The organism is Devosia sp., assembly GCF_040509215.1.
Classification (GTDB): Bacteria; Pseudomonadota; Alphaproteobacteria; order Rhizobiales; family Devosiaceae; genus Devosia.
In genome coordinates, this window is the sequence record NZ_JBEVLL010000324.1 from 1 (window position 1) to 55,620 (window position 55,620).

The following is a 55,620-nucleotide window of genomic DNA, read 5'->3' on the forward strand; positions in this document are numbered from 1 at the left end:
CAAGCCCGGCGGTGACGACAAGGGCCAGATCTCGGCAGCTCCAGCCGCACACAGCTCGTCAAAACAAAAGACCCTCGCTTTTGGCGAGGGTCGAAGGATTGCATGGGATCGAGAGAAACTTATTCGTCGCTGCTTGCGTCGTCGTCACCGCCACCAGCGACGAGAAGGACTTCGCCGAGAAGGCCCGAGCTTTCGCGGACGCCCTGCTCGATCGTGTTGGCGATCTCTGGATTGTCCTTGAGGAACTGGCGGGCGTTTTCACGGCCCTGGCCGAGACGCTGGCTGTCCCAGGAGAACCAGGCACCCGACTTGTCGATGATGCCGGACTTTACGCCGAGATCGAGCAATTCGCCGGTCTTGGAAATGCCTTCGCCATACATGATGTCGAATTCGACCTGGCGGAACGGCGGGGCAAGCTTGTTCTTGACCACCTTCACGCGAGTCTGGTTGCCAACGATCTCTTCGCGATCCTTGAGCGCACCGATGCGGCGGATATCGAGACGAACCGAGGCATAGAACTTAAGTGCGTTACCGCCGGTCGTCGTTTCCGGCGAGCCGTACATCACGCCGATCTTCATACGGATCTGGTTGATGAAGATGACGAGGCACTTCGACTTGGAAATCGAGGAGGTCAGCTTGCGCATGGCCTGGCTCATCAGGCGAGCCTGAAGACCAGGCAGAGCATCGCCCATTTCGCCTTCGAGTTCGGCGCGCGGAGTGAGCGCAGCAACCGAGTCGACGACGAGAACGTCGATGGCACCTGAGCGGACCAGCGTATCGGTGATTTCGAGAGCCTGCTCGCCGGCGTCCGGCTGGGAAATCAGCAGGTCATCGACATTGACGCCAAGCTTGCGGGCATAGATCGGGTCGAGCGCATGTTCGGCGTCGACGAAGGCACAGATGCCGCCGGCCTTCTGGGCTTCGGCAATAACGTGCAGCGCCAGAGTGGTCTTGCCCGAGCTTTCCGGGCCAAAAATCTCGACGATACGGCCCTTGGGCAGGCCGCCAATGCCAAGCGCGATATCGAGACCGAGCGAACCAGTCGAAATCGACTCCACCTCGATCGAAGACGCTTCGCCAAGGCGCATGATCGAGCCCTTGCCGAAATTGCGCTCAATCTGGCTCAATGCCGCAGCAAGAGCCTTGTCCTTATCCATCGATCCACCCTCAACAACGCGAAGCGGCGAGCTAGCCATAATTTCTCTCCTTATTTCACGCTCTCGATGGCCACGCAACGCACCGGGTCGAGAGATCAATGTCCATTCATTGTGCTTATTTTGTTCTCATTTTGTTTTCATCCTGTCAAGGGACAAAGAGAGAACATTCCAATTGACGTCCGCATCTCTCTATGCTGATTCTGGCAGCAGGAGAGACCGCGACTCTCAAAAGTATGATTTTTGACTGGACAGGGTGAGGCCGGTTGCGTTTTATGCCGCCAAGCCGCTGAGAAGGCCCCCAGGAGGCAAGGAAAGTCATGCACCTCATCCAGTATTTTGACGCCAATGGCGCACGCGCCGTGGCTGTGACGCAGAACGGGGAAACCCGCCAGGTGCAGGGCGTGACGAGCGTCTATGAACTTGCGCAGGCAGCGCTGAGCGTCGGTGGCCTCTCTGCTGCGGTTGCGGCGCGTGGCCTGGGCGCTGCCGTCGACAAGGCGGCCTTGCTGGCCGAGGGCCGGCTGCTGTCTCCCATCGACCATCCCGATCCGACGCATCTCCATGTCACCGGCACGGGCCTGACCCATCTCGGTTCGGCCGCCACGCGCGACGCCATGCACAAGGCCAGTGGCGACAAGCCGACGGGCGAATTGACCGACAGCATGAAAATGTTCCGCATGGGGCTTGAGAACGGCAAGCCGAAGAACGGCGAAAAGGGCGTGCAGCCCGAGTGGTTCTACAAGGGCAATGGCCACATTGTCGCCAATCCGGGCAACGCCATCCCCTCCCCGTCCTTTGCGCTCGACGCGGGCGAAGAGCCTGAGATCGCTGGCATTTACCTGATCGATGCCGACGGGCAGCCGCGCCGCCTGGGCTTTGCGCTGGCCAATGAATTCTCCGATCACGTGACCGAGCGGATCAATTATCTCTTCCTCGCCCATTCCAAGCTGCGCGCCTGCTCGTTCGGGCCGGAACTGCGCGTGGGCGACCTGCCCAGCCATATCGAAGGCGTGTCGCGTATTCTCCGCGATGGCCAGGTGCTGTGGGAAAAGCCGTTCCTGTCAGGTGAGGACAATATGAGCCACACCATCGCCAATCTTGAATATCACCACTTCAAGTACGGCCTTTTCTGCCAGCCGGGCGACGTGCATGTGCATTGCTTCGGCACGGCAACGCTGAGCTTTGCTGACGGCATTTCGACCAAGGAAAATGACGTCTTCGAAATCGAAGAGAGCCAGTTCGGCCTGCCGCTGCGAAATCCGGTGCATGTGGAAGACGAAAAGCCGGTTGTGATCAACGGCCTCTACTAAGGTCGATCGCGTGGGCGCCTTTACTCGCGGCAACTAACATGTCAGTTAGTTTGCCGCGAACTGAGGAGCCCGCGCATGACCACCCGCATATTCGAAAAGCGTCGTATTGGTGAGACCGAGCTTGAGGTCACGACGCTGGGGCTGGGCTGCGCGTCGCTGGCCGGAATTTTCACCGGCGTGCCGGCCGACCAGGCGCGGGCGACGGTGAAACATGCGCTCGATGTCGGCATCAACTATGTCGATACCGCGCCGCAATATGGGCTTGGTCGCTCGGAACATCTGGTGGGCGACGTGGTGCGCGAGGCCGTGGTCCGTCCGGTCGTTTCTTCCAAGGTGGGACGCCTGTTGCGGCCGGTTGACCCGGCAAAGCAGGACAAGGGGAACTGGGTCGATCCCCTGCCCTTCGACCAACAATATGACTACAGCTATAATGGCGTGATGCGCGCCTATGAGGACAGCCGGCAGCGGCTGGGGCTGGACCGCGTCGACATCCTCTATGTGCACGACATCGGCACCGCGACGCATGGCGTCGAGGGTAACAAGCCGCTTTGGGCTCAGTTGGCGGGTGGCGGCTACAGGGCGCTACGCGAACTGCGCGACAGCGGCGAGATCAAGGCGATCGGCCTTGGCGTCAACGAGTGGCAAGTGCTGATGGACGCCTTCGCGCTGGGCGACTGGGACGTGTTCCTGCTGGCCGGGCGTTACACGCTGCTGGAGCAGACCGCGCTCGCTCCTTTCATGACGACCTGCATCGAGCGCAAGGCGTCGGTTGTTGTCGGCGGGCCGTTCAATTCGGGCATTCTCGTTGGTGGCGACAAGTTCAATTACGCCAAGGCGCCGGATGACATCGTGGCGCGCGTGCGGGCCATCGAGGCGGTATGCACGGAATTCGGCGTGCCGCTGCCGGCGGCGGCGCTGCAGTTTCCATTGACCCATCCGGCCGTGTGCAATGTGCTGCCCGGGCCGCGCTCGCCTTCGGAGCTCGACGGCATTCTGTCCTGGTGGGACGTCAAGATTCCGAATGAACTCTGGACGACGCTGGCGGCCAAGGGCCTGCTTGCCGAAGGCACGCCCATTCCCGGCGGCACTGCTTGACGCGACATCGATCGCTCCGTTACACATAACCAAATAGTTTTGTAACGGAGCGATTTCGATGGCCGACACCACGCGGCTGGACGCGACTTTTCACGCCCTTTCCGATCCGACGCGCCGGGCCATTCTGGCGAGACTGGCGCTGGAGGGGGACGTGACGGTCATGGATCTGGCCGAACCGTTCGCCATGAGCCAGCCGGCGATTTCGAAGCATCTCAAGGTTTTGGAGAAGGCGGGGCTCGTGTCGCGCGGCCGCGATGCGCAAAAGCGGCCGGTACATCTTGAGGCGCAACCGCTGGCCGAGGTGACGGGCTGGCTGATCGAATACCGGAAATATTGGCAGGCGCAGTTCGAGCGGCTCGACGATCTGCTGGAGGAGTTGCAGCAGCTCGAAAGGCTGGCCGGGAAAAACTAGGGAGAGACAAATGCAGTTTGGCGATCCGCTTTCGGTGTCGTCTCCGAGCGATACGCAATTGGTGATCGAGCGCGCCTTCGTGGCGCCGCCGCATCTGGTCTATGCCTGCTACACGCAGCCAAGCCTGATACGGCGCTGGCTGACAGGGCCGGATGGCTGGACCATGCCGGTCTGCATCTACGATGCTCGCGTCGGCGGCGGTTATCGGTTCGAGTGGCACGGGCCGAGCAATGGCTTTCTGGCGGTCGACGGCAATATCACCTCCATCGAGGCGATCCGTTACATCGACGCGCAGGAGCAGTTCGATGCCGGTGAAATGGGACCGCCCTATCGTTCTCATCTCGAATTCAGGCTGAAGGACCACGGTACGCTGGTGATCAACAGCTTTACCTATGAATCGATGGCGCATCGTGATTTCGTCGTGTCGACGGGCATGGCCGAGGGTATGGAATTCAGTTTCAGGAGCCTCGATCGGCTGCTGGTGGAAGAGCAGGAATAGCCGTGCTGACAGTATGGGGGCGCAAGACGTCGTCCAATGTGCAGGCGCTGATGTGGTGCATCGGCGAATTAGGGCTGGCATATGAGCGCCACGATGTCGGGCATCGCTATGGCGGCAATGATACGGCTGAATTCCTGGCGATGAACCCCAATGGCACGGTGCCGGTGTTGCAGGACGGGATCGGGGAGCCGATTTGGGAAACCGGGGCCATTCTGCGCTACCTGGCAGCGCGCTATGGGGCGCCTGGCTTCTGGCCCGCCGATCCCGCGCTGCGGGCGCCGGTCGATCAGTGGGCCGAATGGGCCAAGATCAACGTGACCCTGTCATTCACTGGACCTGTGTTCTGGCGCGTGGTGCGGACGGCGCCGTCGCAGCGCGATCCGGTGGCCATCAGTGCGGCCCTGACCAAGCTCAACGGCATTCTGGCGATCGCCGAGGCGCAACTGGGGCGGCACGCTTTTCTTACCGGGGCTGAGCTGACGCTTGCCGATATCCAGTTCGGGCACGTGCTCTATCGCTATTTCGACATCGATATCGCGCGGCCGGAATGGCCGAAAATCGAACGCTATTATCAGTCGCTCACAGAGAGGGCTGCGTTCCGCGAGCATGTGATGGTGTCATATGGGGAACTGCGTGTGACAGACTGAAGCGTCAGTTCAAGTCTAGCGCGTAACCTTTTAAAATCTCGATCGAAACCAGATCCAAAACCTTGCGGTTGGTCGCGCGCAGGTAGACGCGTGGAGCCTTGCCGGCTTCGTGAGCTTGCAGCCAGCGGACGGCCACTAGGCACCAGCGATTGCCGGGCTGGATACCGGGAAAGGCGAATTCCGGACGCGGGGTCGAGAGGTCGTTGCCGACGGATTTCGAGTAGGCGAGAAACTCGGCCGTCGCTTCTATGCAGATGATATGAACCGCAGCATTTTCGGGGCCGGCAGCGCAGTAGCCCGAGCGGAAGAAGCCGGTCAGCGGATCTTCGGAACACGGCTGCAGCAGCTCTCCCAGAACGTTGTACTCGTTCGGTCCCTCGATCTGAGGCTGATGATTCATTGGCTGCTCCTTGCCCACGGGGGCATGAAGCCCATCGCTCAGTGGCGCCCATAACGGCCCCCGGGTCAAGCCCGAGGGCAGCAAGTTTGGGACACGGGAAATGCTTAGCCGTCCAGCTTATCCTGGCGCTGGAGCACTTCCTTGACCTTGGAGTTGATCTGGTCGAGCGAATAGGGCTTTGGCAGGAAATCGACGCTCTGGTCGTCCTCGATGTCGCGGCGGACGCTTTCCTCGGCATAGCCGGAGACGAAGATGATTTTCAGGTTCGTCATCTTGTCGCGGATGACCTTGAGCATGGTCGGGCCATCCATTTCGGGCATCACCACGTCGGAAATGATGAGGTCGACCTTGTAGTCGAGGTCTTCGAGCACTTCGAGGGCCTCTTCGCCGCCATCGGCCTCGAAGACTTCATAGCCGGTGGTGCGGAGGGCACGGGCGGAGAAAGCGCGGACGCTTTCCTCGTCTTCGACGAGCAGGATGCGTTCGTGGCCGGTCAGGTCCTTGGCGGGAGCGGCGGCGGCGATGGTCTTGGCTGCAGTCTCTTCGGCCGTCGGCACGTAGCGCGGCAGGAAGATCTTGAAGGTGGTGCCGACGCCGACAGTCGAGACCGGATAGATGAAGCCTTCGGTCTGCTTGACGATGCCGTAGACGGTGGAAAGACCGAGACCGGTGCCCTTGCCCAATTCCTTGGTGGTGAAGAAGGGCTCGAAAATCTTGGCCATGATCTCGGGCGACATGCCGGTGCCGGTATCCTGTACGTCGATCAGCACATAATCGGCCGGAACCATGCCTTCGAACTTCAGCTCGCGCGTCTCGTCTTCAGTGACATTGCTGGTGCGCACGGTGATCGAACCGCCATCGGGCATGGCGTCGCGAGCGTTGACGACGAGATTGATGACCACCTGTTCGAGCTGAACGACGTCGGCGCGGATCGGCCAGATATTGCGGCCATGTTCGACCGATAGCTGGTTCTTTTCGCCGATCATGCGCTTCAAAAGCACCGTAAGGTCATCGACGATCAGCGGCAGCTCAAGCACCTGCGGGCGCAGCGTCTGGCGACGGGAGAAGGCCAGGAGCTGGCGGGTGAGGCCGGCAGCGCGATTGGCGTTCTGCTTGATCTGCATGAGTTCGCTGAAGGACGGATCGCCGGGTTTGTGCTTTAGCAGCAGAAGGTCTGAGAAGCCGATGATGGCGGTCAGCAGATTGTTGAAATCGTGCGCTACGCCGCCAGCGAGCTGGCCGACGGCCTGCATCTTCTGGCTCTGGGCGAACTGGGCTTCGAGCTTGCGCTGATCAGTCATGTCGAGAGCATAGACATTGATCTGCTCGGGCGACCCGGCGCTGACTTCGGAGGCGGAAATGTAGAGGCGAACGGCGCTGTCGCCTTCGACGCTCAGCTGCGCGTCGACCGGCTCGACTTCGGTACGCTGGGCCGTGGCGTCGGAGAGCGCCTTGGCGAGCTTGTCGCGGCTGCCTTCGCCGATGAGATCGTGCAGCGGCTGCAATTCCAGGCTCTTTTCCTCGCCGGACCAGCGGAAGATGCGGCCGAAGGGAGCATTGGTGCGCACGATGCGGCCTTCGCCGTCGAGAGTGGCAATAGCAAAGGGCGTATCGTTGAAGAAGCGCGAGAAGCGGACTTCGGCGGCGCGCAACTCTTCCTCATTCTCGGGTGCGCTGGAGCGGTTGAGCACGAGCGTGCGCGTTTCGCCCAATTCGCCATCGGCGAGACGGGCAGCGCGGTGCAGCAGGCGGACTGGCAGAGCCGTGCCATTGCGGCGCACGAGGTCGATGTCGATGATTTCGGTGGTGATCTCGCCATCGCGACGGCCGCGCATGAGCAGGGTCGCGCCATCGCCACGGACAACATCGCCGAGGCGCAGGTGGCCGGCGTTGAACTCGGCAAGGTCGTAGCCCAGCCAATCGGCCAGGGTCGAGTTGAGATACTGGATATGGCCCTGCGCATCGGCGGAGAAGAAGCCGGCCGGGGAGTGATCGAGATAATCGATGGCGCGCTGCAGATCGAGGAAAGCGGTCTCGTTGTTTTCCCGGTCGCGCGTGATGTCTTCGACGGTCCAGCCGACAACCGGCTTGCTGGTTTCATCGTTCTGCGGCAGCGGCCGCACCGAAACGCGATACCAGAACGCGCGATTGGTTTCGGTCTGCGAGCCTCCTAGGCCGCCGACGATACGCATATCCTCGATGGCATTGCGGCCATCCTTGGCCGCACGGGTCAGCCGATACATGGCCTCGCCGGCATCGGCCTGGCCGGAAAAGAGCCGCGGCACACTGACGGGCACGCCATTGTTGAGCGCGCCGGCGAATGTGCCATAATGGGCATTGGCATAGGCGATCTTGCCATCGCGATCGGCAACGACGATGCCGCGGCCGACCGTATCGACCAAGGCCCGCGCAATGGTGCGGCGCTCTTCGGAGGCGGCGAAGCGGAACAGCCCGGCGGCAAGACCAAAGAGGAAAAAGACCCCGGCCACGGCCAGGAGGCCAACAAAGACCATCACCACTTCAGGCGGCAGGCGATCGCCAAACAGCGCAAAAGTGGCGGCAGCGCCGATGATGACAAGACCGAGCGCAGCGACGCGCCACAGCCCGGCTCCACCTCGAGCCGAGGCAACCAGCGGATCGGGATAATTGTCCTCGCCGAGCGGGCTTGTTGCCATGGGTCGAAAAACTCCAGCGCTGGGACCAATCCGCATTCAGTTGAATACCGGCCAGTCCCCAACCTGCCCCGATTCGGGACACTCCCACTGGTCTATCAAATGGGTCGCCGCCATGGGAGAGCGAAGGCGGCTTTTCACACGAGGAGACCGGACCGAAGGCGACTTGCACACCCAAACTTACGCGAGGAGACGAAAAATAGATCGCTTCATCATCATTTCAGGCTGTTCGGGCGGCGGGAAATCAACCCTGCTTGAAGATCTGGCGGGTCGAGGCTTTTCGGTGATTGAGGAGCCGGGACGGCGCATCGTCGCGTCCGAGCTGGCCAGAGAGGGCAAAGCCGTGCCCTGGATCGACGCCGAGGCCTTCCTGCGCAGGGCCATTGCGCTTTCGCTTGAGGACCTTGAGCGGGCGAGCGCCCTGCCCGGCCGGGTATTTTTTGACCGTGGCCTGCTCGATGCGGCGTCCGGTCTGGCGGAAATGTCAGGCGAGCCAGTGTTGCAGCGCTTTGCGGAGCAATGGCGGTTCAACGCGAAGGTGTTTTTGACGCCGCCATGGCCGGAAATCTACCGGCAGGATGCCGAGCGGCAGCATGGGCTCGATGCGGCCGTTGTTGAATACGAGCGGTTACTGCGGGACTATCCCGCGCTCGGCTATGAAATCGTGGAGCTGCCGAAGGTGCCGGTTGGCGAGCGGGCAGATTTCGTTCTGGCGGCGCTGGGAGAAAACACGCAAGACTAAGGGCATATGGCGCTTGCGCATTTTCTCGTCAGGCCGCTAGATCATTGCGGCTTGGGGTAGAGAAAATGAGCGCGAAGGTCGATCTTCCGTATTATTCGGGCCAGCCGGTGGCGATTTCCCCTGCTGGATGGTCACTCGTTGTGGCCGCCGTCGTGGCCGCATTCCTGCTGCTTGTTCTCCTGCCGTTTCCCTCGCCGCCGCTCGACTTTATCCCTGCCATTCTGTTCACCGGCCTGCCGCTTGTGGCCCTGATGGCTGTGACCGGCTGGCGAGCGCCGGCCATTTTCGGGCGGCTTGGCATCAAGGAAGTTGGCCTTGGGCTTGGTTTTGGCGTGTTGACGATAATCGTCTCGGGGATCATCGGCTTTGCGGTCGCAAATCTGATTGGCGCATCTGCGAACCCTGCCGTCGAAGGGTTGCAGGCGATCGGCACCGTGGACCTGGTGCTGTTCCTGGCGCGCACGCTTGTTCAGCTTATCGGCGAAGAAGTCGTGTCCATCCTGCCGCTGCTCGCGGTGCTGTGGTTTTGTGTTAGCCGGCTCGGTCTATCCCGGCGCTTGGGGCTGATTATCGGCGTCGTGGTTTCGACGCTGTGGTTCGCTGCCATGCATCTGCCGACCTATAACTGGAATTTTCTCCAGTGCCTCGGCATCATCGGATCGGCGCGGGTGGTGTTGACGCTCGCCTATCTCTTCACCCGGAACATCTGGGTCTCGTCCATTGCCCATATCTTCAATGATTGGGCATTGTTCCTGACGAGCTTCGCCCTCGGACACTTACCGATCGGCGAGGGTTAGGCGGGCGCTACAGCGTCTCCGGCAGTGTAATCGAGCCGCTGGCCAGCCCTACGACGAGGGCGAGGAAGAGAAAAAGCGGCACGGCAATGACGAGCGTTGTGACCACGATGGTCGCCGATATGACCGGACGCAGCTTGGCGCTTTGGGACAGCCACAGCGTTTCGACCGCGACATACCAGACAAGACCAGCCACGAAAACGAGGCTGCCGGCCACGAGGATCGGCGTCGACAACTCGGCTTCGGACACGCACTGCAGGCCAAGGGTGACCGCAACCACAAAGGGCACGGCGGCGTAGCACTGGCTGTAGAAGATCGGCTTGAACGTGGTGCGCGTGAGCCGCGCGCGATTGGCCCTGAGCTGGATGATGCCGAAAACCAGCGGAAAGAGGCTGAAGGCCACAGCCCGGAAGATCAGGAGGTTCCAGTCATCGGCGAGAAGGCCCGTGAGGATGTGATCGCCGGCGGGGTCTGAGAGCTGGCCTACGCTGTGGAGGACAATGAGCGAAATGAGCAGCAGAACGGGTGGGCTCAGGCCGTCGTCGAACTGGCGATCTTCTTCTTCGAGCAATTGCCGCTCGGCATAAGAGAGCATGTGGAGCGGGCGGCGGACAATGCGCCACAGGGTCAGGGGATAGAAGACGAACCAACTGATGAGTTCGTAGAGCAATTCCTCAAGCGATTTGAGGAGCTTCATGAAATCCATTGAAGTGCCCTACCCCCGTGCCTTCCAGCTCTGGCCGTGCTTGAGGCGCATGACGAAGCCGATGATTTCGGCGACGGCCTTGTAGTGATCGGCCGGGATATCCTCGTCGACATCGACAGCGGCAAAGAGCGCGCGGGCCAGCGGCGGGTTCTCGATGATCGGCACCTCGTTTTCCTTGGCGACGGCACGGATACGCAGGGCTACGGCATCGGCACCCTTGGCGACGCATCGAGGCGCGCCCATGCCCTTGTCGTATTTGAGGGCGACAGCGTAGTGGGTCGGGTTGGTGACGACCACGGTGGCGTCGGGCACGGCCTGCATCATGCGCTTGCGGGCGCGCTCCTGACGCAACTGCCGGATGCGACCCTTCACATGCGGGTCGCCTTCCATCTGCTTGTATTCTTCGCGGGTTTCCTGAACCGTCATCATCTGCCGCTTCCACCATTTCTGGCGGGTGTAGAAATAGTCGGCGCCGGCAATGACGGTCACCACGATGAGCACGGCGGTGAGGATTTTCACCCCCAGCTCCTGGAAATCCATCAGGATGATGATGGGATCGGCCGTCATCATGGTGTCGAGGCGGTCGCGCTCGGGCCAGACCACCATGACGACGACGATGCCGACCACGGCGATTTTCAGGAGGCCCTTGCCGAAATTCACCAGCGCCTCGCTCGAAAACAGGCGCTTGGCCCCGGCGAGAGGTGAGATTTTCGAGAATTTCGGGGTGATCGGCTCGGTCGAGAACAGCGGCCGGTGCTGCACGAGATTGGCGAGGATGCCGCAGATATAGAGGACGGCCAGCGGCGCCAGCACCGCGCCGATCAGGGAGAAAGCTAGGCCATTGAAGAAGGCCGAGAACCCTGCGCCGTCGACGTCGAAACGGTCGGCATTCATCATGATGATCTGCAAGGGATTGCTGATCTGCAGGGATACCCACGGCGCCATCGAGGCGAAGACGATGGTCGTGCCGACGAGCATGAACCAGGTGGTGACCTCCTGGCTCTTGGCGACGTCGCCTTTCTTGTGGGCTTCCTCAAGCTTCTTTTGGGAAGGATCTTCTGTTTTGCTGTCTTGCTCCGGGGCTTCGTCGGCCATGGACTACCCCCGCCACATGGCCAGATGATTTTCGAAGGCGGAGAGATACCACCCCATCATCATCATGAGCAAAAGTGCAAACAGAACCAGGCCGGCCAGGATATTGGCGGGCATGAGGATGAAATAGACCTGCAGAGCAGGCATGAGGCGCGACAGGATGCCGGCGCCGAGGTTGAAGACGAGGCCGAAGACGATGAAGGGCGCCGACATCTGCACGCCCACCGAGAAAGCCGAGGCCACGGTCTTCAGCGCCAACTGCATGGCGTCTTCCGACATGATCGGCATGGTCGGCGAAAAGACGTCGTAGCTGTCATAGATTGCCGCCAGCGCCATATGGTGCAGGTCGGTTGCAAAGATCAGTGTGATGCCGAGGAATGAGAGGAAGCTGGTGAAAACGGCGCTCTGCTGGCCCTGCTGGGTCGGATCCGCCGACATGGCGCCCGAAAGGCCGATCTGGAAGGCGATGACAGCGCCGGCCACCTGCGTCGCCATGGTGGTGATGCGCACGATGCTGCCGATGATGAGGCCAACGGCGAGCTCATGGAACAGCAGCGCCACCATGCCCGGAATATCGGGTGGCATGGGGGGCATGATGCTCGAAAGCAGCGGATAGAGCACGAAGGTGAAGGCGAGCCCGAATGCGAGGCGCAGCCGCATCGGGATAGTGTCTTCGCCAAGCGCCGGCAGCAGCATCAGCATGGCGCCGATACGCGCGAAGAGAATGAGATAGGTGAAGGCCGCGCCGGGCGCCCAGTCGAGGTTGAGCGTAAACATCAGCCGCCGACGATGATCATGTCGACAACCCGCGTCATATAGGCCGACATGGTCGCGCCGAGAAACGGCAGCGTCAGCAGCATGGTGACGAAGATGGCGATGATCTTGGGAACGAAGACCAGGGTTTGTTCCTGGATTTGCGTCAGGGCCTGGAACAGCGCGATGACGACGCCCACGACAAGGCCGACAAGCATCATCGGCAAGGACACGATGATCAGCGTCCAGATACCTTGATTGGCGATGTCGAGCACTTCGGCGCCGGTCACGACTCAATTCCCTCTGCGGTCACGCGCAAATGGTAACTGATTCCTGAATGGGCAGCGAATTCTAAGCCAGAGTGCCGCACAACTAACCGATGTCCCCCGGCCTTGGCCGGGGTGACAATCAAGAGGGGGACGGCGTCAGATCTAGTCCGACGCTTAGATCGGCATGCTCATGATCGATTCATACGACTGGATCACGCGGTCACGGATCGTCACGATGCTTTCGATCGCAAATTCGGTCTGCGACATGGCGGTGACCATATCGACCACGTTGGCCTTGCCATTGACCATGTCGATGGCCATCTGGTCCGAATTCCGGCCCTGATCGACGACACCCTGGACCGACTGGGCCAGCATGGCGGCGAAGTCATTGCCACCATTGCCCGGATTGGTACCGAGCTGCGCACCGGGCATCGAAGCCTGGGTGAGCATGCGGGTGGCCGCGTCGCTGAGTGTCGCGATGGCGGTGGGGTCGGCAGCGCGACTGCTTTCAGTCACGGACTGGACCGACTGGGCCAGCATCTGCGCGAAGTTGGGACCGCCGGCAACGCCGGCGATGGCTGCTTCCGCCTCAGGGCGGCTGAGCTGCGATGCAAGGCGGCTGGCATTGCCATAGGCCGCGGCTGCGATATTGAATGGTGTTGACGCCACGATGATAGCCCCCAGAACCGTTAGCCGCGCAGGATGTCGAGCGTTTGCCCGAGCATCTGGCGAGTGACGGAAACCACGTTGAGATTGGCCTCATAGCTGCGCTGGGCCTCGCGCATGTCCATCGTCTCGATCAGTGTGTTGACGTTGGGGTATTGAACATAACCATTCGCATCGGCGGCCGGGTGGCCGGGCTCGTAGCGATTGTTGAAGTCGCTCTGGTCATAGGCAAGCTTGCCCATGCTCACGACGCGACCGCCGAGCTCGTTGTTCATCACCGTTTCAAAGGTGGGAACGCGACGGCGATAAGGCTCGCCGCCCGGCGTCGACGCCGTGGAGTCGGCGTTGGCAATATTTTCGGCGATGACGCGCATGCGGGCCGACTGTGCGTGCAGACCCGTGGCGGCGATGCCGATAGAAGTGTTGAAATCCATGCTTCAAGCCCTTTCTTATGCGGTCTTGCCGAGTGCGGTCTTCAAGATTTTGACCGATTTCTGGTAGAGGGAGGTCGCGGCCTGATAGTCCATCATATTGGTCGTGACCTTCATCATCTCGTCTTCGAGGGTGATGCCGTTCCCCTTCGGCGTGATCTCGAAATTGACCATCTTGTCGTCGGTAAAGCTTGTGCCGCCGCCGATAGAGGTCGAAAAGTGCCTGGGCTGCGTCGTCGCAGTGTTGACGACCGGCGCCTGAACGACGCTGAAACGGTCTTCGAAATTATACTGCTTCAGGTCGCGCCCCTTGAAGCCAGGATTGTCAGCGTTGGCGACGTTCTCGGCCAACAGACCCTGACGGGCCTGATGCCAACGCATCTTGTCCGTCAGCGCCGAAAAGACCGGCATGTCCAGCAACCCCATCGCGACTACTCCTGAGTCCAAGTCAGATGGGCAAAACCTGCCTAATCAGGGTTAAAGAAGAGTTAATAGTGACCCCATGCTGTCCTAAAATGCCTCGCATTCTGCATGATTGCCTGATTTGACTGGGCAGAAAATGCCCGACAGAGTCGGGAAGGCCACTCTAAAGCGCGTCGCGATCTTTCAGATTCGCTCTCCACGCTTTAGTCTTTTGTTGTTACGCATGCCTCGCCCGAGACCGGCGACCACCTTCGGGCACATGCTTAGGAGTTAGAATCAGTGCAGTTCATCACCAGCCTCTTCGGCGGAAGCGGCAATACCTACCTGACCGCACTCTTCGCCCTTGGCGTCGTCATCGTCCTCATCCTTCTGGGCGTGTGGCTGCTCAAGCTGCTGTTCAGCGTATCGAGCAATGGCGTGCGCGGCCGCAACAAGCGACTCGCCATCGTTGACAGCCTCGTCGTCGACCAGAAGCGGCAATTGCTGATCATTCGGCGCGACAATGTCGAACATTTGATCCTGACCGGCGGCAATCAGGACCTGGTGGTGGAATCCGGCATCGTGCCGCCCGAGCCGCCGGCGGCGCAGACGACCCGCCGCCCGGTGCCGATGATCGGCCGGAAAGCCAGCAATGACGCCAAGCCCGTCGAAACCAAGCCCGCAGCCGCCGTCGTGACCACCGTCGCCGGCCCCGGCGCTGCCATTGACCGTGCCCGCGAAGCCAACAAGGCACGCGAACAGGCGCCGGGCCGCTCGCTGCGCCACACGGGCCTGCTGCGCCCCGTCTCCACGCAAGACACGCTGCCAGCCGGGTATAAGCCGGACATTTCACCCGCGACCGCGACCGACTCAGCTACAGAGGACGCAGGACGAGCGGTTAACGAAAGCGTAACGCGTGATCACGAAGCGCAGGGCGAAAACAACCGAAACTAGTGCTGCGCGGGCGCGCCTCAAGAAGCGCGCCCTGATCGGACTCATCGTAGCGGCGGGGCTTTCGCTCGCTGCCGTGGGCGTTGCCCAGGCGCAGGAACTCTCTATCGGCTTTGGCGACGACACCGCTCTCGCCGAACGCGCCATCCAGCTCATCGGCCTTCTCACCATCCTGTCGCTGGCCCCGTCCATCCTTGTGATGGTGACGAGCTTTACGCGCATCGTCGTCGTGCTGTCGCTGCTGCGTACGGCTATCGGCCTGCAGACCGCGCCGCCGAACTCGGTGATGATCTCGCTGGCGCTGTTCCTCACCTTCTTCATCATGCAGCCGACGCTGGAAGAGAGCTACAACAACGGCATCGCGCCGCTGCTGGCCGGCGAAATCGAGATTTCGGAAGCCTTTGAGCCCACGGTTGCGCCGCTCCATGCCTTCATGCGCGCCAATGTGCGCGAGCAGGACCTGTCGCTGTTCTATGACCTGACGGAAGCCGAAGTTCCGGCCGAGCCGGAAGCCATTCCGCTGCAACTGCTGATCCCGGCATTCCTGATTTCAGAACTGCGACGCGCCTTCGAAATCGGATTCTTGCTCTTCCTGCCCTTTGTCATCATCGACATGGTCGTCGCCTCGGTGCTGATGAGCATGGGTATGATGATGCTGCCGCCCGTGGTGATCTCCCTGCCCTTCAAGCTGATCTTCTTCGTGCTTGTGGATGGGTGGTATCTGGTGGTCGGCTCACTGGTGCGAAGTTTTACCAGCTAGCTCGCGAGAGTCAGGCGCCGTATTCGGCGTCCGTGACCTGTTCCATCCAGTCGACGACCTTGCCATCCTTGACCTCCTGGAGCGCGATGTGGGTCATGGCGTTGCCCGGAGCGGCGCCATGCCAGTGCTTTTCGCCGGGAGCGAACCAGACGACATCGCCGGGACGGATTTCTTCCACCGGTCCGCCAAGCCGCTGAACGCGGCCAATGCCGGAAGTGACGATCAGTGTCTGTCCGAGCGGGTGGGTGTGCCAGGCTGTGCGCGCGCCGGGCTCGAAGGTGACATGCGCGCCCTGAACACGCTCGGGCGCGAAGGGATTGAACAGCGTGTCGATGCGGACGGTGCCGGTGAACCAGTCTGCCGGACCCTTTGCCGACGCATTGGTGCCTACGCGAATGATTTCCATGATGCTTTCCTTCTTGATGCCGCCTCGACCTCGGGAGCCCGGGATCTCCGTCGGCCCTTAGCGGTCGTTAGGTCAACATCCGATTTTGGTGTGCATTCGCGCAAGAGCGCGAATGCACGAGATGATCAGTCGTCGTCGTCATCGTCGTCATCATCGTCCCAACGATCGTCATCGTCGTCGTCCCAATCGTCGTCGTCACCCTGCCAGGTCGGCTTGCCATGGCGCCACCAGAATGGGCGGTCGTCGTCATCTGCAACGAGGATGATGCTGGCGTCGGGTTTCGAAACGACAGGCTGCAATGTTTCGATCCCGAGGCCAAAGCTGACGCTTGGGGCCACAAGCAACATCGCCAGAGCAAAGCCGATCGGCTTGAAAATCGTCTTCATTGGTGGGGCTCCTCTCTCAGTCGTCGTCGTCAGACGAATTGGACGAGGAATTCGAGCTCGAATTCGATGAGGAATTGTTGCTCGAATTGGAAGACGAGTTGCTCGACGAGTTCGAGGAGCTGTTGCTGTTCGAGTTCGACGAACTGTTGGAGTTCGAGTTGGAAGAGCTGTTCGAGTTCGAATTCGACGATGAATTGCTGCTCGAATTGGAGCTCGACCCCCAAGGGTTCTTCCAGGTGCCGTTGTTGAGGTCATAGAGCAGCCCGCCGCGCTTGGAGTCGGCGACCTGCAGGTGTTGGGCCGGGGCTAGCCCTGGCGCGGGATCGGCGACGCCATAGGCTTGGGCCGGCGCATTTGCAGCCATGAGGCCGGCAACGGCGAGGGTAGTGATGGTAATGGTCTTGCCCATTGGACATGTCCTTTTTCTGCTCGGAGCCTTGTCGCTCCACAGGGAAAGACGCAGGACATCGCCATCTATTCCCGAAAAATTTCGTTTCTCCAGAAGGGAATAAGCGGAGGGCCGATCCGTCATGCCTTCATAGAACGAAGGAGCATCGACATGTTCGCCAGCCCAAAAGCCAAGATCCGCTTTCTCTGCACGCCGGAAGACGAGGGCGTCATCGCTCCGCCAATACCGTCAAAAGGCCACCTGCCCGACTGGTTTCGCAAACTGCCGGCCGTCGACCAGAGCAAGCTGGCGCCCAACGATACCGGCCTCACGGTCAAGCGCTGCATGCCTTTCCTCGATGCGATGATGACCGGCTACATCATTCCGCTGGCCGCAACCGTGCGTCTCGAAATCCGCGATGGCGGCAAGACGGTGACGGCCGGCTGGGATTTTGACAGGACCATGGTCAGCAATCACGGGAGCCATCAGGTCGCCGGTCATCCGCAAGGCGACATGCCGCCCTGCAAGTTCCACAATTATTGGTCCATTCGCACGCCCAAGGGTTGGAGCTGCCTGTTCGTACCGCTGCTGAACCGGCCCAATCCGGTCTTCGAGCCGGTGGCCGGGATCGTCGACACCGACACTTATGTCGCCCCGATCCATTTTCCGTTCTTCGCGCGTGGCGCCGATGGCCTGCACGAAATCGAAAAGGGCACGCCGCTGATCCAGGTGATCCCCTTCAAGCGCGACAGCACCATGCTCGAAGCCGAGATCGGCAGCGAATCCCGCAGCGAGGCTGCCGAGCGCCATAAAGTGTCCCGCAATACGATCGCGAGCACCGGTTGGTACCGGCGCTTTGCACGCGCTGCCCGCTGAAATCAGCAGGGCGACGGGATGCGCACCAGCCCCCAGCCGAAGATCGCATCCCGGCCGGGCTCACCGAGATCGAGGCTGGCCTCGATAAGTGCATCCATGGCGGCTGGCGGCTCGACACCCTTGGCCAGGGCTGCCGCCAGCGCCGTGGTGACGAAAGGTACGGCGAAGGACGTGCCGGTCTGGGGGCGGATGCCGGAGATCGAGGCGGCCGTGGAGATATCGACGCCGGGCGCGGCAAAACTCACATGTTCGCCCTGCACTGCCCGGCGATAGATGTTTTGCCGGCGGTCGACGGCAGTCACCGCGACGACATCGGGATATGCGGCGGGAAACATGGCTTCGGCCCGCGGCCCCGCATTGCCGACTGCCGCGACGACCGGGATGCCGGCAGTCTGGATTCGAGAGATGGCGTCGGCGAGAATGGCATTGTCGGGCCCGGCAAGGCTGAGGCTGGCAACATCGACCTGAGCCGTGGCCAGACGATCGAGTGCTTCGACCAAGGCGAATACATCGCTTCGCTCGTCCTGACCAACGCGGCCGAAGGGATCGACGACGAGCACCTCGGCAGCGGGCGCCAGGCCAGGGACCCGACCGCTGCCAACGAACATGGCGACGACGGCGGTGCCGTGTTTCAGCTCCGACGGCTCCGCATCCACATTGCCGATCGTTTCGAGCGTCAGGCGCGCTTCGCTCAGCATCGGATGGTCGAGATTGACGCCTGTATCAATGACGCCGATATGAGGCGCGAAAACGCAGGTAGCGCCGACGGAAACCGGCGGCCAATCGACGGCCTCCCAATGTTCGCACATGGCGCCTTCGCATCCGATGGGAACCGCCTGGCTTCGATAGTAGGAATTGGGCGCGACGAGCGCTTCGGGCGAGGCTTTGCGCACGGCAGCCAGGGCTGCTTCGACATCGAGATCGTCGGGTAATTCCAGCAGCAGCCGGCCACTGCTTTCCGAGACGATCAGAAAACCCGCGGCGAGCAGGACGTCCCTGCCCGCAGCATCGAGGCTCGCGACCACCACTTGATCGTCGGCCTGTTCGGGCAATGGCACAGCGACCGGCGCAGGACGGCGGACGATCCGGCCGCCCATCCATGGTTCGTCGTCATCATCGTCATCGTCGCTCGAACCGGAGTCCCAATCGTCGTCATCGTCACCGCCATCATCGTCGTCATCGTCCTGCGCATAAGCCGGGGCAACGAGAAGGGGCGAGGCGAGGAGCCCGGGGACTGCAACGAGACCGAGCGCGACGAGCAAGGCGCGGAGCGAAGTGGTGGGGCTGGACAATATGCGCTTCCTTCGACAATCGGTCTTGCAAGGCTAGACGTCTGAGACATCAGAATATTCTATGCAGCACACAAAAAAGCGACAGGCGCGGGAATAAACCCCATCACCCATCCGTCTTCCAGCGTATGAGCACCATAGCTTCCAGTCTCGTTCCCATGCTGCCACGCCTCCGGCGCTATGCGCTCGCCCTTTGCAAGGTGGGCGACATCGCAGACGATCTCGTGCAGACCGCCTGCGAAAAGGCGCTGGCCAGCCAGCGTCAAACGCTCGACCTCTCCTTTGACGCCTGGATGTTTCGCATCCTGCGCAATAGCTGGATCGACCGGCTGCGCCGCCAGAAGACGCGCGGCGAGGAGATCGACATCGTCGAGCACAGCGATATTGGCGCGTTCGATGGCTCCTCCATTCCGGAAAACCGCCTGGTGCTGAAAAAGACCATGGAGGCCATCGGCCGCCTGCCGCAGGACCAGCGCGAGTTGCTGCTGCTGGTGTGCGTGGAAGAGCTGAGCTATCGCGACGCGGCCGAGGTGCTCGACCTGCCTATCGGTACAGTCATGAGCCGGCTTGCGCGGGCCCGTCGAAAACTCGCCGAGGATGTCGGCATAGAAGCGGGGCAATTGCTGTGAAGGACCAAAGCATGCAGCGCGATTTTTCCGACGAAACCCTCATGGCCTTCGCCGATGGCGTTCTGGATGAACCTCAGTTTTCGCAGGTCGCCGAAGCCATTGAAAGCGATGAGGCCCTGGCGACGCGGCTCGAAACCCTTGTCACCGGCTCGACGCTTGCTCGACGTGGGTTTGACGAACTCCTTGCGCCGGTCTCGCCGGAGTTGGAGGCGGCCGTGCGGCAGACGATCAAGGCGGCTGAGCGCAAGCCCTTCTGGAAATTCTCCTGGGGCAACTGGCTTTATCCTGCGGGCGCATTTGCTGCCGCAGCCGTGGCCGTCGTCGTCGCTATTCCGTCCCTGGGCCTGTGGCAGGCGTCTTCAGCGCCGTCATCCATGGCCGAGCTTGGTGGTGAGGAGGTTGCTGCTGTGCTCGACACCCTGCCCTCTGGCGGTACAACCACCTTGGCGAGCGGCACCGTCATCAATCCAATCGCCACCTTCACCAATGGCGACCAGCAGGTCTGCCGAGAGTTCGAGACCGAGGGCAGCGCCAGTTATCTCGTGGTTTCCTGTCGGGCTGGTTCGTCCTGGTCTGTTCAGCTTGCACTTGCGACCGCAAACGAAGATGGCAACTACCGGCCGGCGTCAGGTTTTGAAGTGTTGGACGCCTATCTGCAAACGGCTGGTGCAGGAGAACCGCTTGTCGGCGATGACGAGTTGGCGGTTCTTCGCAGCCCCTCACGCTGACCGAGGACGTCGCGCCCTGCTGCTAGGGCGCGATGCGGGTCCGATGGGCGACGCGCCCCAGGACCTCACCAACGGTCTTTTCGGTTTTGTCCCAACTGTCGAGCTTTCGTCCGGCTTCGGTAGACAGCTCAGCCATGGTCTGTCTTGCGGCTTCATCGGTCAGGACCGAACGGAGGGCACTGGCAAAAGCGTCGACATCGTCCACCGGCACCAGAATGCCGGCCCCCGGCGCTACCGTGTCGGGCACTGCTCCCGTTCGGCATGTCACGATGGGGAGGCCATGCAGCATGGCTTCGCCGAGGACGATGCCATAGCCCTCGTAACGCGTGGCCAGAGCGAACAGCGTCGCCTGACGATAGCGCTCGATAACCTGGTCATCGGCGAGGAGGCCGGTGAGAGTCACACGATCGCCGAGGCCCAGTTCAGCGACTTGTCGGAGAAGCGCCTGCTCGACTGCTGGGTCGTGGGTCTTCCCGACAATCTGCGCCTGCCAGTCGAGATCGCCGATCTGACCGAGCGCAGCAACGAGAACATCGTGGCCCTTGCGCTCTGCCAGGAGACCCACCGACAGGATCAGCGGCGGCGACAAAGGCTTGTGGATGGGGTCGGCGGGGCGGAAGCCCGGAGGCGCAATGGTGACCTTTTGCTCGGGAACGTCGAACTGCTGCATCAAGATGCGGGCGGTGTGCGGGCTGGGGACCAGCACGGCGTCCGCCAGCTCTAGGTTGTCGGCCTCCCGTTGGAGCAGGAACCGGGATTGCGCGGGCGCCAACCCAGTTTCGAGGCCGAGGGGGTGATGGATCATGGCGACAATGGGCGCCTTGATGGTTCGCAATCCGGCGGTGTCGATGGAGCCGAAGACGAGCCCGTCGATAATCAAAGGCATATCGGGCGGGAGGGCGGCCATGGCGGCGATTGCGGCGGCCGTTTCGTCGGCGCTGGGGTTCGGAAAGCCGGCACCCAGTTCGATGTGTTTTACCGCGCGGCCGTTCCGACGCAGCGCCTGCAGCAGTTCATATTCGTAGATGTAGCCGCCGGTCTTTTGTGTGGCATCGCCGGGAATGGCAAAGGCGGCCGGGCGCTTTGGTGCTTGTTCGGTCATAGGGCGAGTTGCTCGCTGGCAAAGGTTTTGAGAATTCGGCGCTCCAGCCAATGGACCGCGGCATAGAGCAGGCTTGCCGCCAGCGCGAGGAGGACGATGGCACTCCAGAGCATGGCGTAGTTCGAGGTCGAGGCGGTGAGGGCCATCAGGCTTCCGATGCCCGTGCCCGTCGCCAGCCATTCCGCAGTTGTTGCGGACAGAAAGGCGGCGGGCACCGCCATGCGCGCCGAAGCGAAGAAGGCCGGCAGCATGGCGGGAATCTGCGCGTGGATCAGCCTCTGCCACGGAGAGGTGGCATAGCTTGCAAAGAGATCGAGCACTGGTTGGGGTGTCCGCCGCATGCCTTCGAGACAAGCGGCGAGCGTTGGAAAGAAGATCATGACGGCAACGATCACTATGGTTCCGACCGCCCCGCGACCGAGCGCCAGAACGAGGAGAGGCGCTGTCGTCACGATGGGCACGGAGCGCAGGGCAATGGCGATCGGCAACGTGCCTGCGGCAAGCCGGGGGCGGAGCACCAGCAAAATAGCAAGCCCGGCACCTAACCCGAGGCCAACGAGGTAGCCGGGCAAAGTCAGCGACAAAGTCTGCCAGAAAGCATCCGTGAGTACGGCGCGATTGGCTGAGGCTGGCGGGTCCGTGAAGAGGAAGGCAAAGACATCCTGCGGGCGTTTTGCGAAGAAGGGTGAAAGGTTGAGGACGTTCATCAGGCCGAGCCAAAGCGCCAGGATGATCACGGTGAGGAGCGCGAAGGTCCCGAGGCTACGCGCCAGGCTCGCGGCCTTTGATCGTGGCAGATCTTGTCGGCCGGGAGAGAGCAGCAGCGGCGGTGGACCGGCGCCGAGGCGGCGGCCGAGCCAGCCAAACAGCCAGAACGCCAGAGCCGAAATGGTGGCGGCCAGAGCGGCAATTGCCCAGGTCATATCCACATCGAGCCCGCGCATGGCGCGAATGCTGAGAACACCGAGGCCACGCTCGGCGCCGGTGAATTCGCCCACCATGGCGCCCAGAAATGCCGCAGGCGCGCCGATCTGCAGGCCCGCGGTAAAATACGGAAGAGATGCCATGGCGCGAACGTGCATGATTTCGCTCACCCGTCCGCGACCATAGCTGCGCACGAGATCGAGCCAACTGGCGGGCATGGACCGAAGGCCGACCAGCAGGCAGAGATAGGTCGTGTAATATGTGGCAAGCGCTGCCAGGACGACCTGCGGGCCATCGCCGACGCCGTAGATGACGCGCAGGATCGGACCCGTAGCGACGAAGGGCAGGCAGAAGAACACCAGCGCTACGCCCGATACCAACCGCTCGATACGCGGCATGGCCAGCGCGATCGTTGCCAGCACGACGGCCGCAGCATTGCCGAGAACGAAGCCGATAGCGGCGGATTTCAGCGTTATGGCGGCCGATCCGACCAGCAATGGTGCCTCGGCGATTATGGCACGGAGGACTTCTGCCGGGCCGGCAAAGACGAACAGGCCCTGCGTGAGGCTCGCCAGTGTCTGCCACGCGGCCAACACGACAAGGGCGGTGAGAAAGGTCGGAACGGCTGCAGCGATACGATCCGTCACGACGTCGGCAATCCTTCACTGGCGGCCAAAGTGCTCGATATTTCCGCCATCGCGCCGCGTTTGGTGCTCTCGTTGCCGCGCATGCCGGTGAAATCACCGACGATCCGAGCCGGGCGTGGCGAGAAGACAATCACGCGGTCGCTGACATTGACGGCCTCGGAAATGGAATGGGTGACCAAAAGCGTGGTGGTGCCCGGCTTTTGCCAGAGCGCCGGCAAATCCTGGTTGAGGCGGGCGCGGGTCAGTTCGTCGACGGCGCCGAATGGCTCATCCAGCAAAAGCAGGCTCGGCTCGGTCACGAGACACCGGGCGATGGCAGCGCGCTGGCGCATGCCGCCCGACAGTTCGGCGGGTCTGGTATCGGCAAACTGGCTGAGCCCGACGAGATCGATGAGGTGGGAAACCCTGGCCTCGTCCTTGTCCCTGCGAGCCAGTTTCAGCGCGAGGGCGACGTTCTGGCGCACGGTAAGCCAGGGCAAGAGCGCGGCATCCTGAAAGGCGAAGGCGAGACCTGCTCTTTTCGTGACCTCGACCGGGGTTTCGCCACCGATCTGCACCGAGCCGGCCGTGGGTTTTTCGAGCCCGGCGATCAGGCGCAGAAGGGTTGACTTGCCGCAGCCGGAGGGCCCGACCAGGGCGGTCGTCTCTCCGGCATTGAAGCGAATATCGAGCGGGCCCACGGCGCTGATCGCCTTGCCGCCACTGTGGAAGGTCTTTTCAAGCTGCCTGCAGACTATTTCAGGCGATCGCGATGCCTCAGCCCTGGGCATGCACTTCCTCGAGAATGGATCGGTCCCATAGATCGGCGGTGACGTTGCGGCCGAGGAGGCCGAGCGTTTCGACGTTCTGAGCGACGGTTTCGTCGGTGAACCAGCCGAAGCCGAATTCGTCGGTGAGCGCGGAGAACATCAGCGGGACCTGGCGCTCGGCCTGCAATTCCTGGGTCGGCAGGTCGAGGCCCTGATCGGGGTACATTTCGAGGGTCAGCGCCGCGGCGGCTTTCGGATCGGCCTTGTAGTCATCCCATCCGCGCACTTCGCCCCGCATGAGGGCGACAAGGTCGCTCCGGCGGTTGGCTATGCTGTCGTCGGTCGCGATATAGGTCTGCGAATGCACGGCATAGCCATGATCGGCCATCAGCATGGTGACGCTTTCGACGCCCTTGATCGCCATGGCCACGGGGAGATCGGTTTCCCAGCAGAGGAGGCAATCGACCTGATTGGCGATCAGCGGCGCCGCGTCATACTGTGTCGGCACGATCTCGATCTGAGTGATGTCGACATTGTTGATGGTGCAGAGCGCCTGCAGCACCGGGGTATTGGCCAGCGCCATGCCGATGCGCTTGCCGACAAGATCCGCTGGGGTGTTGACGGGATTGGCGGGAAGCGAAGCGATGACGAACGGGTTTTTCTGCATGGCAACGCCGATGATCTTGAACGGCGCGCCCTGCTCGACCGAAGCCGAGGCATAGTCGGCGGCCGAAATGCCGATCAGGGCTTGGCCCGTAACGACGGCCGGATCGACGGGGGCATTGGGACCGCCGGGGTTCAGCGCCACATTGAGCCCCGCTTCGGACCAGTAGCCCTTGGACTTGGCAATGTAGCTGCCACCGAACTGCACCGAATGCAGCCAACTCAGTTGCAGGGCGACGTCCTTGGTCTCCTGCGCAAAAAGACGCTGCGGCATGGCGGCCAGACCAATGGTTCCGAGGCCGGCATAGACGAACCGGCGGCGAGAAAGCTTGAGATGGGTCACGACGATCTCCAAGGTTTTCAAACGGGATTTGGACGGTGTCGAAGAAGAACGAAAAGCCCGGGCAGGCTTGCGGCAAGGATAACGAGGCCAAAGGCGAGGCTCGCCGCAAAGCCGGCCGCGGCGGTCGCGCCGGCTAGTGGGAACAGTGCGGCGGCAGCGCCCTCGCGAAAACCCCAACCGGCCACGGTTGTCGGGATGAGCATGGCGCAAAGGATCAGCGGCACGAGAACGAGAATGCCCTCGGCGGAGAGCGTGGTGCCCGTGGCGAGGGCGCAGAGGGTGAAACTCGACAGGTTCAACGCCACGATGACTACTGCAAGCGGCACTTGTTCGACCCAGGCGCCTTTGGCAAAAAGCGCCGTCACGATCGACCGACCCAGATGATGGCGCCAATGCCGGCGCGCCAAGTGCGCCGCCAATAGGCAGAGGGCGACGACAGCGAGGAGCACCAGCACTCCCACCCAAAGCTCATGCGTCCCGATCGAAAACTCCAGTCCGCCCGGATTGAGCAACGCCCAGACGACTGCGATTGCCAGCAGGCTGAACATGGCGATCTGGCCAGCGAGGCGCTCGATGATCACGGCCTTGGCCGCAATGCCGAGCCCGGCCTGGTGGCGGGCTCGAACGGCTCGCGCTGCGTCACCCAGGACACCACCTGGAAGCGACTGATTGACGAGTTGGGACAGGTAATATTCGGCCACGGCATGGCCCGGTGGAATGTCCTGACCAAGGCGGCAGGCTACGCGATGCCAGCGCCAAGCCGACGCTATGGTCTGCAGGTTCACTGCGACGAAGGCCAGGAACAGATAGAGCCAATCGGCCTCGGCCAGAAGCGCCAAGGCGGCGGGCCCATCGGCAAGGTTCCACAAGAGCCCGATGATGACGACGGGCGGCAAAAGGCGAAGCAACAGCTTGAGGGGCGCCCTGCCCCGCTCGCGCTTTTCAAGCTTGAGCGCCGACGTGGTCATGGCTGTCCTCCGCTTGAGGATGAGGCGTCTATGAAGCGATCGCGAAACTCGCTCATGGGCCATATGGGAGCCGAAGCGTCGGGAATGAGCCCGTCGGTAAAGTCCCACTCGTCGAACAGCGAGAGGGCTGCCTCGGTACCAACGAGATGGACAGGCACGTCTTGCCCCTCGATCTGCGACACGCTCTGGGCCGGCGGATGGTCGCCAAGGATGACGAGCAGCCAATCGCGTCCGGCGTGGCGTGCGGCAAAGTCGAAGACGACTTCGAGGGAATAGTCGAGGGCCAGACGATACTGCTCGCGCATCAGGTCGCGGTTTGCCCATACGTCGGCACCCGGGGGACCGACATGCTGACTGGCGTTGAAGATCGAGCCGTCGGCCACGGCATCCCAATCGACGACGCGCGGCACGGGTGTCCACGGCGCATGTGAAGAGAGCAGCGCGGTCATGGCGAAATCTGGCGTGCCGTCTTGCGGCAGGATGCGATCGACGGTGCTCAAGGTGTACTGGTCCGGCATCGTGGTCCAGTTGAACGCTTCGCCGTGATAATCGAGATCGGCAGCTTCATAGATGGCGTCGAACCCCATGAAGCGCGCTTCGGGCCAAGGCAGGGTGATGGCTGGCATGATGGTCGTGGTGCGGTAACCCGACGCCTGGGCCAGATGGTAGAGCGAGGGGCGAGAGCTTGCGAGCATCGCCCGGTATCGCGCCTGATTGTCTATCGAGAGGCCCGATGCCAGCGTCGCATGCGCCAACCAGCTCTGTCCGCCTGCAACGGGCGAGGTCAGCCAGGCCGAGCGCATGGCCAGTCCCGCGGCGGCCAGTTTGCTCTCGGCCGCTTCGAGACGCGCCAAATGGGTGGGGGCATAGAGGGGATTTCGATAGGCCGTCTGCCCATAGCTTTCGACGAAAATGACGAAAACATCGCGCCCCGCGAGACGATCGAAGAGGTTTTCACGCCCCGCAAAAGGATCTGTCTGCGCCTCGGTTTCGAAGGCGGCGAGATCGGCGTAGAGGGTGCGGAACGTCGTAGTTCGGTCGAAGGCGAGTTGGGTGGAAAAACTGCTGCCCGGCACGTCCACCGGCAAGGTCCAGGCCTGTCGTGCGGCGCCGACGTCGGCAATGACGAAGAACAGTGCCACCAGCCCGGCGGCCGCGGCGCCGATCCGCATGCCTTTGCTCGGCTCGTAGCGACTGATCAGGCCTGTGCTCCACCAGAGGATGCCCGCCAGGGCAAAGGGGATGAGGCCGATACCCACCGCCAAGGCGATCGCTAGCGGCCAGCCCACGGAGCCCCCAGCCAGCCGCAGTCCGGCTTCTGCCAATGGCAGGTCCATGAGCGGATTGAACGGGCGATTGAATGCGGTGAAGGTCGCGATATCGGCCAGTTTCAGGACCGATACGCCGGTAAGAAGCAGGACAATTCCGGCCCGCACGGCATAGGTGATCGCGTTGCCGGCGGGTACCACGAGCAAAAGCCCCACGATGACGAACCATTCGAGGGGCAGTTGCAGGAGCATGCCCGGCGTCAGGGCATCGGGGTGGTTTGGCTGCGCCAAAACGGCATAGATCGCGAGGCCGGCGAAGAGGGGGCTGGTTATGCCGGCCGGTTTTCGGGTCAAGAGCGATGCCTTGCCAGCCAGATCACGTCGCGGCCGAAGGAATAGCCGAGCAGCAGCGTACCGATCGCGGCCAGGCTCCATGACAAAGGGCCACTGATGATGGGCGCGAGAAGCGCAATCAACACCGCTATTTGCACCACACAGATCGCCTTGCGGGTGAAGCGCTCCGGAAGCGGCGCCAGAAGCCTTGGCCACGCCAGCGCTGCCCCAAGGAACAGATAGCGCATGCTCCCAAGGGCCAGCACCCATGCTCCGGCCTTGCCTGACTGCCAGCAAAGCAGCGCGAGGAGCAGCGCAAAGACGGAGTCGATCTCCATATCGAAGCGGGCGCCAAAGTCCGAGGTCAGCCCCTGCCGGCGCGCAAAGTACCCGTCGACCCCATCAAGGCAGAGCGAGAAAATGGCAATGGCGAGAACGGACCATGCGAGTTGATCGCTTTGGGCCAGAAGTCCGGGCGCGGCCAACAGCGCGCAGAGCGCCGCGATGATCGCGGCTCTCGATAGCGTGACGATATTGGCAATGCCCAATCGATCATGCGGATAGTGGCGTCGCAGGGCTGCCCCGGCGAGACCAGCAAAAATGGCGAAGACCAGAGCCGCCGTGGTGGCACCGGCTACCGATTGCGTGAGGATATAGCCAAGCGCGAGGGCGGCCGGCGCAAGCAAAAGGCAAGCAATGACGTATCGAGCGGCAACAGACAGACCGCGCCTGTCGAGGGTCGAGGGCAAGCGTCGCGCTGTTTCAGCTTCAATCATGATTGCCCTTGCCAGAGCTGCTGCCGAACTACGACAATTATGTCATGTTACGGCATCTCTGTAAGAGTGGTTCACCGAAAGCACGGAAAAAGGCGATGAGCACCGCGGATGGCTACAAACCTCTTGCCAAGATCTTCCATTGGTTGACTGCACTGCTCGTGCTGCTGACCATTCCTGCAGCGCTAACCATGCTGACGCCGGGGATTGGGCGCTGGCTGCAAGATCCCCTGTTCATGTTTCATAAAAACGTCGGCGTGGTGCTTCTGGTTCTGGTTGCGGCGCGGTTGGCTTATCGCCTGCTCAATCCGCCGCCGCCCCTGCCCCAGAGCATGCCGCGGTTTCAACGATACATCGCCGAGACCACGCACTGGCTGCTCTACGGCTTGCTCCTCGCCATGGCCATTTCCGGGTTCATCCGCGTCACGGCCGGCGGCTTCCCGCTGGAGGTCTTCGACCGGTTTGGCATTCAAAACCTGGTTCCACGATCGGACAGCCTGGCGGAAACGGCCAAGCGAATTCACGCCTTCCTGCGATTTCCACTGATCACATTGATCGTGCTGCATATCGGCGCGGCGCTCTACCATGGTTTCATCAAGCGAGACGGTATCGTCAACCGCATGCTGCCCTAGCGGCGCACCCTTTGCGCGAGAGCGCCGACGGTCCGGATCGTTAAAATTGCGTGTTTCTCATCAGGCTCCCGCTAACGGACTCCTGTCAGCTTGCCCGCAACGGCATAGGGACTAGAGCGAAGTATGAGTGGAATGGTACGGGCGATCAAAGGGTCGCTCACGTTGAAGGTTTTCGCTGTCTGTTTTATCGCCGTACACCTGCCGCTGATCGGACTTCTGTTTTATCTCGGACTCGGCCATCCCTCTGATCCGATTGCAACTTTGCTTGTGGCCCTGCTTTCCACGGTGCTCGGCTGCGCCCTGTCCTATATGGCCGTGCATCGCTTCGTCAGCCCTATCGACCGGCTGATTCAGGCCGTGGACCGGTACCAGAGCGAGGGCAAGGAACCGGACCTCGAGCTCAAGGGCTCGGACGGGATAAGCCGGCTCGCCCACAAGCTTGTGTCGCTGATACGCGCGCAGGAACTCAGGCTCAAAACGCTGAAGCGGCAGGCCAATAGTGATGCACTCACCGGGCTTGGCAACCGGCGTTGGCTTCAGAACGCGGTGTCTCTCGAGCTGAACCGGGCGACGAGAAGCGATCAATGGGTGTGGGTGATTGCCTTCGACCTCGATCACTTCAAGCAGGTGAATGATACGCATGGTCACGCCGCGGGCGATGAAGTGCTGATGCTCGTGGCCGAGATAGCGCAAAGCCAGCTCCGCCCTTACGATCTGATCGCGCGAATTGGCGGCGAGGAGTTTTGCGTGGTGAGCGCCGATAGCAGCCCCTCATTCGGCTTCATCGCCGCAGAGCGCATCCGCGCTGCTCTGGAAGCCCACAAGCCAAGCCTTGGCGGGCACCCCACGACGATCACTGCGAGCTTTGGCGTGCACAAGGGAGACCCCCACAAGGAGGGCTTTGCCGAAATGCTGAGGCTGGCGGACGCGGGTCTCTACGGCGCGAAAGCAAAGGGACGAAATCTCGTCGTAGGCAGCAACGACACCTCTGCTGCGTCGGAGACTTTCCTGAAAGAGAGGACCTGAGGGCGGGGTTTGGGAAGACGGAGCCGCTAGCGGAATGAGGACGGTGCTGGCGAAGAGCCAGCATCAAGCGCTCAGGCGGCTTGAGATGCTGTTGCGGCAACGTCTCCAGGCTTGGTCCGTCGCCAAATCTCGCTGAATACGGCGACGCAGCAGAGACCGGCAGCCGCCAAAATCCAGATCGAGGGTTTTGGCCCGATGGCGCCCAGACCCAGCGAAAGCGCAAAGGGTGCGATGGCGGAGACGCCGAGGCGGCCGAGGCTGATCCGGCCCAGGCGCTTTCCAAACCCGGCTTTGCCGAAGAGGGCCAGTGGCAAGGTGCCGGAAACGATGCTGAAGAGACCGCTGCCAAGGCCGAAGATGATGGCGAAGGCGATTGCGCCTGTGATCGCAGGTGCAGTCAGAGCGAGAACCACGAGCGCGGCCGGCATCAGGAGTGCCGAAATCACCGACAGGGTTGGGGCTGACAGATCCTTGCCGAACGCCATGTTGATCAACCGGCTGGCGACCTGTGCCGGCCCGAAGAGCGTGGCAACCAGCACGCCGGTTTCGCCAAGGCCCAGCAGACCGAGCATGGGCACGATGTGGAACAGCGTCGCCGCCGAAACAAAGCCGGCGAGCGAAAAGCCGAGCACGACGAGAATGAAGGTGAAGCTGTTGGCTCCTCTCGCCTCTATGAGTTGGAGGGTATTTTCAACGACTGGTCGCTGGGCGGCAATTCGCGCAAATCGGGTGAGCCAGAGGTGGAGCGGCAGGCAGACGAGGACGTGCATGCCGGCGAAGACGAAATAGACTTGGTGCCAGTTCAAGGCCTGAAGCATCCAAGTGGTCAGCGGCCAGAAGATCGTCGAGGCGAAGCCGGCGATCAGCGTGAGATACGTAATGCTGCGCTGCGCCTGCGGTCCCGTCGCCTGGGCGAGGAGCGCGAAGGCGGTGGAATAGAGCACGAAGGCCGAGGCCAGTTCGACAATGACCAGCCCCGCCAGGAAAATGGAGAGATTGTCCGAAAGGCCGCAGACGATCAGCGACACGGCTGCCGCGGCGGAACCAATGGACAGGACCCGGGCGGCGCCATGCTTGTCCGCAAGGGCACCTGCATAGGGTGAAATCAACCCGCCTGCGAGAAGTGCCAGGGAGATCGACCCGTAGATCCATTCGACGGCCACGCCGAATGTTTCGGCAATGCCGGGCGCGAGGATGGAAAAGCTATAGTAGAGCGTTCCGTAGCCGATGATCTGGGTGACGCCGAGCGCCCAGATGGCGCCGGCGTTCGAATGGGTCGCAGATTTGGTCATGTGCTGAGATCAGACAATGCGATTGCCTGCGGCGTCGATAATGACTTCGCCGTCTTCCTTGATAAAATGCCCGATATCGGGGTTCTCGAGTATGTCGAGCACCACCTCCGAAGGCCGGCACAGGCGCGTGCCGCTCGGCGTTTCGACGAAGGGCCGGTTGAGCAGCACCGGATGCGCGGCGATCGCATCGAGCAACGCGTCGTCGGAGAGGCTGGTATCGCCAAGGCCAAGCGCTTCGTAGGGCGTGTCCTTCTGCCGGATGGCTTCACGCAGCGTGATGCCGGCGGCCAAGACCAGTTCGACCACGCGTTCGCGGCTCGGCGGGATTTTGAGGTATTCAATGACGATGGGCTCGACGCCGCTTTGCCGGATCATGGCGAGGGTATTGCGGGACGTGCCGCATTCCGGGTTGTGATAGATCGTGACGGTCATGATGGGTCTTCCGGATTGATGGGGAGATCGCCGCCAGAGGGCACGCGAAGCAGCCAGGACATCAGCGCCAGTGCAACGACCGCGCCGGCAGACTGGGCCAGGATGAAGCCCGGCAAATCGACCGGCCGGATGCCGGAGAATGTGTCGGTGAAAGAACGGGCAATCGCGACGGCAGGGTTGGCGAATGAGGTGGACGCGGTGAACCAATAGGCCGCGGTGATGTAGAGGCCGACGAGCATCGGCACGGCTTTCCGCTCGAAACGGATGCCGGCAAGGATGACGGCGACAAGACCGAAGGCAGCGACGCCCTCCGAGAACCATTGCGCGCCGCCGGTCCTGACCCTGGTCGAGGCCTGCAGCAAAGGCAGCGAGAACATCGCATGGGCGGCGATGGCCCCCAGCACGCCGCCGATGAGCTGCGCCAGCGTGTAGAGCCCGGCCTCCCGCGCCGGCAGCTCGCGGCGCAGCGCAAAGACCAGCGAAACGACTGGGTTGAAATGGGCGCCCGAGATTGGCCCGAACGTGCTGATCAGCACGACGAGGATAGCGCCGGTGGCAAGGGTGTTGGCGAGCAATGTCAGCGCGACATCGGTGGTCAGGGTTTCAGCCATGATGCCGGAACCCACGACCGTCGCGACCAGGAGCCCCGTGCCGAGAGCTTCGGCGGTCAGCCGGCGCGAGAGATCGATCATACTGCCCCAGCAGGGTTCGAGGTGCCTGCGCTCTTGGGCATGACCAGATCAGCGGGCACAGGCGTTCTCCTTGGCACCGGCGGGCATGCAGCATTCCACGGCGACTGCGGCCGCGGGGATGCACACTTCGGGATGGCCGGAGCAGCAATCGCGCATGAGGAACTCGACGAGCCCCGACAGGCCCTCAAAATTGGCGCTGTAGATGATCGAGCGGCTCTCGCGTCGGGACTGGATCAGACCGGCCCGCTCAAGGTGCGCAAGGTGGAAAGAGGCGCTCGACGACGAGGCGTCGACGGCGTCCCCGATTGCGCCCGCTGCCATTCCCTCAGGGCCGGCCTGCACCAGGATCCGCACCATTCTCAGCCGGGTTTCCTGGCTGAGGGCGCCGAAAGCATTGAGGGCTTGCGGTTCTTCAAGTTTCATCTCAATATCTCAACAATTATTGAAATTATGGATAGCCCAACATGAGCACACACGCAACTCCTCGCTACATCGAAGTGGAATCCTCGTTGGGCGCGGTGCTTGCGCGACTGGCGGGAAGCGACGACCTGCCGCTATCGATCGAGTACGGGGAGCGCGTCGTGCAGCCGGGCTATCACATCACCGAAGTGAAAGCCGGCTCATTCGTCACCCTGGACTGCGGCGGCAATCCCGACGCCTGGCAGGAGACGGTGCTGCAGGTGGAAGACATTCCGGCCAAGGACGATCGCGCGATGATGACGGCCGGAAAATTCCGGTCGACCCTCGCGCAGGTCGACCGGAAGGTGCCACTCGACCACGGCGCTCGGCTCACCATCGAAATCGGGCGCCCTGGCGAGGCAATGCAGGTCTTCGACATTGCCGATCTGGCAATTCGGGAAAATCGAGCGGTGCTGTCGCTTGGGCTTCGGGCTGCCATCTGCAAACCGCGCCATCGCGCTGAGCGGATCACCGCCGCGGCCTCATGCTGCACACCTTCTGCCAAGGCCCGTGGGTGCTGCTAGACCGCTTGAGTGTGGTCGAGCCTGACGATGATCTCCGACGAACCCCGTAAGCCGTGGCCGCGCCTTAGCGGCGCGAACCGAACACTCGATCAGCGATGCGGCTATTGCGATTGGCGGCGATCCCCGGGATCAGCAACGCATCGATGAACCACCAGATGGCGACGATCACCCAAAGGAAGCTCAGGAAGCCGAACGACATGAAGGTGAGAAGCAGGACGACGCCTGACAGCGCCAGCATGATAAAACCGCTCAGCGGCCGACCAAGGTAAAACCTGTGCGCGCCGACATAGCCGAGGAAGCCCCAAAGCAGATAGGCCACCAGCAACGATTTCTTCTCGATATCATACTGAGCCGAAGCCCGATCCATCACCATGTGGCACTCCCAATGTTCGACAATTGAAATGGTGAATTGCAGCGGGTTTTCAAGATACTTGATGCGAGGAAGCGGTCAGCGTCCGTCCAATACGGCACGGGCGCATCTGGGGTGATGAAATCAAGCGAGACAGCTTTTCTTTCGCGCAAAGCGCTAGGGAAACAATGTCTTAAGAGCCAGTCGCGTAGATTTCCCCATACTCGAGAGATCGCAATTGGTTCAGCCATCGCCCATCGTCGCTGCTACCGACACGGCGTTGCCGGAGCAATTTCTCGGCCGTCTGCGCCATCTGGCCCAGTGCGCCGGTGCTGGCCTGGTCGAAATAGACCGATGGATTGCCCACGAGGGCGTCTTGCCGCCCTCCGACCTTCCCATGTCGCTTTTTCGGGATTTCGCCCAGGTCTTCCCCCACCCTACGCGTTCCCACGCCTTCCTTCTGATTGCACCAATTCCCACCATTGATGAAGAACGCCCGCTTTGGCTGGTGCTCTGGGACACGCGACCGCGCAGTGAAATCTCCAGCCACATCCTGCTCGCCCGTGTCACCGAGCTGGTGGGCCAATCTGCGATGGCCGGCCGGCGAGCGGCAGAGCGCCACCGCCAATGTCTGGTCGAGCGCGCCTCGGCGACCGCTCGCATCGGCATCTGGTCATGCACCCTGCCCGACCAGCGTTTGACCTGGACCAATGGCGTCTATGATCTTTTCGAGCTGCCGCGCGGTTCAGTCATCGATCGCAGCACCTCGCTCAAGATGTATGAGCCTGAGTCGGCCAGGCAAATGCAGGCGCTTCGAGCCGAGGCCATCGCCACCTGTGGCGATTTCAACTTCGATGCTCAGATCATAACCGCAAAGGGCAATCCGCGCTGGATGCGCATCACGGCAACCGTCGATGGCATCGATGGAAAGGCCCGGCGGATCTTTGGGATGAAGCAGAACATCACCGAAGAAAAGCACATGGCCGAACGGACGCGGATTCTTTCCCAGACCGACGTTTTGACCGGCCTTGCCAATCGCAGCCTGTTCAACGCGCGTTTGGAGGACCTCCACGGTCAGCGGAACGGCGTTCCAGTCGGTGGGCTGATCCTCATCGATCTCGATAACTTCAAGGCGATCAACGATACGCTCGGCCACGCCCATGGCGACACCTGCCTCGTTAAGGCCGGCGAGCGGCTGCGCCAATGCGTCCCGGCCGGAGCGCTAGTCGCGCGTATCGGCGGCGACGAATTCGCCATACTCACCGACGGCCGCGACCACGTTGATATGGAACGCCTTTCGAGGGACATCATCAGTGCCTTCGAACACCCAATCCAACTCGGAATGCAACAGCATCGCGTGGGCGCATCGCTCGGGATCGCGGTCCGCGGCACCCAGGATGCTGATACTCTCTACCGCGATGCCGACGCCGCACTTTATTCGGCCAAGTCGGCGGGCCGTGGCACCTGGCGCGTCTTCAACGCCGCCTGAATTATCGCCGAGTGAGCCATCAGTCGGTGTCACCAAACTGGTAGCTTGAGCGACGAGGCCAGGGCAACAAGTTCGGCCTGGCGGTGGCAACCTGTTTTGGCGAATACCTGCAGCAAGTGTGTCTTGATCGTGCTCTGGGCCGCGCCGGTCTCGGCTGCGATCTGGCCGGGTGAGGCCCCAGCGGAGATTTTCTCAAAAACCCTGGCTTCAGCCGGGGTCAGATCGAACAGGGACGCGATCTCCAGTTCGGGCCAGAGCGGTGACTTCCGGGATGGCGCTATGAAGATCGCCGCGTCGGCCGACACGCTGACCGTGGGGCGGATTTGCCCCGAGCGCAGCGGCAGAATGTGGAAAACATGGGTTTCGTCGCCCAACCGTAGCGGAACCCCGAAGCCGTTCGGTCCGAGGGCCGTCTCATCCGTGGCCGCCCTCACCACGGCCCGCGAGAGCGCCGCTGTGGCGCCGGGAGACGACACCGACAGCCTGCCATTGACGGAGCTTACTGGCGCGCCTGTGGATAGCATGTGCCGCGCAACTTGATTGGCATGGATGACCTTGAGGCTGGCGTCTGTCATGATCACGCCAACGGACAGCGCATCGACGACGCTTTGGAACATGTCCGACTTGATGGAGCCGATATCGAGCAGGCGCGATATCGCGACGGATCGCTGCAGGTGGGGAATCAGCAGTCGGGCAAGCCCAAGCTCGGTCTCGGTGACGGGGCCAGCATCGCGGTGCCGGCCGAAGGCTATCGTGCCCATGGCAGCACCATCGCGGGCGAGCCCGACCCCCATGACATCGATCATTCCACGGGGCCTGGTCCATTCGACATAGATGCGGTTTGCCTCGGTCAGCCCTTCCTGGTGCTTTTCCGACATCAGCGCCGGCTCGTTGGGGTCATAGGTCAGGAGCTTGCCAATCCCGCCCCACTGCTCAACCGCCTCGGCGCCGTAGCCATGCAGCTTCTCAAGCCAATGCGGCTCGATGCCGGTGGTGTAAAGCAGCAGAATGTCGCCTGACGGATAGCTGCGCAGATTGAGCGCCGCACTCTTGAAGTTCATTGCGGCGCAGAGCGCTGCTAGTGTCCGCGGCCACTCGTTCGGATCGATGGCGCTATCATAGATGGCCGCCACCAGATCCGACATTTCGTCCAAGCCAATCGCTTGCTCCATTCCGCCCTCCGGTGCTCACCGAAATTGAAGGCATATAAAGAGCTCCACCAAACGGTGGAGGTATCAACGCGTGCAGGCTGATCCACTAGAGACCGCCAACCAGTGATCCGGCAACACCGCTGGTCGCCCAGAGGTTGGCGCTTCCAAATGGAGAGGGTATCATGAACTACCCTATGCTTCTAGATTACGGCCTCGTCGGCGATCTGCACTTCTCGAGCGGCAGCGGCGAACTCGACGATCTCAGTGACCATATGCTCCAGGACATCGGCTACAAACGTGTTGGCGGTCACGTCATCAAGGACCAAGGCCCACTTGAGGAGCCTGTCGTCCAGCGCAGTAGCTGGTCCTGGTCGCTCTGGGGACGAAATCGCGTCACTCCAAAGGTTTCGCACCATTCCGCGACGCTTGCCTGATTGAAGGCCGGCCTCTCTGCGGACACCGTGGGCCCTCGACTTCGTCGAATCTTCAATCGACGGGAGGGCCCTCGTGTCCCGCGGCAAGGTTGGCGCAAATTGACGGATCAACCAATTGCCTTGTCACCGGCACGAACCGGCTGCATCCTGAGTGCCTCCATCGCACCAGCTCCGCACAAGTCGCCCATGGGGCTGGCAGTATTCGTGAGTTGTGAACGACCTGGCGTTTTCAGGCTGATTGACTGGCCTTGCCTGCCGGAACCACCCCGCGCACCCATCGGCCGCCGATAGCCTTTGCGCCCAAGCCAGAACCATCATGCCTACGCACGCCGGCAAGCCCAGCGCCGTTTGCGCAATGGGTTGAAGACAGCCGGCTCCGCTTCAACCGGAGGACGACTGACATGACCGCTTCCTTTACGGCAGACTTTCCCAACGGGGTTTCCGCAGGTGACGTCACGCAGCACTCGGCGCTGCTCTGGACCAGGGCAGCCGATGTGGGGCGCCTTCGCCTGCAGGTCGCGATAGACCCGCTCTTTAACAAGGTAATCGAGACGCAAAGGGTTCAGGTGAACGATAGCGCCGTGCCGGTGAAGATCGAGGTCGATCACCTCAAGGCTGGCACCGATTACTATTATCGCTTCATCGACGCGTCCGGCGATGTCATTGGCGGCAGTTTCCGTACGGCCGCCGCAACCGGCACCTCGGACGGCTTTCACTTTGGTGTCGTCAGCGACATGCACGGCGCCGATTTCGCGCCGTTCGTCGCCATCAGGAATGCGCCCGCAGCCGACCTCGACCTGCTGGTCAAGCTGGGCGATCAGGTCTTCGCCGACCAACCACCTCCCGGCGCGGCGACGCTTGCCGAGTTCCGCGCGGAACATGAAGCCATCTACAGCGAGAAATTCGGCTTCAATTTCCTCGCTGACCTGCAGGCCAATACGCCGATCCTCTCCATGCCCGACGATGCGGAACTGGTAAACAACTGGGCGGGTGGCGCGAGCCCCGCCTCCGATCCGCGTTTTTCGGGTCAAGGCGGCGACTTCATCAACGAGACGCCGCTTTACGGGAACGCCATGCGGGCGTTTCAGAACTACAATGCGATAGAGAACCGCAGCTATCACCATACGGGCGACGACCGTTTTGATGGTGCCCCGGACTTGTACCGCTACCAGACCTATGGCTCGGACGCCGCGGTCTTCATGTTGGACGCGCGTTCGTTTCGCGACGCAGAGGTAGCCTCGCCCCTCAATCCGCTCGATCCATCCGAGGTGGCCCCATTTCTCGCCAATGCTTTCGAGGCTGGTCGAACCATGCTCGGCGAGGTCCAGTTCGAGAAGCTGAAACAGGACCTGCTCGATGCGCGCGATCAAGGCGTTGTGTGGAAGTTCGTGATGTTGCCCGAACCGATCCAGAACTACGGGCCTCTTGTGGACGCCGGGGATCGATATGCAGGCTATGCGGCCGAACGTACTGCCCTCCTCGCCTTCATCGATGACAACCACATAGAGAACGTGGTGTTCGTAAGCGGCGACACCCATTGGTATTCCGTCAACAACCTCACCTACCAGGCGTTCGCAGGCGGGCCACAGATTGCAAGCAGTGCCTTCGAGGTGGTGGTGCCATCGGTGGGAGGCGATCTGATCGGGCCGCTGGTGGCGCCAACCGCTGCGGCTCTGGGACTGATCTCCCCGGCGGAGCTGGCTTACTACGAGAGCCTTCCCAATGCGCCTGACGCCGACAGCGTCCTCAACGACAAGGACGACTTCAACGAGTTCGTCCTCGATACCGTGCTGGCAGGATTTGGCTACGACCCGCTTGGGCTCGATAACAACCTTACCGCCGCGGCCGGCAAGATCAATGCCACCCTGCTGCAGGGTGCCTACTTCGTCAGTCATGATTTCGGCTGGTCGGACTTCAGCATCGATGGAGCTGCGGGCAAGCTGACGGTGACCACCTGGGGCATGCCGGGTTACACACCGGTGGATCTGGCAGCTGATCCGGCAGCGATCCTCGAACGCAGCCCGGCCATCGTCAGCCAGTTTGAAGTGACGCCACAATCGAACTCGATCCTCGGCACGAGCCGCAGCGATCGCATCGTGGGCACCAGCACTGACGATGTCATCCTTGGCGCAGCCGGCGACGACAGGCTGCGCGGCAACGGTGGCGCCGATCACCTCGATGGCGGCGTCGGCAACGACAGCCTGGAAGCTGGCGGCGGCGATGACCAGATACATGGCCGGGCCGGGAATGATCGGCTGTACGGCAACGCTGGTGCCGACACGCTTTCGGGCGGCCAGGGCCGGGACGCGCTCCATGGCGGCGAAGGAGACGACCTCTTCGTATTTGCGCCTGACTTCGGCCGGGACACGATCTACGATTTCGATGCCAACCCCGCCGGCGGGCAGGATATGATCGACATCTCCGATCTCGGGATCACTCCCGAGGAGTTTGCCGCGAGGGTGAAGATCTACGACATCGGCGCCCACGTGCAGATCGTGATCGATGCGGACCTCGACCAGTCGATCCAACTTTTCGGGGTCGGCAATGTACAGACCGTGACGCAGGCCGATTTCATCATCTGAAATGGCCCCGACCGGCAAGGAGCGAGCGTGACCTCTCAGGGCCACGCTTGCTTGTTATTCAGTTGCTGATGAGACTTCTGGCGAGTTCTTGAGGTGTCGCTCGAAGAAGGCAGCAAGTTTGCCATAGGCGAAACGGGTGAGCGTGCGGCTCTGCTTGGCCCAAGCGTGGCCTGTTCCTGGCAGCGTGACCAATTCAAAGGTCTTGCCCTGCCCGATCATCTTTTCAACGAGCGCCATCGTGTCGGCATAGAGTACAACCTCGTCCTTGGTGCCGTGGATGATGGTCAATGCGTCCTCAAGGCCCGCGCTGTGAAACAGCGCCGATTGCGCATGGTAGCGCTCGATATAGTCCTCACCTTCGGTGAGACCCATGATCCAGCCCTGTTCGGGATAGGCGTGCCAGACATTGGTCGCCGGAGCCCCCGCGAAGCCGGCGGCGTAGAAGCCCGGTTTTTTGAACAAGGACATCAGCGTCATCAGGCCACCATAGCTGGAGCCCCAGAGGCCGACGCGCTTGGGATCAGCATAGCCGAGGCCGGTCAGCGTGGTGACGCAGTTGGCGATATCTTCGATATCCTGAGTGCCATAGCTGTTGAGCATGACGCGGTTCCACTCGCGTCCGCGACCGAAGCTGCCGCGAATTTCGGGACTGACGACGACGAAACCGCGCGAGGCGAGATACTGGTCGATGCCCCAGCTCGGATGCGCCGCACGGCCGCCCCATTGGTTGAGGAGACCATCGGAATAGACCGACCCAACCACCATTGGATGGGTGCCATCGGGTTTGAAATCTGGAGGCAGCATGACACGCGCCATAAGCTCGGCGCCATCGACATGGCTTTTGAATGAGACATAACGCACTTCGGCCCAGCGCCTTTCAGCAAAGGCGGGCAATGGCGAATGCGTCACCTCTGCCGGCTTGCTCGTACCCCCGATGGGCTGCACCAATAGTTCTGGCGGCGTCATGTCGTCGCTGAAGAGATCGGCGAAGGCGCTGAAGTCGGGGGCATAGGTCGGGACGTGAATACCGGCGGGGCCGGTCAGGCGCGTTACGGCGCCACCGGTCAATGCCACCGAGTATACGTGACGCTCGGCCGGGTGCGCCTCGTTGGCGATGAGGTAGATCTTGCCATTGGAGGCATCGAGGACGAACTCCGCGATCTCCCAGGACCCCGATGTAATCGGCTCGAGTGCTGCGCCCTGTTCGGGCAGACGATGGAGATGATTGTAGCCGTCGCGATCGGTCAGGACGATCAGGCCCTTGTCGTCGGGCGCGAAGGATACCTGCCAGTCGGGCCGGATTTTTACAGGGTCATTTGCCGCATAAAAGACATTGCGGACGCCGCTGCGGGTGTCGAACATGAAGATGGTGTGGTTCTTTATCGACAGGTCGCTGCTGCTGATGAAGAGCGACTTGCCATCCTTGGAGAGGCCATAGCCCCAGATTGCATCTTCGGCGTCGGGGCGATCGAACCAGGTGACTTCGCCACCCTCGGGCTTGACGAGGCCGACGCGCCGGCGCGTGAGCAGGTCGCCGGGGAAAGAACGCACGAAGCGGTCCTTGCGCGCCTCGCCGCGGGAGTCGTAGGCAATCTCGATTTTGCGGGTATTGGTATCATCGGCTTCGACGAAGACGAGATTTCCATTGGGTGAGCACTGGAAGGATTCGACGCCGACGAAGGTGGACCCCGCCACCAAGGTCTTGGGTTGGGCCGCGACGTCCGCAGCGACGATCATGAGTGCGTTGCCCGACAGAAAAGCCAACGCAGTGCCCTCCGAAGCTGCCGCAATGGAGCTGACACCCTGCGTGCCGATGGCGAGCGGTTGGACCGTGCCATCGCCGAGGGCGAGATAAAGCTGCCCCTGGAGAACGAACGCCACGCGACCTTCGCTTAGCCAGGCCAGTTCCGAAATCCCGACGGGCTCGCCACTGGTGCGACCGGTACCGAGTTGAGTGAGGCGCCGCCGGGTTTTCGTTTCGCGTTCCCAGATCCAGATATCGCGAAAAGTATGGCCGGCGTCATTCCAGAGAAAGGCCAGGCTTCTGCCATCTGCCGACCACGACGCAGCGGTCGGCAGCGTGCCGATAATGCTGGGCTCGCTATAGAGCGTTTCGAAGGTCAACGGCTTGGCAGAAGGCTCGATGGTCATGGCATTTCTCGAGGAATTGGACGGAGTGGAAGCTCAGGCCGACTTGGGGCTGAGATCGGTCTTGTAGATTTCGCCGTCCTTCATGATCAGGCGCAGGTTCTTTTCTGGCTCGGTGAGCACCGAGATATCCTTGAGCGGGTTGCCGTCGACAATGAGAATATCGGCAATGGCGCCCGCTGCGATGACGCCAAGGTCACCGGAGCGCTGTACGATCTCGGCATTGATGGAGGTTGCCGACCTGAGCACGTCCACCGGCCGCTGCACGCGGGCACGGATGGTCAGCTCCTGCAACTGGGCGAATTCCATGTCGCCCATGAGATCGGTTCCGAAGCCGAGCTTTACGCCGGCATCTTCACAAAGGCCCAGCATGACGATGCCGGCATCGTTGACCATGTTGAGCTTCTGCATGACGTAGGGCGAGAGGCCCAGACGTTCGCCATGCTGGGCGGTGACTTCGTAGGCGACCAGGGTCGGCACGACGAAGGCGTCGGCAGCAGCGACCATGGCAGCGGTTTCGGCATTGATCAGGTTGCCGTGCTCGATGGTGCGCACGCCGGCGCGGATCGAGTGGGCGATGGCGGCGCTTTCATAGGCGTGGGCGCAGACATATTTGCCGCGCACGGCTGCCTCCCGCACAACGGTGCGGATTTCCTCTTCGCTGTACTGCGGAACGTCGATGGCGTCGTTGGGCGACCCCACGCCGCCAGAGGCGAGCACCTTGATATGGTCCGCGCCCTTGCGCAGCTCGTTGCGAACGACGCTGCGGAGGTTTTCGGTACCCTCGACAATGCGGCAGGTGAAATAGAAGGCGCTCGAATTGAGGTCGATATCGAGGCTTTCGTCTGTCGTGCTGCGGTGGTCGCCGTGCCCGCCGATCTGGCTCAGTGCGGGACCGCCGACGAAAAGCCGCGGACCCGGGATATAACCCTGGGCAATGGCGTTGCGGATGCCGACATCGCCGCCAGCAACGTCGCGCACGCTGGTGAAGCCGCGATCGAGCATCTTGCGAATGCGCGGAACGGCGCGGGCCGTCATTTCGGTCAGCGGAATATTGCGGTCGTGCTCGGCAACAAGGTTGATGGCAAACACATGAGCATGGGCATCGATGAGACCCGGCATCAAAGTGCGTCCGCCGACATCATACTCGGTGACACCCTTGCCCGAAATCGACTGGTCGGTGACGGCCTCGATACGACCATCGACGACCAGAACGTTCATGCCCGGAATGGCCTCGTCGCTGCGCCCGTCAAAGAGCGTAGCATTGGTGAAAGCGATGGCTGCCATGTATTTTTCCTCCGGCCGAGCACGTGCATACCGGCTGCGACCAGCCAGTGTTCGGGCGCTAATGTGTCGGCATCGACGATGGCTGTAAAGCCGTTTGATCAAAAAATCACAAGTCTGCAATTCTGAGGTTCTACCGGCACTTCTCCGACTGTTTTCACATTTGGGGTCGTTGACATCGTCCCAAACCGCCTTCTAGTATCCCGGCGTTTGATCAAATGCTCAGACAGCGATTTTCGGGCTTTAGGGGAAGCATTGCCGGGGAATCGTCGAGGGTGATGGGAACTGCCGCATTGGCAGAAAGGGAAAAAATGACACATCGGACATCTGCCAGGATGGCCTTGGCCGGGCTGACGCTCGCCTTGATGAGTTCTGCAGGCGCTTTTGCGCAGGAGGCCCAAACCGGTGGCACGCTGCGTGTCCTGGGCACGGCCGAAGTCGACCGGTTCGACACGGTGCCGCCTGCGACCGCCGACACCGGCAGCTTCTTTCGCGCTACAACGCGGCAGCTGATCAATTTCGCCGCTTCTACCGACACTGATGAGCAGATCGCGCCGCAGGCCGATCTGGCCGACAGCGTTCCCGTGCCCACCGACGAAGGCCTGACCTATACGTTCAAGCTACGCCAGGGCGCCAATTGGGATGCTCCGGATGGCCCGCGCCAGATCGTTGCGGGCGATGTTGAGCGCGGCTTCATGCGCCTCTGCAATCCCTTCATTCCCGCACCGGCCGTATCCTACTTTGAAGACCTGATCGTCGGCTTTGCCGATTTCTGCGCCGGTTTTGCGGGCGTGGAACCGACGGCCGAAGCCATGAAGGCCTATATCGAGGCTGGCGACGTTGCCGGCATCGAGACGCCATCGGACAATACTGTCGTTTTCCGTCTCAAGTACGCGGCCAATGACTTTATCTATCTGCTGACACTGCCGGTCACGACGCCCGCTCCGGTGGAAGTGCTCGACTACCTGCCCGACAGCCCGGAATATCGTGAGAACTATATTTCGAACGGCCCCTACACGATCGAAGCCTATGTGCCGGACACACAGGTCACCCTGACCCGCAACCCCGCATGGCAGGCCGAGAGCGATCCGTTGCGCAAGGCCTATGTCGACAAGATCGAAGTGATTGCCGGCGTGCAGCCTGATGCCGCGATGCAGCAGTTGCAGTCCGGCGACGGCGATATGCTCTATGACATCAACGTCCCGCCGGTCACGGTGCAGATGCTGACCATGCAGGGCGACGACAAGATCTCGACGCTGGCCGAGGGTGCCTCGCGCATGATCTGGATCAACACCGTTTCGGAAAACAATGACGGGGCCCTTCGCAATCCGCGGGTGCGCCAGGCCCTGAACTATGCCGTCAACAAAGCCGCTATCGTGCAGCAGCTTGGTGGGCCGGAATTCGCGACCCCGCTCAACGGGATCTTCCCGCTCGGCATTCTGGGTCACCACGACTTCGCGCCCTACCCGACCCCCGATAGCCAGGGCGATGTGGCAAAGGCCCGCGAACTTCTGGCTGAAGCCGGTTATCCCGATGGGCTGTCGCTGAAGATGCCGTTCCGCAATGCCGGCAACGGCGCTGCCGAAGCTCAGGTGCTGCAGGCCAGCCTTGAAGAAGCCGGTTTCAAGATCGAGCTGGTGCCGACGCCGCCATCCGACTTCTACCCGCGCCTGATCACCAATTTCGACAATGCGTTGAATGGTGTCTGGGACCTGGTTCCCTCAGGCTGGTCGCCGGATTGGCCGGGCGGCGCTGCCCGTTCGATCTTCCAGCCACAATACACCTATGACGGCACCCACGGGACGTTCAACTTCTCGGACTATAACAATGAGGCGGCTAACGAAGTCGGCGCGAAGGCACTGGCAACGTCTGACCTAGCCGAGGCAGCAAAGCTCTGGAACGAGGTCGACGAAATCGTCATGGCCGATCCTCCGACCGTGCCGCTGATCTCCCAGACCACCGTTCTCTATCACGGTGCCGGCGTCCAGAACTTCCTGCCCTATGCAGCAGGCGGCAATGGCGACTGGACCAATGTCTGGCTGAGCCGCTAGTCGCGACCAGCACGCAAGTCACATGGAGGCCGGCATCCAGATTGCCGGCCTCCTGAATTCGGCTCCTTGGCGACCCATCCACTTATGACCGTTCTTTCCGTTCGCAACCTGAACATCGACATCCCGACCGGGGATGGGCATGTGCACGCCGCCCGCGACGTTTCGTTCGATGTGGAGGCCGGGGAACTCTTCGGCATTGCCGGGGAATCGGGATCGGGCAAGAGCGTGTTGTCCCAGGCCATCATGGGGTTGCTGCCGGGCGCCATCGTCTCGGGCGAAATCCTCTTCGAAGGTCGCAACCTGCTGACGCTTTCCGCCAGGGAACTGCAACGATTGCGCGGCAATCGCATCGCCATGATCTCGCAGGATCCGCTCTCGAGCCTGCACCCATTCTACACGATCGGCGCCCAGATCACCGAGGCCATCCATACGCACCGCAAGGTCGGCAAGGCCGAGGCGCTGAAGGAAGCGATCGAAATTCTCGGACGCGTCGGCATTCACGACCCCGAAAAACGCGTCCACGATTACCCACACCAATTCTCGGGCGGCATGCGCCAGCGCGTCATGATCGCGATGGCCATCGTGCTTCGCCCGGCCCTGCTGATCGCCGACGAACCGACTACCGCGCTCGACGTGACGGTGCAGGCCCAGATCATCAATCTGCTCAATGAGATGCGGCTTGAACTGGGCACGGCCATCATCATGGTCACGCACGATCTCGAACTGCTCTCATCCATCGCCGATCACGCCATGGTCATGTATGCCGGCAATCGCATGGAAATGGGGCCCGGAGAGGCGGTGCTCACGACCCCCGCCCACCCTTATACTTTGGGGCTGCTGCGTTCCTCGCCCAGCCATGAAACCCGCGGCGCCCTACCCTCCATTCCCGGCCAGCCGCCCAGCCTGCTGATCGAGCAGAAGGCCTGCGCCTTCGCGCCGCGCTGCGCGGCTGTCATGGACATCTGCCGCAAGGAACGCCCGCCGCTGCGTGATTTTGTCGATGGCACGCGCTCGCTTTGCTGGCTCGAGGAGAAGGCGGCGAACACCGCCGCTGCCCTGCCTGCCGCGCCGGAGGAGCCAAAGGCCGTCGAGCAGAACTCTGACATTGTCGTCAGCGTCTCCGACGTTCGCCTGACCTATGGCGGCCGATCGCTGTTCGGCAAGACCGTCAATCTCGAAGTTCTCAAGGGCGTCAGCCTGGAATTGCCCCGCGGCAAGACGCTGGGCATCGTGGGAGAGAGCGGCTGCGGCAAGTCGACCCTGGCGCGCATCATCGCAGGCCTCCTGCCGCCCACATCGGGCGACGTCACCATCGAAGGCCAAAGCGTTATTGGCCTTGATCGACGCGACTGGATCGAGATGCGCAAGCGGGTGCAGATGGTGTTCCAGGACCCGTTCGGGTCGCTCAATCCGCGGCGCCGCGTCGGATCGATCATCGGCGATCCCTTCCGCATCCAGAACGTTGCTCACGGCGCCGAGCGCAAGAACAAGGTGCGCGACCTCATGGAGATCGTCGGGCTCAATCCCGAGCACTACAATCGCTTCCCCTCGGAATTTTCCGGCGGCCAGCGGCAGCGCATCGGCATTGCCCGCGCCCTCGCGCTCAATCCCTCCATCATCATTTTCGACGAACCGGTCTCAGCCCTCGACGTGTCCATCCAGGCGCAAATTCTCAACCTGATCGGCCGGCTGCAACGCGAGCTAGGGCTGTCCTATCTGTTCATTTCCCACGATCTGGCCGTCGTCAGGCACGTCAGCTCCGAGATCATCGTGATGAAAGCCGGCCAGGTGGTCGAGCGCGGGGACACCGAGACCCTCTACCACCAGCCGCAACACCCCTATACGCGCGAACTGCTGGCCGCAGCCGATCCCAATTACCGAAAGAGTGGCGGAGGGTTCGCAACACCCGCCTCGCCGGGAGCAGCATCATGAGCTCCGAAATCAAGCAGCGCAGTTCGCTGGAACTGACCATGCGCCGGCTCCTGTCGGATCGTGCCGGGATGGTGTCGATGCTCTTCATCATCGCGCTTGTGGGCGCAGCCGTTGGCGCTGACGGGATCGCGGCGCTGACCGGTCATTCGGCCACTGCCCAATTCCTCGACACCGGCCTTACCCCCACGGGCCTGCCCGTCCCGCCCAGCGGAGAATTTCTGTTCGGCACCGATCAACTAGGACGTGACGTGCTTGTCCGGCTCGCCCATGGCGCGCGTATCTCGCTGGCCATAGGTGTCGTTGCCTCGCTCCTGGCCGCCATCATCGGCGTGACCGTCGGACTGGTGGCAGGCTACTTCGGCGGCTGGGTCGATGTGGTGCTGGGGCGCCTCATGGATCTGGTCATGAGCATCCCCGTGCTGCTCTGCATGCTCTCGCTGGTGGCCGTGTTTGGGCCGAGCGTCGCCCTGAGCCTCACCGTCATCGTGTTCTTTTCCTGGACCACGATGGGCCGCGTCATCCGCGGACAGGTCTTGTCCCTCAAAGAGCGCGAATTCGTGCTCGCATCACGTTCGATGGGCGCGGGGCATCTGTCGATCATGTTCACCGATATCCTGCCCAATCTCGGCGCGCCGATCATCATCTACACCACCATGATGGTGCCCACCTCAATCATCTTCGAAGCAACGCTCTCCTTCCTTGGCCTCGGCATCATCCCCCCGGCACCAAGCTGGGGCGGCATGCTGGCGGAGGCCGCCAACAACTCCATCTACATGTTCGCCTGGTGGCTGGTGCTTTTCCCCGGCCTGGCGCTGCTCTTCACCACGCTGTCGTTCAACATTCTGGGCGATGCCCTGCGCGACGCGCTCGACCCCGCCAGCATGCGGCACAAGGTTCAGAAGAAGAAAAAGAAGTCCGTGGGGACCGCGTCATGATCTCCTTTATCGCCAGCCGCGTTGGCTTTGCTGCGCTTGTCCTCGTCATGCTCAGCGGCTTCGTCTTCACCCTCTTCTTCGTCGCGCCGGGCGATCCGGCACGCATCGTCGCCGGTGAGCGCGCCACCGAAGCCCAAGTTGCCATGGTGCGGGAGAACCTCGGCCTCGACCGCCCGATCATCGAGCAGTATGTCAGTTTCGTCGGCCGCAGCGTTAGCGGCGACCTCGGCTATTCCTATCGCAACCAGCAGCCCGTGCTGGAGCTGATCAAGAACCGCATGCCGGCGACCATTTCGCTGTGCGTCGGCGCCGTCGTTCTCTGGCTTCTGATGGGCATTCCCATCGGCATTATGTCAGCGCGGCGGCCCGGAAGCCTCGCCGACCGTATCGGTCAGGGTTTCGTGCTCATCGGCGTCAGCTTCCCATCCTTCGTGCTGGGCATGGCGGCGCTGTATTTTCTCTACTTCGTGCCGCGCCAGGCAGGATTCACCCTGTTCCCGCCCGGCGGCTATCGGCCGTTCCTCGACAATCCCGGCCTTTGGGCTTGGCACCTGATGCTCCCCTGGTTCACGCTGGCGCTCACCTCGGCCGCCATCTACGCACGACTGACACGCGGGCAACTGCTTGAAGTGCTGGGCGAGGACTATATCCGCACGGCGCGGGCCAAGGGCCTCTCCGAGCGCAAGGTCATCTACAAGCACGGCGTGCGGTCGATCTTCTCGCCCCTTACGACGCAGTTGGGCGCCGACATTGCCGCTCTTCTCGGCGGCGCGCTTGTCACCGAGCAGGTCTTCGGCCTCCAGGGTATCGGCTCGCTGGCCGTCCAATCGGTACAGACCCAGGACCGGCCCGTGATCATCGGCGTCGTCATGCTGGCCGGCTTCTTCATCGTCATCGCCAACCTGATCGTGGATTTTCTCTACATCCTGCTCGATCCGCGTATTCGGACCTGACCATGACCAGCCAAACCCAGCAAACTCTTTGGACACGCACCGCGCGGCTGCCGGCGGAATCTGACGCTGTGCTTCCGCAGGCGGTCGACGTCGCCATCATCGGCGGCGGCTTCACCGGTATGACGGCCGCGCGCGAGCTGCTGATCGCCGATCGCTCCGTCGCGGTATTGGAAGCGGGCCAGATCGGCGCGGGCGCCAGCGGCATGAATGCCGGTTTCGTCGTTCCCAACTTCGCCAAGGCCGACCCTAACGCCGTTCGCTCAAAACTGGGAACCGAGCGTGGCAATGCGCTGCTCCGGCTGGTCGGCGATGGCGCCAATGCCGTGTTCCGGACTATCGAGGAAGACGGCATCGCCTGCGACGCCAGCCAGACAGGCTGGCTCAATCCCGCCTATGGCGCAGCAAGCGCCGAAATGCTCAAGGCGCGTGCCGCCCTTTGGCGCGAGCTTGGGCGACCTGTCTCGTTTCTCGATGCCGAGCAGGTCCGCGAACAGACCGGCATGGGTATCTATGCCGGTGCGCTGCTCGACGACGAAGGCGGCACGATCCACCCGCTCGACTATCTGCGCGGACTTGCGCAGGGCGTCCGGCGCCGGGGTGGCACCGTGCATGAGGGGCAATGCGTCGACAAGGTCACGCGGGACGGAGCGGGCTGGCGCCTGACCATACGCTCGGGCGCGACGCTCACTGCCGCCAAAATCCTTCTCTGCACCAATGCATTTACCACGGGCGTTGCCTCACCCATGGGGCGCTCGGCCGTTCCACTGCGGGTCTATCAGATTGCGACAACGCCGGCTGATCCCACCACTGTCAAACGCATTGCCCCCGATGGCCGGCCCGTCGGCGATACGAGGCAAAACCTCTTCACTTATCGACTCGATCGGGACAATCGCCTGATCAGCGGCGGCATGGCGGCAATTCCGTTTGGCGCCTTTGATCGGCTCGGCCGCACCGTTTCCGAGCGCCTCAGCGAAGAGCTCCATCTGCCACAGGCGGTGACGCCGGAAGTGGTCTGGACGGGCGTTGCCGCGATGACGCCAGATTTTCTGCCACGGCTCTACCAGTTGGGCGAAGGGTGGTTTGGCGGCATCGGCTGCAATGGACGCGGCATCGCCATGACGGCACAACTCGGCCGCGTTCTGGCCCGTGCCGCCCTGGGCGAGAGCCTCGAGCATCTGCCTATCCCGGTTCGGCCGCTCCGCCCCCTGCCCTTCCACCAATTCACGCCAATCGTCGCTTCGGCAGCCCTCATTCAGGCCCGCCTAAAGGACAAGCTGGCCCGATGACCGAACAGCATACCGGCCACGCATGCCGTCAGGATTTATAGTATGAAGCAACTCGCCCGCCGCATCACTGGCACGTCCAAGAAATCCTTCGGCATGTATGCTCGCGCCGCCGCCAGCGGCCGCGATGACCTGATCCATATGGAACTGGGCAAGCCCTTTGCGGATACGCCCCAGCATATCAAGGACGCGACCATTGCCGCGATCCAGGCCGGCAAGGTCCACTATTCGGACCTGCCCGGTATTCTGACGCTGCGCGAGGCGATTGCGGCCAAGCTCGCGCGCCAGAACGCCATGGAGGTCACGCCCGACCAGGTTGTGGTCACCAATGGCCTGACTCATGGCTCCTATGCCGCCCTCATGGCCTTCATTGACGAGGGCGACGAGGTCATCCTACTCGAACCCTATTATCCCCAGCACATCGGCAAGATCGAGCTGGCGGGCGGCGTTCCCGTGCCCGTGCCGCTCGACGCAGCGAACGACTACGCCATCGATCTGGCTGCGATCGAGGCCAGTATCACGGACCGGACGAAGATGATCGTCCTGATCAACCCGTGCAATCCAACCGGTCGCGTCTATAGCAACGAAGAACTGACGGCGCTGGCCGACATCGCCATCCGCCACGACCTGATCGTGGTGTCAGACGAAGTCTATGAAGAGATCGTCTATGACGAGGCGAGACACATTTCGATCGCCTCCCTGCCCGGCATGGCCGAGCGCACGGTGACCCTTTTCGCCTTCACCAAGAGCTACGCCATGGATGGTTGGCGCATCGGCTATCTGGCGGCTCCAAAGGCGGCTATCGGCGCGATACTCAAGATCACCGCCAATGACGTGACCCATGTGAATACCTTCATTCAGGAAGGTGCGCTCGCCGCGCTCAACGGCAACCCGGCCGTGCTGGCCGAACTGATCGCCGATGATCGCGCCAAGCGAGATCGCGTCGTCACCCGCCTCAACCAGATTTCGGGGGTTACCTGCCCCTGGCCGAAGGGCACTATCTACGCCTTCCCCGACATTTCCGCGCTCGGCCTCACGGCCCAGAATATGGCCGAACGCCTGATGGACGAAGCAGGCGTCGTCGTCGAGGCCGGCAGCTTCTATGGAGCCGCCGGCGAAGGACGCCTGCGGCTATGCTTTGGAGCATTGTCGCTCGAAGAGATCGATCAGGCTCTCGATCGCTTGGCAGCTTTCGTCAGGACGCTTTGAGCGAGCCATTTCCGAGTTGCGGTTAGTGTCCGTTGCTCATACTAGCAAAGAACAAAAGGTCGGCAGCATATGGGGAAGGGTATTCGATTGCTCGAAAGCAAATTCTCAACCGGCGAGCTGAAACCAGTCTCCTCTCGAAAGACTGTACACGACCTGGTCTATGAGCAATTGCGCGATGCCTTGATGTCGGGCGCGTTCGAGGCCCGGAAATCCTTCACGATCGCTTCCCTCTCGGAGCGATTTCATACCTCGCACATGCCGGTCCGTGAGGCGCTGCGGCGCCTTGCCTCGGAGAATGCCCTGAGCATTTCCGCCTCGGGCACGGCCTATGTTCCAGCCATTACCGCGCCGGAGCTGCGCGATATTACCCTTGCGCGCATGATCGTTGAAGGCGCGACCGCGCGCATCGCCGGCCCCCTGCTCACGCCGGACGACGTGGTCGCCCTCGAGCAGATCCTCAATCATCACCGGGCCAGCGCCAGCGCCGGAAACAACATCGAAATGACGGCGGCAAACCGCGCCTTCCATTTCCATATCTACCGCGCCTCCGGCAGCGTCGTGCTGATGAGCCAGATCGAGAACCTGTGGCTCCGCTCGGGGCCCTATGTTCGCTTTCTCTCCGACAGGATGAGCGAACTGCTCAAGACCGAGCATCGCGCTGGCTTTACCGACCAGCATGCCGCCATGATCGACGCCATCAAGAATAGCGACTGGAATGCCCTGGGCCACGCCTGCGAAGCCGACATTCGCGCCTCGCAGGATCTGCTTCTCGACATCCTCGCCGACGAAGACGGCACGACCAGCGCGCCATAAGCCACTCACTTTTGCCGATTTGCGTTCCGGGTCGCGGAGCGAACTCTCACAGACCAAAACACTCCGTGATCATACGATCACACGCTGAAAACTGAGGTTTAGAAAATGTCGACCGACCGCTGGGCAATTTCCTCTGGATCGAAATTCGAAAAGCTGGCGGGCTATTCCCGGGCGATCGTCGATGGCGAATGGGTTTTCGTGTCGGGCACTGCCGGCCACGATGCAACCGGCTCGATCTCGCCCGATCCGGAAGAACAGACGCGCCAGTCGCTTCGCACCATCGCCAACGCCCTCGCCCAGGCAGGCGCCAGCCTTGCCGACATCGTCCGCCTCAATGTCTATGTCGCAGAGCGGCACGACGTCATGACGGTCTCGAAAGTTCTCGGCGAAACATTCTCAGACCCGCGCCCCACCAACACAACAATCATCTGCGGCTTTCCCGTCGAAGAGATCAAAGTCGAGATCGAGGTAACCGCTCGCAAACGCGGCGCCTGACGACGATGATTGAAGACGGCTAGGGCATGTTGGGTGCTAGGAACGGATTAGTTCAAGTCTCCCCTGATGCGCTCCAGGCGTGCCAAGGCTTCAGAGGTGTCCTTCTTGGACGCGACAGCGAGAGCGACGACGAGCGTCTCCAGCCATGCGAGTGTAGTTCCGTGTGTGGCCATGCCGCCAGTCTCTCCGCGTGGTAGCACGACCAACTGGTCGCATTTCTGTGCCAGTTCGTTTCGGGCATCACCGGTCACCAGGACAATCGGTATGCCAAGACGCAGGGCCTCATTGGCCGCTGCGCGAACTTCCGCGTAGACGCGATCATAGGAGAGGACCAACAGACCATCGTCGGGGTGGAGCTGAAGCAATTCGTCGGCAAGAGCCTTGCCGGAGGCGCGCAGCAACATGACTTCACGGCCATGGCGTCGCATCAGGTGGCCGATGTAGCTGACGATATGGGCAGTTTGGCCCTGGCCGAAGAGGACGATGCGGCGGCGGGCACCCAATATCTGGGCGACAGGAGCAATGGTACGTCCCGCCTCGCCATCGCGCAGATGAAAAAGAGCTTTCGCTTGCATATCGAGCGATCTCTCGATCGCTTTGCGCATGTCCGCTTGCGTTTCGCCGACCACCTTGCTGAAGGCCTTGCTGGGTGTTGATGCACTAAGCGATTCAGCCAGGAGCTGCTTGAGTTCGGCGAGACCGCCGAAGCCGAGCGCCTGCGCGGTTCGCACGACGGTGGCGTCCGACGTTTCCAATATGAGGGCGAGATCGTGCGCGGATTTCGCCACGACGTCGAGCGGATTGCTGACGAAGTACAATGCGACGCGACGCATGGCCTTGGGCAGATCGGGCAGTTTGCGCTTGATGTCGTCGTAAAGCGTCTCGCTCAAACCGAGCCTCCGTAGCAAACGCTACTTATTGCTACGAAGCCGGGCGACTGGCAACGGGTTTGTCATGGCAAAACTCCTTAAAGCTCAGGCACTGCAATGGAACCACATCGGCCCGTGGAGTTTCCGGGTTGAGGCCGGGCATTGCCTTGGCATCACCGGACCATCGGGCGTCGGAAAAAGCGTTCTGCTCAGAATCCTCGCGGATCTGTTGCCCCACCAGGGCGAGGCTGAGGTGGATGGGGTCGCCTGCTCCGCTATGCCGGCGCCGACATGGCGCCGGACGGTGCGCTATTGTGCGGCTGCTTCGGGCTGGTGGGCAGATACGGTCGCGGAGCACTACACCGATATCGGTGCGGCAAAGCTAAACGCCGGTCAAATCAGCCTGACGCCGGATCTGTTTGACAAAAATCCGGCTCAACTCTCGACCGGTGAACGCCAGAGGATGGCGCTGCTCCGGTCCCTGGAAAACGATCCGGGCTTTTTGCTCCTCGACGAACCAACGTCAGCACTCGACGCGACGACGACAGCAGAGGTCGAAGCGTTGATCGCCGGAAAAATGCGAAACGGCATGGGCGTGGTGCTGGTCTCGCACGATGGCGGGCAGTTGGAACGGCTATCCAGTTCCATCCTCGAGATGCGCAAATGAGCACGGGTTTCAGCACGCTTGAACTGATCGTGGCGGCTATTCTGGTTGTAGCGAGCGCCGGCCTGTCGCTGGCGCTAAAGCTGGGTATTCATCGCTCCATGCTGATATCAGCCGCGCGCATGGTGGTGCAGTTGCTGATCGTCGGGCTCCTCCTGCGCAGCATTTTTGCGATGACCAATCCATGGATCACGGCCGGGCTTGTGGCACTGATGATTCTCGCGGCCAGCTATGAGGTCTCCGCACGCCAGCAGCGCAAGCTTGCTGGTGCTTGGAATTTCATCGTCAGCGGCGCTGCGGTCAGCGCTTCGACTTTGTTCGTCTCGCTTTTTGCCCTGACCAGTGTTGCAATGACGCAGGATTGGACAGCGCCGCAGGTTGCCATTCCAATTGCCGGCATCGTGCTCGGAACATCGATGAATGCGGCCAGTGTGGGACTGACCGCGCTGATGGACGGCCTTGTCGCAGACCGAGACGCCATTGAGGCGCGGCTGGCGTTGGGTCATAGCAAGCGACAGGCCGTGCAGAAACTGATGCAGCGCGCGGCACACACCGGCACGATCAATGTCATCAACCAGATGGCCGGGGCCGGGATCATCACGCTACCCGGGATCATGAGCGGGCAGGTCTTGGCGGGACAAGATCCGCTGATTGCAGCGCAATCGCAGATTTTCCTGATGCTTTTGCTCGGTGCGGTATCAACGGCCAGCATCGTCATTGCCATCACACTGGCGCTCGGACGATTGACCGACGAGCGGCACCGGCTGCGTCTCGACCATTTGCAGGGAGCCGTCGGATGAGCGACAGACGAAATCCGATGCAGGCGGTCAATGGCTGGTTCGCAGGCCTGCTCGATCCGTTCCGCCAGCGGCAGGACCATGAGCCGCCGCCCGAGATACTGGGCTTTTTCTGGCACTATCTGCGCCAGGCCAAGGTGCCATTCGGTGCGCTGCTCGTCGCCAGCGGCGTGGTCGCACTGATCGATGCCGCGGTGTTCTACTTCGTCGGTCGCCTGGTAGACCTCCTGTCCGCAGCAAACCCGGCGAGCGGCTGGCAAGGGCTGATTGCCGGTCACGGTTGGGAATTGTTCGCCATGGCCGCGGTAGTCCTGGGCGGTCGAACACTGTTTTCGTGGCTGCTGATCGCGCTTGAAAGCATCACCATTTCGCTCGGCTTCCACAGCATGGTGCGCTGGCAGGCCTGGCTGCACGTGTCACGCCAGAGCATGACCTACTTCAACAATGACTTTGCCGGTTCGATCGCTCAAAAGGTCTGGCAGAGCGGCCCGTCTGTTGGCGATTTTTCGATCAACCTGATCCAGACCGGCTGGTACATTGTGGTCTATACGGCGACGACGCTGGTGATGGTGGCAACACTCGACTATCGACTGGCGCTGATCGTGGCCTTGTGGCTTGGGCTCTTTGGGGTGATCGCGTGGCGATCCCTGCCCCGCATCCGCCGCTACACGGCAGAGACCGCCGAGGCCAATTCCGCGCTCCATGGCACGGTCGTCGATGCCTTTTCCAACATCACGACGCTCAAGCTCTTTGGGACGGACACGCACAATGACGGGCATATCCGTCGCGGTTTTGACCGGTTTCTGGAGGCCAGCCGGCGCGGGGCCAGTACGGTTACCAATGCCTCGGTGACAGCTATTCTGCTTTCAGGGCTCGCCATCATTGCGGCGGCAGC

At 61.9% G+C, this 55,620-nt stretch carries 59 protein-coding genes (1 of these 59 only partly in view); 29 read left to right on the plus strand and 30 right to left on the minus strand.

What is annotated here, in order from left to right; translation table 11 throughout:
* Positions 1-119 precede the first annotated feature (119 nt).
* Complete coding sequence (gene recA, locus ABW043_RS17970; RefSeq protein ID WP_353922570.1) at positions 120-1,196, minus strand: recombinase RecA; 1,077 nt, start codon at positions 1,194-1,196, stop codon at positions 120-122.
* A 278-nt stretch (positions 1,197-1,474) separates the two neighbouring features.
* Here recA and araD1 point away from each other — a divergent pair, with 278 nt between their 5' ends.
* From araD1 to ABW043_RS17995, 5 genes are all read left to right on the plus strand, one after another.
* Positions 1,475-2,467: an AraD1 family protein gene (gene araD1, locus ABW043_RS17975; protein ID WP_353922571.1), complete on the plus strand. Its 993-nt coding sequence runs from the start codon at positions 1,475-1,477 to the stop codon at positions 2,465-2,467.
* 75 nt (positions 2,468-2,542) lie between these two features.
* Positions 2,543-3,562 (plus strand): aldo/keto reductase, encoded by a 1,020-nt coding sequence (locus ABW043_RS17980; RefSeq protein ID WP_353922572.1) that lies wholly within the window; start codon positions 2,543-2,545, stop codon positions 3,560-3,562.
* A 58-nt stretch (positions 3,563-3,620) separates the two neighbouring features.
* Positions 3,621-3,974, plus strand: a complete 354-nt coding sequence (locus ABW043_RS17985; protein WP_353922573.1) for an ArsR/SmtB family transcription factor — start codon at positions 3,621-3,623, stop codon at positions 3,972-3,974.
* 10 nt (positions 3,975-3,984) lie between these two features.
* The gene (locus ABW043_RS17990) at positions 3,985-4,473 is read left to right on the plus strand and encodes an SRPBCC domain-containing protein (RefSeq protein WP_353922574.1); all 489 of its coding nucleotides are present in this window, start codon (positions 3,985-3,987) and stop codon (positions 4,471-4,473) included.
* A 2-nt stretch (positions 4,474-4,475) separates the two neighbouring features.
* Entirely contained in the window at positions 4,476-5,120 is a 645-nt protein-coding gene (locus ABW043_RS17995) for a glutathione S-transferase family protein (RefSeq protein ID WP_353922575.1), read from the plus strand.
* Between the two features lie 4 nt (positions 5,121-5,124).
* Here the strand turns inward: ABW043_RS17995 and ABW043_RS18000 are convergent, their stop codons facing one another.
* On the minus strand, positions 5,125-5,520 hold the full coding sequence (locus tag ABW043_RS18000) for a DUF2237 family protein (protein ID WP_353922576.1): 396 nt from the start codon (positions 5,518-5,520) through the stop codon (positions 5,125-5,127).
* A gap of 104 nt (positions 5,521-5,624) precedes the next feature.
* Positions 5,625-8,195: a cell cycle histidine kinase CckA gene (gene cckA / locus ABW043_RS18005; protein WP_353922577.1), complete on the minus strand. Its 2,571-nt coding sequence runs from the start codon at positions 8,193-8,195 to the stop codon at positions 5,625-5,627.
* Between cckA and ABW043_RS18010 the strand changes: the two genes are divergently transcribed.
* A complete protein-coding gene (locus ABW043_RS18010) occupies positions 8,194-8,934 on the plus strand; it encodes an AAA family ATPase (protein ID WP_353922578.1) in 741 nt (246 codons plus the stop codon). The genes cckA and ABW043_RS18010 overlap by 2 nt on opposite strands.
* A 65-nt stretch (positions 8,935-8,999) precedes the next feature.
* Positions 9,000-9,731 carry a CPBP family glutamic-type intramembrane protease gene (locus tag ABW043_RS18015; RefSeq protein ID WP_353922579.1) on the plus strand — a complete coding sequence of 244 codons (732 nt, stop codon included), beginning with the start codon at positions 9,000-9,002 and terminating at the stop codon, positions 9,729-9,731.
* 7 nt (positions 9,732-9,738) lie between these two features.
* Here the strand turns inward: ABW043_RS18015 and ABW043_RS18020 are convergent, their stop codons facing one another.
* The 7 genes from ABW043_RS18020 to ABW043_RS18050 form a co-directional block, all read right to left on the minus strand.
* A complete protein-coding gene (locus tag ABW043_RS18020; RefSeq protein WP_353922580.1) occupies positions 9,739-10,434 on the minus strand; it encodes a permease in 696 nt (231 codons plus the stop codon).
* Positions 10,435-10,443: 9 nt separating this feature from the next.
* On the minus strand, positions 10,444-11,529 hold the full coding sequence (flhB, locus tag ABW043_RS18025) for a flagellar biosynthesis protein FlhB (RefSeq protein WP_353922581.1): 1,086 nt from the start codon (positions 11,527-11,529) through the stop codon (positions 10,444-10,446).
* A 3-nt stretch (positions 11,530-11,532) separates the two neighbouring features.
* A complete protein-coding gene (fliR, locus tag ABW043_RS18030) occupies positions 11,533-12,303 on the minus strand; it encodes a flagellar biosynthetic protein FliR (protein WP_353922582.1) in 771 nt (256 codons plus the stop codon).
* The gene (fliQ, locus tag ABW043_RS18035) at positions 12,303-12,569 is read right to left on the minus strand and encodes a flagellar biosynthesis protein FliQ (protein WP_035087516.1); all 267 of its coding nucleotides are present in this window, start codon (positions 12,567-12,569) and stop codon (positions 12,303-12,305) included. The genes fliR and fliQ overlap by 1 nt, the downstream gene beginning before the upstream one ends.
* A 153-nt stretch (positions 12,570-12,722) precedes the next feature.
* On the minus strand, positions 12,723-13,217 hold the full coding sequence (gene fliE / locus ABW043_RS18040; protein WP_353922583.1) for a flagellar hook-basal body complex protein FliE: 495 nt from the start codon (positions 13,215-13,217) through the stop codon (positions 12,723-12,725).
* A 20-nt stretch (positions 13,218-13,237) separates the two neighbouring features.
* Entirely contained in the window at positions 13,238-13,648 is a 411-nt protein-coding gene (gene flgC / locus ABW043_RS18045; RefSeq protein WP_353922584.1) for a flagellar basal body rod protein FlgC, read from the minus strand.
* Between the two features lie 15 nt (positions 13,649-13,663).
* Positions 13,664-14,071: a flagellar basal-body rod protein FlgB gene (locus tag ABW043_RS18050; protein WP_353922585.1), complete on the minus strand. Its 408-nt coding sequence runs from the start codon at positions 14,069-14,071 to the stop codon at positions 13,664-13,666.
* 276 nt (positions 14,072-14,347) lie between these two features.
* Here ABW043_RS18050 and ABW043_RS18055 point away from each other — a divergent pair, with 276 nt between their 5' ends.
* Positions 14,348-15,001, plus strand: a complete 654-nt coding sequence (locus tag ABW043_RS18055) for a hypothetical protein (protein ID WP_353922586.1) — start codon at positions 14,348-14,350, stop codon at positions 14,999-15,001.
* A gap of 31 nt (positions 15,002-15,032) precedes the next feature.
* Entirely contained in the window at positions 15,033-15,758 is a 726-nt protein-coding gene (gene fliP / locus ABW043_RS18060; RefSeq protein WP_353922642.1) for a flagellar type III secretion system pore protein FliP, read from the plus strand.
* Positions 15,759-15,768: 10 nt separating this feature from the next.
* On the opposite strand, the gene ABW043_RS18065 is transcribed toward fliP, so the two are convergent.
* The 3 genes from ABW043_RS18065 to ABW043_RS18075 all read right to left on the minus strand — a co-directional run bounded on the left by ABW043_RS18065 (position 15,769) and on the right by ABW043_RS18075 (position 16,774).
* Complete coding sequence (locus ABW043_RS18065; protein ID WP_353922587.1) at positions 15,769-16,164, minus strand: (R)-mandelonitrile lyase; 396 nt, start codon at positions 16,162-16,164, stop codon at positions 15,769-15,771.
* A 125-nt stretch (positions 16,165-16,289) separates the two neighbouring features.
* Entirely contained in the window at positions 16,290-16,550 is a 261-nt protein-coding gene (locus ABW043_RS18070; RefSeq protein ID WP_353922588.1) for a hypothetical protein, read from the minus strand.
* A 29-nt stretch (positions 16,551-16,579) separates the two neighbouring features.
* Positions 16,580-16,774 carry a hypothetical protein gene (locus tag ABW043_RS18075; RefSeq protein ID WP_353922589.1) on the minus strand — a complete coding sequence of 65 codons (195 nt, stop codon included), beginning with the start codon at positions 16,772-16,774 and terminating at the stop codon, positions 16,580-16,582.
* Positions 16,775-17,109: 335 nt separating this feature from the next.
* On the opposite strand from ABW043_RS18075, the gene ABW043_RS18080 reads away from it, so the two are divergent.
* Entirely contained in the window at positions 17,110-17,814 is a 705-nt protein-coding gene (locus ABW043_RS18080) for a hypothetical protein (RefSeq protein ID WP_353922590.1), read from the plus strand.
* Between the two features lie 2 nt (positions 17,815-17,816).
* Here ABW043_RS18080 and ABW043_RS18085 read toward each other — a convergent pair whose 3' ends face one another.
* The gene (locus ABW043_RS18085; protein WP_353922591.1) at positions 17,817-19,106 is read right to left on the minus strand and encodes a S8 family serine peptidase; all 1,290 of its coding nucleotides are present in this window, start codon (positions 19,104-19,106) and stop codon (positions 17,817-17,819) included.
* Positions 19,107-19,162: 56 nt separating this feature from the next.
* On the opposite strand from ABW043_RS18085, the gene ABW043_RS18090 reads away from it, so the two are divergent.
* Positions 19,163-19,732 (plus strand): RNA polymerase sigma factor, encoded by a 570-nt coding sequence (locus ABW043_RS18090; protein ID WP_353922643.1) that lies wholly within the window; start codon positions 19,163-19,165, stop codon positions 19,730-19,732.
* Between the two features lie 11 nt (positions 19,733-19,743).
* A complete protein-coding gene (locus ABW043_RS18095) occupies positions 19,744-20,460 on the plus strand; it encodes an anti-sigma factor family protein (protein WP_353922592.1) in 717 nt (238 codons plus the stop codon).
* 22 nt (positions 20,461-20,482) lie between these two features.
* Here ABW043_RS18095 and ABW043_RS18100 read toward each other — a convergent pair whose 3' ends face one another.
* The 7 genes from ABW043_RS18100 to ABW043_RS18130 are packed head-to-tail and all read right to left on the minus strand — an operon-like array spanning position 20,483 to position 28,233.
* Positions 20,483-21,562, minus strand: a complete 1,080-nt coding sequence (locus tag ABW043_RS18100; RefSeq protein WP_353922593.1) for a glycosyltransferase family 4 protein — start codon at positions 21,560-21,562, stop codon at positions 20,483-20,485.
* Complete coding sequence (locus ABW043_RS18105) at positions 21,559-23,133, minus strand: ABC transporter permease (protein WP_353922594.1); 1,575 nt, start codon at positions 23,131-23,133, stop codon at positions 21,559-21,561. The genes ABW043_RS18100 and ABW043_RS18105 overlap by 4 nt, the downstream gene beginning before the upstream one ends.
* Positions 23,130-23,903: an ABC transporter ATP-binding protein gene (locus tag ABW043_RS18110; RefSeq protein ID WP_353922595.1), complete on the minus strand. Its 774-nt coding sequence runs from the start codon at positions 23,901-23,903 to the stop codon at positions 23,130-23,132. Before ABW043_RS18110 ends, ABW043_RS18105 begins: the two co-directional genes overlap by 4 nt.
* Complete coding sequence (locus tag ABW043_RS18115; RefSeq protein WP_353922596.1) at positions 23,890-24,888, minus strand: ABC transporter substrate-binding protein; 999 nt, start codon at positions 24,886-24,888, stop codon at positions 23,890-23,892. The genes ABW043_RS18110 and ABW043_RS18115 overlap by 14 nt, the downstream gene beginning before the upstream one ends.
* Positions 24,889-24,905: 17 nt before the next feature.
* A complete protein-coding gene (locus tag ABW043_RS18120) occupies positions 24,906-25,856 on the minus strand; it encodes a lysylphosphatidylglycerol synthase transmembrane domain-containing protein (RefSeq protein WP_353922597.1) in 951 nt (316 codons plus the stop codon).
* Positions 25,853-27,478, minus strand: coding sequence for a sulfatase-like hydrolase/transferase (locus tag ABW043_RS18125; protein WP_353922598.1), 1,626 nt, complete (start codon positions 27,476-27,478; stop codon positions 25,853-25,855). The genes ABW043_RS18120 and ABW043_RS18125 overlap by 4 nt, the downstream gene beginning before the upstream one ends.
* Positions 27,475-28,233, minus strand: coding sequence for a CDP-alcohol phosphatidyltransferase family protein (locus tag ABW043_RS18130; protein ID WP_353922599.1), 759 nt, complete (start codon positions 28,231-28,233; stop codon positions 27,475-27,477). Before ABW043_RS18130 ends, ABW043_RS18125 begins: the two co-directional genes overlap by 4 nt.
* A gap of 8 nt (positions 28,234-28,241) precedes the next feature.
* Between ABW043_RS18130 and ABW043_RS18135 the strand changes: the two genes are divergently transcribed.
* Together ABW043_RS18135 and ABW043_RS18140 are read left to right on the plus strand one after the other, a co-directional pair.
* Complete coding sequence (locus ABW043_RS18135) at positions 28,242-28,862, plus strand: cytochrome b (protein ID WP_353922600.1); 621 nt, start codon at positions 28,242-28,244, stop codon at positions 28,860-28,862.
* A gap of 123 nt (positions 28,863-28,985) precedes the next feature.
* The gene (locus ABW043_RS18140) at positions 28,986-29,888 is read left to right on the plus strand and encodes a GGDEF domain-containing protein (RefSeq protein WP_353922601.1); all 903 of its coding nucleotides are present in this window, start codon (positions 28,986-28,988) and stop codon (positions 29,886-29,888) included.
* Positions 29,889-29,959: 71 nt separating this feature from the next.
* Here ABW043_RS18140 and arsK read toward each other — a convergent pair whose 3' ends face one another.
* From arsK to ABW043_RS18160, 4 genes are read right to left on the minus strand one after another with little or no spacing between them, the layout of a single operon-like run.
* Positions 29,960-31,180 (minus strand): arsenite efflux MFS transporter ArsK, encoded by a 1,221-nt coding sequence (gene arsK / locus ABW043_RS18145; RefSeq protein ID WP_353922602.1) that lies wholly within the window; start codon positions 31,178-31,180, stop codon positions 29,960-29,962.
* A gap of 9 nt (positions 31,181-31,189) precedes the next feature.
* Positions 31,190-31,612 (minus strand): arsenate reductase (glutaredoxin), encoded by a 423-nt coding sequence (gene arsC, locus ABW043_RS18150; protein WP_353922603.1) that lies wholly within the window; start codon positions 31,610-31,612, stop codon positions 31,190-31,192.
* On the minus strand, positions 31,609-32,304 hold the full coding sequence (locus tag ABW043_RS18155) for an aquaporin (RefSeq protein ID WP_353922604.1): 696 nt from the start codon (positions 32,302-32,304) through the stop codon (positions 31,609-31,611). The genes arsC and ABW043_RS18155 overlap by 4 nt, the downstream gene beginning before the upstream one ends.
* Positions 32,305-32,352: 48 nt before the next feature.
* Entirely contained in the window at positions 32,353-32,727 is a 375-nt protein-coding gene (locus ABW043_RS18160) for an ArsR/SmtB family transcription factor (protein WP_353922605.1), read from the minus strand.
* A gap of 41 nt (positions 32,728-32,768) precedes the next feature.
* On the opposite strand from ABW043_RS18160, the gene ABW043_RS18165 reads away from it, so the two are divergent.
* Positions 32,769-33,287, plus strand: coding sequence for a DUF6428 family protein (locus ABW043_RS18165; RefSeq protein ID WP_353922606.1), 519 nt, complete (start codon positions 32,769-32,771; stop codon positions 33,285-33,287).
* A gap of 64 nt (positions 33,288-33,351) precedes the next feature.
* Here ABW043_RS18165 and ABW043_RS18170 read toward each other — a convergent pair whose 3' ends face one another.
* Positions 33,352-33,660: a TM2 domain-containing protein gene (locus ABW043_RS18170; RefSeq protein ID WP_353922607.1), complete on the minus strand. Its 309-nt coding sequence runs from the start codon at positions 33,658-33,660 to the stop codon at positions 33,352-33,354.
* Positions 33,661-33,874: 214 nt separating this feature from the next.
* On the opposite strand from ABW043_RS18170, the gene ABW043_RS18175 reads away from it, so the two are divergent.
* Complete coding sequence (locus ABW043_RS18175; protein ID WP_353922608.1) at positions 33,875-35,125, plus strand: diguanylate cyclase domain-containing protein; 1,251 nt, start codon at positions 33,875-33,877, stop codon at positions 35,123-35,125.
* A 29-nt stretch (positions 35,126-35,154) separates the two neighbouring features.
* Here the strand turns inward: ABW043_RS18175 and ABW043_RS18180 are convergent, their stop codons facing one another.
* Entirely contained in the window at positions 35,155-36,297 is a 1,143-nt protein-coding gene (locus tag ABW043_RS18180) for a helix-turn-helix transcriptional regulator (protein WP_353922609.1), read from the minus strand.
* 161 nt (positions 36,298-36,458) lie between these two features.
* Between ABW043_RS18180 and ABW043_RS18185 the strand changes: the two genes are divergently transcribed.
* A complete protein-coding gene (locus ABW043_RS18185; RefSeq protein WP_353922610.1) occupies positions 36,459-36,710 on the plus strand; it encodes a hypothetical protein in 252 nt (83 codons plus the stop codon).
* 401 nt (positions 36,711-37,111) lie between these two features.
* The gene (locus tag ABW043_RS18190; RefSeq protein ID WP_353922611.1) at positions 37,112-39,292 is read left to right on the plus strand and encodes an alkaline phosphatase D family protein; all 2,181 of its coding nucleotides are present in this window, start codon (positions 37,112-37,114) and stop codon (positions 39,290-39,292) included.
* Positions 39,293-39,346: 54 nt separating this feature from the next.
* Here ABW043_RS18190 and ABW043_RS18195 read toward each other — a convergent pair whose 3' ends face one another.
* Positions 39,347-41,443, minus strand: coding sequence for a S9 family peptidase (locus ABW043_RS18195; protein WP_353922612.1), 2,097 nt, complete (start codon positions 41,441-41,443; stop codon positions 39,347-39,349).
* A gap of 33 nt (positions 41,444-41,476) precedes the next feature.
* Positions 41,477-42,727 carry a metal-dependent hydrolase family protein gene (locus tag ABW043_RS18200; protein WP_353922613.1) on the minus strand — a complete coding sequence of 417 codons (1,251 nt, stop codon included), beginning with the start codon at positions 42,725-42,727 and terminating at the stop codon, positions 41,477-41,479.
* A gap of 308 nt (positions 42,728-43,035) precedes the next feature.
* Here ABW043_RS18200 and ABW043_RS18205 point away from each other — a divergent pair, with 308 nt between their 5' ends.
* From ABW043_RS18205 to ABW043_RS18240, 8 genes are all read left to right on the plus strand, one after another.
* A complete protein-coding gene (locus tag ABW043_RS18205) occupies positions 43,036-44,775 on the plus strand; it encodes an ABC transporter substrate-binding protein (protein ID WP_353922614.1) in 1,740 nt (579 codons plus the stop codon).
* 84 nt (positions 44,776-44,859) lie between these two features.
* The gene (locus ABW043_RS18210; RefSeq protein WP_353922615.1) at positions 44,860-46,707 is read left to right on the plus strand and encodes an ABC transporter ATP-binding protein; all 1,848 of its coding nucleotides are present in this window, start codon (positions 44,860-44,862) and stop codon (positions 46,705-46,707) included.
* Positions 46,704-47,642, plus strand: coding sequence for an ABC transporter permease (locus tag ABW043_RS18215; protein WP_353922616.1), 939 nt, complete (start codon positions 46,704-46,706; stop codon positions 47,640-47,642). Before ABW043_RS18210 ends, ABW043_RS18215 begins: the two co-directional genes overlap by 4 nt.
* A complete protein-coding gene (locus ABW043_RS18220; protein ID WP_353922617.1) occupies positions 47,639-48,595 on the plus strand; it encodes an ABC transporter permease in 957 nt (318 codons plus the stop codon). Before ABW043_RS18215 ends, ABW043_RS18220 begins: the two co-directional genes overlap by 4 nt.
* A gap of 2 nt (positions 48,596-48,597) precedes the next feature.
* A complete protein-coding gene (locus tag ABW043_RS18225; protein WP_353922618.1) occupies positions 48,598-49,881 on the plus strand; it encodes an NAD(P)/FAD-dependent oxidoreductase in 1,284 nt (427 codons plus the stop codon).
* Between the two features lie 42 nt (positions 49,882-49,923).
* Complete coding sequence (locus ABW043_RS18230; RefSeq protein WP_353922619.1) at positions 49,924-51,087, plus strand: pyridoxal phosphate-dependent aminotransferase; 1,164 nt, start codon at positions 49,924-49,926, stop codon at positions 51,085-51,087.
* A gap of 87 nt (positions 51,088-51,174) precedes the next feature.
* On the plus strand, positions 51,175-51,900 hold the full coding sequence (locus ABW043_RS18235; protein WP_353922620.1) for a GntR family transcriptional regulator: 726 nt from the start codon (positions 51,175-51,177) through the stop codon (positions 51,898-51,900).
* A 105-nt stretch (positions 51,901-52,005) separates the two neighbouring features.
* Positions 52,006-52,395, plus strand: a complete 390-nt coding sequence (locus ABW043_RS18240) for a RidA family protein (RefSeq protein WP_353922621.1) — start codon at positions 52,006-52,008, stop codon at positions 52,393-52,395.
* Positions 52,396-52,442: 47 nt separating this feature from the next.
* On the opposite strand, the gene ABW043_RS18245 is transcribed toward ABW043_RS18240, so the two are convergent.
* The gene (locus tag ABW043_RS18245; protein WP_353922622.1) at positions 52,443-53,285 is read right to left on the minus strand and encodes a MurR/RpiR family transcriptional regulator; all 843 of its coding nucleotides are present in this window, start codon (positions 53,283-53,285) and stop codon (positions 52,443-52,445) included.
* Between the two features lie 64 nt (positions 53,286-53,349).
* Between ABW043_RS18245 and ABW043_RS18250 the strand changes: the two genes are divergently transcribed.
* The 3 genes in view from ABW043_RS18250 to ABW043_RS18260 are tightly spaced (each overlapping or abutting the next) and all read left to right on the plus strand, a layout consistent with a single transcriptional unit that may run on beyond the window.
* Entirely contained in the window at positions 53,350-53,931 is a 582-nt protein-coding gene (locus ABW043_RS18250; protein WP_353922623.1) for an ABC transporter ATP-binding protein, read from the plus strand.
* Positions 53,928-54,728, plus strand: a complete 801-nt coding sequence (locus tag ABW043_RS18255; RefSeq protein WP_353922624.1) for an ABC transporter permease — start codon at positions 53,928-53,930, stop codon at positions 54,726-54,728. Before ABW043_RS18250 ends, ABW043_RS18255 begins: the two co-directional genes overlap by 4 nt.
* Positions 54,725-55,620: the 5' end (the start) of an ABC transporter ATP-binding protein gene (locus ABW043_RS18260; RefSeq protein ID WP_353922625.1), read on the plus strand. The gene runs 979 nt beyond the window's last position; the window shows 896 of its 1,875 coding nt (coding positions 1-896); its start codon is at positions 54,725-54,727; its stop codon lies beyond the right edge, outside the window. The genes ABW043_RS18255 and ABW043_RS18260 overlap by 4 nt, the downstream gene beginning before the upstream one ends.

What these genes read in the sequence shown, in the direction of transcription:
- recA (WP_353922570.1), bottom strand. Translation starts at nt 1,196, where the DNA reads ATGGCTAGCTCGCCGCTTCGCGTTGTTGAGGGTGGATCGATGGATAAG.
- araD1 (WP_353922571.1), top strand. Translation starts at nt 1,475, where the DNA reads ATGCACCTCATCCAGTATTTTGACGCCAATGGCGCACGCGCCGTGGCT.
- ABW043_RS17980 (WP_353922572.1), top strand. Translation starts at nt 2,543, where the DNA reads ATGACCACCCGCATATTCGAAAAGCGTCGTATTGGTGAGACCGAGCTT.
- ABW043_RS17985 (WP_353922573.1), top strand. Translation starts at nt 3,621, where the DNA reads ATGGCCGACACCACGCGGCTGGACGCGACTTTTCACGCCCTTTCCGAT.
- ABW043_RS17990 (WP_353922574.1), top strand. Translation starts at nt 3,985, where the DNA reads ATGCAGTTTGGCGATCCGCTTTCGGTGTCGTCTCCGAGCGATACGCAA.
- ABW043_RS18000 (WP_353922576.1), bottom strand. Translation starts at nt 5,520, where the DNA reads ATGAATCATCAGCCTCAGATCGAGGGACCGAACGAGTACAACGTTCTG.
- ABW043_RS18010 (WP_353922578.1), top strand. Translation starts at nt 8,194, where the DNA reads ATGGGTCGAAAAACTCCAGCGCTGGGACCAATCCGCATTCAGTTGAAT.
- cckA (WP_353922577.1), bottom strand. Translation starts at nt 8,195, where the DNA reads ATGGCAACAAGCCCGCTCGGCGAGGACAATTATCCCGATCCGCTGGTT.
- ABW043_RS18015 (WP_353922579.1), top strand. Translation starts at nt 9,000, where the DNA reads ATGAGCGCGAAGGTCGATCTTCCGTATTATTCGGGCCAGCCGGTGGCG.
- ABW043_RS18020 (WP_353922580.1), bottom strand. Translation starts at nt 10,434, where the DNA reads ATGGATTTCATGAAGCTCCTCAAATCGCTTGAGGAATTGCTCTACGAA.
- flhB (WP_353922581.1), bottom strand. Translation starts at nt 11,529, where the DNA reads ATGGCCGACGAAGCCCCGGAGCAAGACAGCAAAACAGAAGATCCTTCC.
- fliR (WP_353922582.1), bottom strand. Translation starts at nt 12,303, where the DNA reads ATGTTTACGCTCAACCTCGACTGGGCGCCCGGCGCGGCCTTCACCTAT.
- flgC (WP_353922584.1), bottom strand. Translation starts at nt 13,648, where the DNA reads ATGGATTTCAACACTTCTATCGGCATCGCCGCCACGGGTCTGCACGCA.
- ABW043_RS18050 (WP_353922585.1), bottom strand. Translation starts at nt 14,071, where the DNA reads ATGGGGTTGCTGGACATGCCGGTCTTTTCGGCGCTGACGGACAAGATG.
- ABW043_RS18065 (WP_353922587.1), bottom strand. Translation starts at nt 16,164, where the DNA reads ATGGAAATCATTCGCGTAGGCACCAATGCGTCGGCAAAGGGTCCGGCA.
- ABW043_RS18070 (WP_353922588.1), bottom strand. Translation starts at nt 16,550, where the DNA reads ATGAAGACGATTTTCAAGCCGATCGGCTTTGCTCTGGCGATGTTGCTT.
- ABW043_RS18080 (WP_353922590.1), top strand. Translation starts at nt 17,110, where the DNA reads ATGTTCGCCAGCCCAAAAGCCAAGATCCGCTTTCTCTGCACGCCGGAA.
- ABW043_RS18095 (WP_353922592.1), top strand. Translation starts at nt 19,744, where the DNA reads ATGCAGCGCGATTTTTCCGACGAAACCCTCATGGCCTTCGCCGATGGC.
- ABW043_RS18100 (WP_353922593.1), bottom strand. Translation starts at nt 21,562, where the DNA reads ATGACCGAACAAGCACCAAAGCGCCCGGCCGCCTTTGCCATTCCCGGC.
- ABW043_RS18110 (WP_353922595.1), bottom strand. Translation starts at nt 23,903, where the DNA reads ATGCCCAGGGCTGAGGCATCGCGATCGCCTGAAATAGTCTGCAGGCAG.
- ABW043_RS18120 (WP_353922597.1), bottom strand. Translation starts at nt 25,856, where the DNA reads ATGACCACGTCGGCGCTCAAGCTTGAAAAGCGCGAGCGGGGCAGGGCG.
- ABW043_RS18130 (WP_353922599.1), bottom strand. Translation starts at nt 28,233, where the DNA reads ATGATTGAAGCTGAAACAGCGCGACGCTTGCCCTCGACCCTCGACAGG.
- ABW043_RS18140 (WP_353922601.1), top strand. Translation starts at nt 28,986, where the DNA reads ATGAGTGGAATGGTACGGGCGATCAAAGGGTCGCTCACGTTGAAGGTT.
- arsK (WP_353922602.1), bottom strand. Translation starts at nt 31,180, where the DNA reads ATGACCAAATCTGCGACCCATTCGAACGCCGGCGCCATCTGGGCGCTC.
- arsC (WP_353922603.1), bottom strand. Translation starts at nt 31,612, where the DNA reads ATGACCGTCACGATCTATCACAACCCGGAATGCGGCACGTCCCGCAAT.
- ABW043_RS18155 (WP_353922604.1), bottom strand. Translation starts at nt 32,304, where the DNA reads ATGATCGATCTCTCGCGCCGGCTGACCGCCGAAGCTCTCGGCACGGGG.
- ABW043_RS18160 (WP_353922605.1), bottom strand. Translation starts at nt 32,727, where the DNA reads ATGAAACTTGAAGAACCGCAAGCCCTCAATGCTTTCGGCGCCCTCAGC.
- ABW043_RS18165 (WP_353922606.1), top strand. Translation starts at nt 32,769, where the DNA reads ATGAGCACACACGCAACTCCTCGCTACATCGAAGTGGAATCCTCGTTG.
- ABW043_RS18170 (WP_353922607.1), bottom strand. Translation starts at nt 33,660, where the DNA reads ATGGTGATGGATCGGGCTTCGGCTCAGTATGATATCGAGAAGAAATCG.
- ABW043_RS18180 (WP_353922609.1), bottom strand. Translation starts at nt 36,297, where the DNA reads ATGGAGCAAGCGATTGGCTTGGACGAAATGTCGGATCTGGTGGCGGCC.
- ABW043_RS18185 (WP_353922610.1), top strand. Translation starts at nt 36,459, where the DNA reads ATGAACTACCCTATGCTTCTAGATTACGGCCTCGTCGGCGATCTGCAC.
- ABW043_RS18190 (WP_353922611.1), top strand. Translation starts at nt 37,112, where the DNA reads ATGACCGCTTCCTTTACGGCAGACTTTCCCAACGGGGTTTCCGCAGGT.
- ABW043_RS18195 (WP_353922612.1), bottom strand. Translation starts at nt 41,443, where the DNA reads ATGACCATCGAGCCTTCTGCCAAGCCGTTGACCTTCGAAACGCTCTAT.
- ABW043_RS18200 (WP_353922613.1), bottom strand. Translation starts at nt 42,727, where the DNA reads ATGGCAGCCATCGCTTTCACCAATGCTACGCTCTTTGACGGGCGCAGC.
- ABW043_RS18205 (WP_353922614.1), top strand. Translation starts at nt 43,036, where the DNA reads ATGACACATCGGACATCTGCCAGGATGGCCTTGGCCGGGCTGACGCTC.
- ABW043_RS18210 (WP_353922615.1), top strand. Translation starts at nt 44,860, where the DNA reads ATGACCGTTCTTTCCGTTCGCAACCTGAACATCGACATCCCGACCGGG.
- ABW043_RS18215 (WP_353922616.1), top strand. Translation starts at nt 46,704, where the DNA reads ATGAGCTCCGAAATCAAGCAGCGCAGTTCGCTGGAACTGACCATGCGC.
- ABW043_RS18220 (WP_353922617.1), top strand. Translation starts at nt 47,639, where the DNA reads ATGATCTCCTTTATCGCCAGCCGCGTTGGCTTTGCTGCGCTTGTCCTC.
- ABW043_RS18225 (WP_353922618.1), top strand. Translation starts at nt 48,598, where the DNA reads ATGACCAGCCAAACCCAGCAAACTCTTTGGACACGCACCGCGCGGCTG.
- ABW043_RS18230 (WP_353922619.1), top strand. Translation starts at nt 49,924, where the DNA reads ATGAAGCAACTCGCCCGCCGCATCACTGGCACGTCCAAGAAATCCTTC.
- ABW043_RS18240 (WP_353922621.1), top strand. Translation starts at nt 52,006, where the DNA reads ATGTCGACCGACCGCTGGGCAATTTCCTCTGGATCGAAATTCGAAAAG.
- ABW043_RS18250 (WP_353922623.1), top strand. Translation starts at nt 53,350, where the DNA reads ATGGCAAAACTCCTTAAAGCTCAGGCACTGCAATGGAACCACATCGGC.
- ABW043_RS18255 (WP_353922624.1), top strand. Translation starts at nt 53,928, where the DNA reads ATGAGCACGGGTTTCAGCACGCTTGAACTGATCGTGGCGGCTATTCTG.